We start from the raw sequence: 57,671 nt of genomic DNA on the forward strand, positions 1-57,671 counted from the left end.
GAAGCTGAGCGAGGCCGAACCGGTGTTGCCGAAGCTGTCGGTCTGGCTTGCCACGATGGTGTGCGATCCATCGGCCAGCCCGCTCGGGAGGAACGACCAGGCGCCTTGCGCGTCGGTGGTCGCGGTGGCCACGACCGGAGTGCCGTCAATGGTGAAGTGCACCACGGTGTTGGCAAGGCCGGTGCCGCTCAGCGCCGGGTTGGCGGTGACGTGGTCGGTGGCCGAGCTGCCGGTGTCGACGGTGAGGGTCTCGGTCACCGTCGGACCGGTGGTGCTGAGCGTGTAGACCACCGCGCTGCTGGTGGCGGTGTTGCCGGCGGCATCGCTCACCCGTGCGGTCAGCGAGTTGCTGCCGTTGTTGAGGCTGACCGTGGTGCTCCAGCTGCCGTTGCCCTGCACGATGGCGGTGCCGATCGGCGTGGTGCCGTCGAGGATGGTGACGCTGGCGCCGGCATCGGCGACGTCGACCGTGCCGGTGATGGCCTGGCTGGCCTGGTTAGTCGCCCCACCCGGGCTGGTGATGGCGACCGTCGGCGCCGCCGTGTCGAGGGTGAAGCTCAGCGAGGCCGAACCGATGTTGCCGAAGCTGTCGGTCTGGCTCGCCACGATGGTGTGCAGTCCGTCCGCCAGCCCGCTCGGGAGGAACGACCACGCCCCTTGCGCATCGGTGGTCGCCGTGGCCGCGACCGGAGTGCCGTCGATGGTGAAGTGCACCACGGTGTTGGCAAGGCCGGTGCCGCTCAGCGCCGGGTTGGCGGTGACGTGGTCGGTGGCCGAGCTGCCGGTGTCGACGGTGAGGGTCTCGGTCACTGTCGGACCGGTGGTGCTGAGCGTGTAGACCACCGCGCTGCTGGTGGCGGTGTTGCCGGCGGCATCGTTCACCCGTGCGGTCAGCGAGTTGGCTCCATTGGTGAGGCTGACCGTGGTGCTCCAGCTGCCGTTGCCCTGCACGATGGCGGTGCCGATCGGCGTGGTGCCGTCGAGGATGGTGACGCTGGCGCCGGCATCGGCGACGTCGACCGTGCCGGTGATGGCCTGGCTGGCCTGGTTGGTCGCCCCACCCGGGCTGGTGATGGCGACCGTCGGCGCCGCCGTGTCGAGGGTGAACACAACGGATCCGCTCGTAGTAACGTTGGCGTTAGGGTCCAAAGCCACGATGCTGTGGTCGCCGTCACCTGCCAGCGTGACTGCTATGCTCCAAACGCCGCCAGAGCGGACAGTAACCGTTCCAATTTGCGTGGTGACACCGTTGTAAGTGTCATACAGCGTCACCGTGCTTCCAACGAAAGCGGCATCGACAGTTCCGCTGATCGTCTGACTTCCTTGGTTGATTGGACCGCCTGCGCTGCTGATAATTACAGGTGCGAACGAAGTCGCGACAACAGCTTGCGGCGTATCCAAAACGGGGACGAGCGGTTTCGATGCGGACGCAGAACTTCCCGTGACGGAAGCTAGGGTCACAAAAACCGGAGTGATCGATCCGCCACCCGCTTGGCCCTTCACGTCGTCTGCAATGACGGTGGTCGAGGCTTCGGTAGGTGATGGTGGAGGACTCCCAGCGAACTTCTGCAGCGACTTTGTATCGGCATCTCCTCGCTTGCCGTCGCTAGGTGCCGGAGTGTCTGGGGCGATCTGTTTGCCGATATCGTAGGTCGTCAACACCTGCTGGAAAGCGCTGAATTCCTGCGCGACCTGGCCTGGGCTCTTACTGATGGCTTGGGTGATCACCTCGAAATTGGCAGTTGGCGTGATGGTCAGCGATGGACCGTCGCTGGTAACTATCCCGATTGGATCCCCCGCGGTACAAACGCCTTGAAGCAAGTTAGTTGGGACGCATTTGAAGACCTGCACGGAATGAATGTGACCATCTTGCTGATCGGCAACCGAGATCGAGACCTGCCCATCCACCGCATCGACGTTAAGAAGAACTGCGGTACCGCGAATTCCAATCACGGCACTTGGCGTCGCGATCTGCATGTCACCCGTTTTGGCGACCTGGCCAGCGACGAAGCTGGCCGCGCCTTGGACGAGAGTGAACATCGAATGGTTCGCGCCACTCGTCAGACTGACTAAGGTACCGCTCGCACTACTCTGCCCTTCATACCCCAATTCGTTCAACATGAAGCGAGCGTTTGCACTTAGGTTGAACGTTGATCCGTCGATTAGAACCAGGCCGATGGTAGAGCCACTTCCAGTCTGCACAACGTCGTTCTGATAGACCACGTCCCCGTTGTTCGCTTCGATGGTAACGCCATTGCGAACGATGCTGGCGCTTCCCGTTATGGTGGCGACATGGCCGATGACCTTTACAGGCGCCGCATTTCCTCCGGCTTGAGCAAAGGTTTGATAGCCCGTCAGCGCTTCGACGACTCTCGCATCGAGTTGCGCGCCGTCTGCCGAAATGAGCGGCGAACGCTTCTCACCGAGAAAGTAGTTGTGAATCGAGACCCGATGGTTGGGATCAGAAATGATGAGATCGGGGCCCGAACGTGCATATTCGCCCGAGAATAAGAGATGTGCGTCCGGAATGATGAGTGAATCAGTTGGGCCAGGCTCAAGGAGGCCAAAGGACCCCCACGCGGCCTCAGATGCAGCAACATCAAGCTTTGGGTTTAATGGGGTATTCAAATCCGCGACCCCATGAATAATTTTGCTAATTAATCACATTTAATGTTAATAACACCCGATCGACGAGCAGAAAAGCGTTTTTGCAAGCAAAGCTGTATTGGTTCGAAGTCTGTTGATCGTTCGACCCCCAACAATGCGCCCGGGCGTTATAGGGCGCGGTAATACGTGTGCGGCGGAACGAGTTGATCTGAATAGTCCCGCATCCAGCCGGACACACCGCCAGAGTCCAACTCGCATGGTGCAACCGAGAACTTTTCGTCGCATGGACCTCATCGAGGTGCGCCGTCAACTGTGCACGCGCGCAACCGGCATTCCAATAACAGCCTTATTGTAAGGCATATCAACGGCCTGCTATGCCGCATTTATCACTTGGAGGAAGCGCTCGACCCTAGCCAAGGTGAGCGAATCCGCAAAGCTGTTCAAATTGTGCTACGAGATACATCGAAGAGTTAGTTTGACCTAAGTCCCGGATCAAGCGGGCAGACAGCAACAGCAGGTCCAGAGCATTGGCGCGAGGGCGTCGCCGATACGTTCTCCCACGATTGAGAATGCCGGCCTTAGATCTGGATCCAATTTAGGCCATGCCCGCATTGATCTGCATATCGGACCGTAGGTGCATTCGCCCTCGCGGGGATCTGCATCCCACTTGCGGACCAGTTGCGCATTGGATCTCGGTTGACCGTTGTTAGCTCTTTTCTGCGGCGTTGAAGCCGGGCTGGCGGCTGCATGCTTGTCTGGCACCATTAGCCTCGACGGCTATCTGAAACGACGAGGCAGACAGCAGCTCCATGGCTGATTGTTCTTCGGTCAGGCGCCTCTCAACATACTGCCGTTCAATCTCAGTCAGCCTAGTTTGAAGCAGGCCCAAATACCGCTCAACGTTCTTTCGATAAATGCGCAAACGAACAAGCTTCTCGTCGATCATCTTTTATCCCGATGAATGGGTGCAATACGCCTGAAAATACCTCTTGAAGAGGCTATTTTTAAATAAGTATATTTAAATTTGGTGTATTTAAAATGGCAGACAAATTCGGTAAGGTCAAGAAGGGGTATCTGCGATGAAATCGATCATGCTCGCAGTCCTAACTCTGTTCGCGATTTTAACCGTCGCGCCGCTCTAATCATCGGCAGCGCTGGCCCAGCAAAACCCACCCGCCAAAGCCAAATTCGTTGAGAAGGGATGCAGGCTGGACGCACGGTACGCCTGTTAATGAGTGGCCTCACATCGCGGCGGCTCGCGAGTCCACATGAAAAGTGGGAGCACGGTTGTTGGGTACGTATAGCGGCCGCTGGGGCAAAAGCCGCTGGCGAGGAATCTTTGTTGGACATGACCTAATGATGAAGCGGCAAACCACGCTCTTCGGGACCCGGAAGCACCGATTTGGTGCAGGCACGAGCGATGGAAGCGCCACTTACAATGAAGGCCAATTTGCGATTGGCTCTCGCATCGAGGTAAGGCCCTCAGCGGGGCCACGGTTGTGCGGCAAAACCGGAACGCTGATTGGTGCTGGATACCATCCCAGGAGTCTCCGCGTCATATTGGATGGTTCAAAATCACCAATAACCCTTCACGTTGCATACGTTGCAATTGTAAATGAGAAATTCTGATTGATGCTGCGGCAGCCTGCGTGACGAGTTCATCATCCAGCCGCGGCAGCGACAAATAAGTCTGGTTGATCTGATTCAGCAAAGTCTTTCCCAACGTGCCTAGAGATGCCTGCGGCAATCTCTCTTCTTAGAGCGCAAATCACTCTGATGCGAAGACCGCTGGCGCCGGGTGGAAAATGAAAGGCGAGCATTGCAGGTCCAGTCGGAGTTTGCCGGTGGCCGAGTTCTTCCATAACAACGCATATCCGAACTGAGCATCGATAGGGACGATTGAGAACGCGATACACAATCCCCGAACAGTAGAGACATACTGTTATTCGGTGTCTCTTAGTTCCCATTCCTTTCGCTTTGAATTGTGACTTTTAGTTAAGTAGGCGCCGCGCCGTCGCTCACCCGTTCGAAGTTTACTCTCAGCGATCGCGACCGCAAATTTGGGCAAGATTACCAAAAGATTATTGCAGACGGGATTGGGATAACTCTGCGATTGGAGCCGTTACTGGTTCGACCGGACGCATAGGCGGCGGCGCCGGTATCTCGCCTCGCAGCTGAGAAGCTCGGGGCAGTTCAGCCAAAAACTGCATTCGCAATGCGGCAACAGGACATACCTGCGGCTTCGTCCGGGCAAATGATGCCGATGCGCGAAATCATATCGTTAAGTTCAATCCAAACGACCGACGCCATTTCACTGCCTGCTCGGACGCGCGGACCATCATGGGGACGATCAGGATTCATGGGAGACGATCAGATTGCCTCGTCGGCTCTGGCGGGAGAAGCGCGGCGACATTGAGCCAGAAAACCTTCGGAATCTCATCGTCCCAGCTCGGCACCGTCACCGAGGTCCTGAACCGCGCTCCGTGAACATCAGCGGCGCCTGGTTCAGCGACAGCGGCCGATAGATGTCGCTCATCACCTTGCGGCCGCGCTCGTCGGAGGTGCCGACGACGATGCGGTCGGGGAATTTGAAGTCGCGGATCGCCGCGCCCTCGCGCAGGAATTCGGGGTTCGAGGCGACGACCATTTCGGCCTTGGGATTGGTCTCGCGGATGATGCGCTCGACTTCGTCGCCGGTGCCGACCGGAACGGTCGATTTGGTCACCACGACGGTGAAGCCGGACAGCGACTGCGCGATCTCTTTCGCGGCGGCATAGACATAGGACAAATCGGCATGGCCGTCACCGCGGCGCGACGGCGTGCCGACCGCGATGAACACGGCATCGGCATCCGCAACCGGCTTGGACAGATCGGTGGTGAACTCCAGCCGCTTGGCCTTGACGTTGGTCGCCACGAGTTCATCGAGCCCGGGTTCGTAGATCGGGATCTCGCCGCGATGAAGGGCGGCGATCTTCCTCTCGTTCTTGTCGACGCAGATGACGTCGTGACCGAAATCCGCAAAGCAGGCTCCGGACACCAGTCCCACATAGCCCGTTCCGATCATCGCAATGCGCATGAAAATGCCTTTTTCTGTGAACAACAGATACTTCGGCTTCTAGTACATTTTTTCAGCCGATGGCGTGGTCGACCGATCCAGGGACGCAGAATCCGAATAATTCCTTAACCGTACTGCGTTGAGAGACCACTCGTCATGCGGCAGAACATAGCGGCGCGACGCTCCAGTCTAGCAGCTTCGGATATTTGTCGTCGGCACGCTCTCGGCTTTTCGGGGACGTCAGATCCGCCCAGAGGACCTCACGCCGACAGATTGAGTTGGGTTAACGGCGCAGATTGAGGCATCTACTGCCTCACATTTGATGTGGCGTTTTCATTATTGCGTCGCAATATATAAGGATCGTCCAGCCCATCGTGAGGCCGATGCGATGATCCGACATGCTGCACGCATGCTGGTGCTGGCGTGTTGCGTTTGCAGCCGGCCCGCTTACTCCAGTCTTGAACTGCAGGAGGTCGTACCTCCGCTTTCATTCATGCTGTTCTGTATTAAGTACCCCCAGGATTGTCGGGAACAGCGGGACCGTCGGACCACGGACTTCCCATCTCGAGGGCAGCGCTGGCGCGAGCTCAACCAGATCAACTGGAGCGTTAATTCTGTTATCGCGGCCGAGAGTCCATTGGCAAACCGGAATGACTATGAGTGGCAGATCTTCCCCTCTGACGGAAACTGTGGCGACTACGCCGTAACGAGCCATCTGCTGCTTCGATCGGGCTGGCCGAGTTCGTCTCTCCTTTTGGCGGAGGTTGTTATTCGTACGACGGGAGAGCATCACCTCGTGCGTGCTGCTCGTACGAGAAGGGCGAGCCATTTTCGTTCTGGACAATATGAGTGGAGTGATCATCCAGTCCAATGAAGCCTTAGACAAGTACGGTTTCCTGCGCACTGAATCGAATCTGAACCCTCAGCTCTAGACGCGCGGACTTGCGAGATCTTAGCTTAGCCGCGTCCTTGCGCTTCGAATTCGATCACGTCGCGAACGTATCGTCTTCCGAACCTACAGCTACCAATTCAGGCAGCCAGCGCTCTGCGCTTGCCCGGCGAGATGCCGGCGATGCGCTCGGCTCGTTAATGATAGCCAACAATCCGCTTGAAAATGCTCTGCCGCGGGTAGCGTCGGGACAGGCTTTTGGGTAAGAACACGCACCAGCTTCTATGAGATTTGCATGACCAAAAAGCGCGCATTAATTACCGGTGTTACAGGTCAGGACGGGGCCTACCTAGCTGAGCTGCTACTTGGGAAGGGCTATGAAGTCCATGGCATCAAGCGGCGGACCTCGCTCTTCAACACCGACCGCATCGACCACCTTTACCTTGATCCGCACGAGCCCGATCCGCCGTTCCGCCTGCACTACGGTGATCTGACGGACTCCTCCAGCCTCATCCGGATCGTTGCCCAGGTGCAGCCCGACGAAATTTACAATCTGGCTGCCCAGAGCCATGTGGCGGTGTCGTTCGAGGAGCCCGAATACACTGCGAATTCCGATGGGCTGGGGACGCTGCGGATTCTCGAAGCCATGCGCATCGTGGGGCTCGAGAAGACGGCGCGCTTCTACCAAGCGTCGACTTCCGAATTATATGGCCTGGTTCAGGAAATTCCGCAGAAGGAGACCACTCCTTTTTACCCGCGCTCCCCTTATGCGGTCGCCAAGCTCTACGCCTATTGGATCACGGTGAACTATCGCGAAGCGTACGGTATGTACGCCTGCAACGGAATTCTGTTCAATCACGAGTCTCCCGTTCGCGGTGAGACCTTCGTTACCCGAAAGATCACGCGAGCACTCGCGCGAATCCATTTGGGTCTTCAGGAGCGCCTGTATTTGGGCAATCTGGACGCGCTGCGCGATTGGGGCCACGCCCGCGACTACGTCGAGATGCAGTGGTTGATGCTGCAGCAGGAGAAGCCCGAGGATTTCGTCATCGCTACCGGCGTGCAGCACTCCGTGAGAGATTTCGTTAATATTGCGGCCAGCGAAGTCGGAATACGGATTCGGTGGGAAGGCCGCGACGTCGATGAGAAGGGCTATGACGCCTCTAGCGGCAGATGTATCGTCTCGGTAGACCCCCGCTATTTCCGGCCCACCGAGGTCGCGACTCTCTTGGGAGATCCCGCGAAAGCGAAGCAGAAACTCGGATGGGAGCCAACGACCTCCTTCGAGACTCTGGTTCAGGAAATGATGAAGGAAGATCTCGAATCGGCAAAGCGGGACGAACTGATCAAGCAGCACGGATTCCGATACTTTCCGCGTCACGAGTGATCTCGGGTTACTTCACCCACCACAGCGAGCGCGGAGGACGTAAGCGCTCATCCCGGCGCTCACCTTTGGCTGCTTTTGTTCGTCAGCCGACACCATCGCGCCGCAGTCGAGGTCAGATGTCTCAGGGCAAGCGAACCGCATCCTCCACTGGAAGTCCAATGTTGTTGTTAGCGCTTGTCGGTCCGACCCCTTTCTGTCCCGTTGGCTTGCGCACGCCCGCCATGACTTCCGACCACCGACGAACAATTGTCTGTCGATCCCAGCGATCGAGGGCGCGCTTTCGTCCTTCCTCGCCGTAATGCCGGCGGAGTGCGGGCGCCTCACTGAGCTGGCAGAGCGCAGCTTCCAGAGCGGACGAATCTCCCGGCGGAATCACGAGACCGGCGCCGGTCACTTCCGCCGCAAGCCCCGTACCCTCTTCGGCCATGGCGATCACTGGCCGGGCGGATGCGAAGATCGCGCCAAGCTTGGAAGGCAATACCAGGTCGGCGGCCTCGGCCTTCTGCGGAATCAGATGAAAATCGGCAGTTGCCATCAACTCGTTGAAGCTCTCGTTAGGCTGAAGCCCGAGAAAATGGACGTTGGTGTGCCCGACCGCCATTTGCTCGAGCCTCGTCTTATTTGGGCCCTCGCCGGCGAGGATGAACCGAATATGTGGATGACTTTGCGCCAATCCGATCGCGGCCTCGATCACGAGTTCAAGGCCTTGCTTGTTTGACATCGTCCCGGAGTAGAGCGCCACAATGTCGGTCTCAGCAAGCTTCAGCTGCTCGCGATATCTCGTCATCCGCGAAGCAGGGCGGATCGCGCGGGTATCGATCCAATTTCTGACTTCAACCGCTTTATCGACGCCCACCCCCTTCAGAATCAGGCGATCCACCATCGACTGAGAGATCGTTGAGACATGATCGAACGATTTGAGGATCGCCGCTTCCGTCCTAAGCATCCATTTTCGCAAGGTATCGTTGCGCAGCAGACCAAGATCGAATGCCGCATCGACCTCGAAGTCTTGAATGTGAAGCCATGATTTGGCACCGACGCGACGAGCAACGAGCGAGACGAAGGCAGCCGACATCAGAGACGGGGCAACCGCGATCATGACGTCTGGTCGCCAGGATAACGCGTTAACAAGGACCGGCACTGCGCTCGAGAGTGCAAACGAGGCATGATGGATGAGCCGCTTCGCTCCCGACGGATGTCCAGGGACATAGATCGGCGTCCGCGTGACCCGAACGCCATCGATATGCCTCGTTCTAAAGTAAAAACTACGGAAGCGCGGAGGAATCTTCCAGGTGGGATAATACGGCGGAGCCGTGATCACCCTCACCTCGTGACCTTCAGCGACGAGGCTTTCGCAGAGCTCGCTATTGTATTTCGCTACTCCGATCAGATCGGGGGCATAATTGATGCCGACCAAAAGAACACGCATAAAGGCGCAATCCAAGTAAGATTTCAGGGGTTAAATTATTGTAGGCCGAATAGTTGAGCTTAGCTGGTGGCGCTAACCTCCAGATGACGGCCGTAGCCCTTTAGAAAATCCTGATACGCAGCGGCGAGACCGGCGCGCAGAGGAATATTCGGGTGCCAACCAAGGGCTCGCACCCGCGAGCTATCGAGCAGCTTGCGCGGCGTCCCATCGGGCTTGGACGTGTCGAAAACCAGCTTGCCCCGATAGCCAACCACGTCTGCGACCGTTGCCGCGAAATCTCCGATCGACAATTCATCGCCGCTACCGACATTGATCGGCAGGTCGCTTGAATAGTTCTTCAGAAGGAAGATACACGCATCGGCAAAATCTTCGACGTTGAGAAATTCACGAAGCGGCGTGCCCGTGCCCCAGACACTCACGGTCGGTACTTGCGCGAGCTTTGCTTCATGGAAGCGGCGGATCAACGCGGCCGGTACGTGACTGTGATCGGGGTGGTAGCTATCGCCGCGCCCGTAGAGGTTAGTGGGCATCGCCGAGATGAAGTCATCGCCATATTGCCGACGATAGGCCTGGCACATCTTGAGGCCGGCGATCTTGGCAATCGCGTACGATTCGTTGGTCGGCTCGAGCGGCCCGGTCAGCAATTCGCTTTCGGCGATCGGCTGCTTGGCATGTTTGGGGTAGATGCAGGATGAGCCCAGAAACAGCAGACGTTGAACGCCAACCGCGTGGCTGGCTCGGATGACGTTTAACTCCAAGGCGAGATTGTCGCAGAGAAAGTCGACAGGAAAGTTATTGTTGGCTGCGATTCCGCCCACCTTGGCGGCCGCGTGGATCACCACGTCGGGACGGTTGGCCTCGAGCCACCTCAGCGTAGGCTCTTCCTTAATGAGGTCGAGCTCACGTCGATCGACAGACAGGACGGTGCAATTCTCGGACGCAAGCCGCCGGACGAGCGCTGAGCCAGCCATGCCCCGATGACCCGCAACAAAAACGCGCTTACCCGTCAGATCGTAACTTGAAACTCTTGTCATCGTGCCCTCTGGCGGGCGCCCTTCCACTGCGACATCACGCTCTCCGTGATATCCAGATGCAGTCGACGTCCCGCAATCAAATTACCGCCTCAGCCTGGGCAATCTGGTAACACAATCTTCACCGTGCGGCAGCCGGTCCAGGCTCCACGAAGATATTCATAGTGAACATAGGTGGTGCGCACAAAAGAACAGCACGCTGCGAACAAAAATGAGCAAGGCAGCCGCACGAGTTTCGCGACTGCCTTTGAGAATCGATCAAGTGATGATGCGGCCAGCTGCTGCTTCAGTACGCCCGACGCAAAACCGGACCCAGCGGTACGCAGACGCGATCCATGTACCAGCCATATGGCGTTTCGACGCGCACCAGCGGACAATGACGCCAAGGCGTGTAGCGATACGGGTAGGGTTGCGCCCAGAACGTGATAGGGGTCAGTTGCCCCTCCCCGGTCAGAAGAGCAGCCCGCGCCGGCATCTGCATGGCCGCGTTTGCCCCGCTCGCAGCAAAAAGCGAAACGGTCGCGGCCAAAAGTCCCGCTTTCACAAACGTCTTGAACATCGCCAAAAGCTCCTTGCCCCTGCGGACTTGCTCCACAAACGCAAAATTCTCGTCAGGAATCGCTCCGACGAGACCGCGATCCGGAGAGCACCCCCGCGAACCAGCCCAAATAACTTGCTAATCTTACCAAGGCGACGGGCGGAAAGGCAACCGAGCCGGTGGGTCAGATTCGACTTTGCGGCGAGAAGGCGCGCAACTGTGGCTTCCCGGCCCCTACTTCTCCCCGCCCCAGGCCGCGGGCGTGCCCAGATCAGGTGAACGGCGGTATACATCCCGAAGAAACTGATAGTTGACGGCCTGAGCTAGAGGCACTTCTTCTTCACCCAGCTTGGTGAAGATAAGGATGTCCCGAAGGGTCCGCCAACGGCTCTCGTCATAGTCGGCAATGCGACCGCCGGTCGGCAGGACCAGGGCTCGCTGTTGCTCGAGCTCGAATTTCAATCGTTCGGATTTCAACCTGCTTGGGTCGAGTTCGACGAGACCGGGCACGCTCCGTGCATAGTCGGAATAGGCAAATTGCCAACCTCGAATGAGGCCCTGAAGGACATCGGTGATGATAGACGGCTGGTCGTGGATGAGATCATTGCTGGCAAAATAGACGAGCCCAGGAACATGGATGCCGTAGTCCTGTGGCCTAATGATATTGAGCTTGGCGAAATCCGACCTTGCTGGATCCGGCTGCTCGTCGAACGGGGCAATGATTGCATCCACATCGCCGGCGCGCAGGGCCTCGAAGCTGTTGCGATCCGCAACCTTCGTGATCTGGCTGCGCGGGAGCCCGAGCTGCGCCATCATGGCGTCGAAAATCACCTCTCCCTCGCTCGCTCGGCGGTATCCGAGCCGCTTGCCGACCAGATCGGCGGGCCGCCGCAGGCCGGAGCTCTCAAGCGTGAAAATAGCGATCGAGGTGTCCAAAAAGCTCGCGGCAAAGGCGGTCACCGGGACGCCGCGCCAGTTGGCCAGCAGGAACTTGTGGCCCGTCGTCACGCCGATAGCATGTTGGCGTGCGATGGTTTGAGCGAAATCAGGGGTGTCGGGGGCGGCAGTCAAGTCGATGCGGGAGGAGAAATATCCCTGTTTGAATGCAGAGAGTTCGCCGGCAAACCGCGCACCGTATGGCCCGTCCAACAGAAGTTTGACCTCTGTCGCTTTGGGGGCTGTTGGCGCCCTCAGGGACACGACATCGGGTCCGAGGAGAAAAACCATGGTCCCCGTCAGCGCAATGGCCGCAAGGCCAACGGCCAGATAACGGCTCCGTCTATGGCTGGACCGGCGGGACCGGATTCGCGACAATGAAATCTTCCTAACGGGGTATAAAATTGAGCATATCAGCTGAGGCGAGATGAGCTACAATCAACTACTGCGAGTAAGGTTACTTTTCCCTTCCCCTTGTTTTAATAGCGATTTTGGCCGATAGCCGCGGCAATCGGACAGTTAATTTTGGTCAATGGATTTGGCAGGATGACTATACTTTTCACTCGGCCGGCTCCTATTCCTGATTCTCCCGCGGAAATTCGCATTGTCGAGCAGAGGCCAGCCACAGCCACAGGTTTTTCGACGCTGTTCATGCGTCCTGCGGCTGTCGAACGGCTGGTGGCGGTGATCGACGCCGTGCTCATCGTCATCGGCGGGATCGGCTGCACGGTGGGTTACCACCTGGCGACCGCAGGAGCGCTCGGCAAGATCGACGTCTATGCGGCGGCGAGCGTGCTGGTTGCAATAAATTTCATCCTTCTCATTATAGTGCAGCAAGGCTACCGGCTGAAGACCATCACCAACCTGCCGCGCACCTTCCGGATGACGCTGACGGCGTGGACCGGCCTGTTCGGCGCACTGCTCGCGATCGCCTTCACGATGAAGGCCAGCGACGAATTCTCCCGCGGCACCACCATCTCGTTCTATCTGGTCGGCCTCGCCCTCCTGCTGGCCTGGAAGACCGCGGCCGGGCGCTGGACCGCGCACGCGCTGCGAACCGGCGCGTTCGCCAACGGCCGTGCGGTCATGATCGCCGAGTTCGGCCTTGCCACCTCCTCGGGCGCGGTGGACGACCTCGGCCAGCACGGCTACCGCCTGATGCGGATCATGGAGATCCGGCCTAAGGACCTCGCCTCGCCGCTGCTGCTCTCCTCGCTCGCGCCGCGCTTCGAGGAGCTGATCGCCTTTGCGCGCGAGAACCGGGTCGAGCACGTGTTCCTGCTGATGAACTGGAGCCGGCAGCACGCGATCGACAGCATCCTGGACGCGCTGAAGATCCTGCCCATTCCGGTGCATCTGGTGCCCGATCCGCACGCCGCGCGTTTCCTGCGCCATCCGCTGGTCAACACCGGCAATACTTGGACCGCGGAGCTGCGCCGCGCGCCCTTGTCCTGGAAGGAGCGCGCGCTCAAGCGCACGCTCGACCTCGCCGGCACCAGTCTGGCCTTGCTCGTGTTCGCCCCGGTGATGCTGGTGACCGCAATCCTGATCAAGGCGACCTCGAAGGGGCCGGTGTTCTTCCGCCAGACCCGCAACGGCTTCAACGGGCGCGCCTTCAAGATCTTCAAGTTTCGCACCATGGGCGTGCTCGAGGACGGCCCGAAAATCGTGCAAGCGAGCAGGAACGACCCGCGCGTGACCAGCATCGGCAAATGGCTGCGCAAGACCTCGATCGACGAGCTGCCGCAGCTGTTCAACGTGCTCAAGGGCGACATGTCGCTGGTCGGCCCCCGCCCGCACGCGGCCGCGCACAACACCGAATATGAGCAGATCATCGGCAACTACGCCTTCCGCCACCACGTCAAGCCCGGCATCACCGGCTGGGCCCAGGTTAATGGTTACCGCGGAGAAACCAACACGCTCGACCTGATGCAGAAGCGCGTGGAGTATGATCTGTGGTACATCAACAATTGGGGCTTGTGGTTAGACGTCAAGATCATCGTCGGAACGGCGATCGGCGCTTTTGGTCATAATAGAGCCTATTGACGAGATCGCTGAGCCCTCTCCGCCGCGCAGACCGCCCTGCCCCTACTGACATCGCCAACAATCGATTATGCGGATGAACGGAACGAAACTCAACGCGATCGCGCTTTACGTAAACTTCGGTGTGTTGGCTCTGCTGGGGCTCTTTATCAATCCCCTGCTAGTCCAAAGCTTAGGGGCCGCTGACTTCGGAACTTGGAAATCTCTTCTCCGACTGCTCGATCTTTCTGGCGTCGCAGACGGCCGCGCGACGCAAGCATTGAAATGGATTGTGGCTCACAGATCGAGAGACAACGACGAATTCGAGCTAAGGCGCGCGATCACCGCATCGATCATTATGTGGCTGTTCTGGTTACCAGTGCTGCTGCTCGCGATATCTGCGGTGATCTACTTCTTGCCCTCGCTGATCAATGGGCTCGCAGCCGACCACCTTTCAGTTGCACGCTGGACAGCCTTGATTCTGGGTTCAAATATTATCCTGAGTGCTATGGTCGGTATTCCCGATGCTGTCCTGATTGGTACGAATCAAGGTTACCGCTCGACGGTCATAACAACAGTTTTCGTAGTCTTAAGCAGCGCAGCAATGCTTGTAATGGCTCAGGCAGGTTACAATTTACCTACTCTCGCACTCATTACGCTAATGACCGGGATGCTTAACGGCCTTTGTACATGGCTCGTGGCAAGGCGACGAATCGCTTGGTGGGGGCTCGCTAAGCCTGCGCGCAGTGACATTGTCCGTTTTGCCGGCTTCAGTAATTGGACGTCCGTATGGGGCCTTGTTCAACTGCTCCTGATCTCAAGCGAACTCCTTCTGATCAGCTTTCTTTCTGGCCCTATCGCAGTTACAAAATATACATTCACCTCCTATGCAGTTCAGTTTGCTCTCTCAATCTGCTTGATGACCGGCAGCGCCGTTACTCCAAGACTGGGCGGGCTGATCGGAGCTCGAGACCTGAAACTCGCGGGCAGCCTTGTCAATCAAACGCGCGAGATCCTCCTAGCCATTATGACTGTAAGCGGAGCTGGCATCTTGCTGCTCAACCGCACCTTTGTTTCGACGTGGGTTGGTCCGGAACAATACATGGGCGATCACATCAACGCCCTCATGGTGATCGCATTTCTACAACTCGCTCACATACGATTTGAGGCTCAAGTTCAGGACGTCGGATTAGACATTTCCAGAAAGGTGCTAGTCGGGCTTGCAAGCGCATGTCTCAGCTTACTGCTCGCAGGACTGTGCTATTATGCTTTTGGCTCGCTTGAGAGCCTTTATGCCGGCCTAATCATCGGCAGGCTGCCAGCTTCATTCGTGCTCCCGCAATTGGTCGCGAAACTCGTTCCAATATCGCCGTACAATCGGCGTGGAATTATCGGATTAGGCATCACCGCCATAGGGGCGATATTGATCGCACCTTTTTTCAATCAGCACGGCTGGCTCGCCTTTTCTCTAACCTCCGCGCTTATTCTGATCGTGCTCTCAGGGCTTTCTCTTGCATGCATTGTTTCGCCGGAAACCAGGTCCGTGATTTGCAAGCGCTGGTTGCCGGTGAGAGGAGAAATCGCGCGATGACAATGGGAAGTCGACCGATCCCCCACAAGGCATCCCTTTTCGGCCAAGCCTTACTGCTTAGCAGTCTGACGTTCGGATTATGCGTCGTACCATCTGGAAATGACCCATACATCGCATGGCCGGTCATTGCCTTGTTCTATGTCTATTTCGTCCGGTCGTTCTTTTCGCCAATGCGAATCCGATCTGACATTCCAACTTACACGACTATCGAAACTTTGTTTTTGATGTTCTACTTTCTGCTGTTCATAAACCCATATCAGGCACATTTTCTCGGCATCTCTGACCTACGCAACAATTCGTATCTCAGTTTTGTATACGAGGCTGGATCAAACCAAGCCTTACTCGCGGCCGCCATTGGCTTCGTCGCATTTCACTTGGGAATAAGTCTAACAAGAACACGGGCTAGGCAAAACACCTTCTCGGGCTCGGACCGAGTCGATGAGGGAACATACTACCACGCTTTTGGGTATGTGGTCGTCGCACTGCTCGCCGGATTCATTCTCATTTATGAGATCGCAGGCCTTCAAAGTTCTGACGAAGGACGATACACCAAAGTAGTGAGCGGCGGCGCAATTGCGGATGGCATTTATCTCATCATAATAATGCTATGCATCGTTGGAGGATCTCGCGCAATCGCGCTGATAGCACAAAGACGTGCTTTAGAGTTTCCGATATTGATCTCACTTCCGATCATTGCATACTGGTCAGTTCGCATTTTGATTCACGGGGATCGAAATTCGTTTTTCTTGATTGCCATCGCCGCAGGGGGTGGCTTCTTCACATTCGTCCGTCGCACGTCCTGGATCGCACTGGCCACCTGCGTCCTCGTTTCGCTCTTCGTCTATAGCGCTGTTGAGACGATCCGAATGTCGCAAGACCGATCATTCTCGACCCTCCTAGAAAAGATGTTTGAAGAGAAGCCAAGCGAAGAAGCAAATCGCAGTAGCAGCTTCAGCATCACTACCGCCACCTTGCGAGCTACTTTTGACATAGTCCCGGAACGTCAAGACTACGGATACGGCAAATATAAGCTGATCGGCTTCGCCGGCATCGTTCCGCTTATTAGAGGATCATTGCTCGGCAGCGATGCTCATCTGACGAACACAGCAGAGGTTCTTTCGAATTACATGCTTGGCCCCAACGCGGGTTGGAGCGTCGGCTCCAACTTATTGACCGACATCTACATGGACTTCGGCGTGCTCGGAATTCCAGTGCTCGTTCTCCTAGCCGGACTATTCGCAGGAACGATCCAAAAGAGCGCAATCGCAAGCCCGTATTCTACTCCAGCGATCACGTTTTATCTTCTCGTACTGGGAAATTTTGCTGAACTATCGAGATACACGCTCGACTCCCCAGTTCGAATGCTGACTTGGACTTACCTGCTTTTCTTAGGTTATGACGCGATAATGCGGATGCGGGGCTATAGGCCACCGACTAGCAGAGCTATACGCAGGACCATCAGACGGACAAGCCTGAAGCCTCATGCAGCGATCCCTGGTAGCAGCCACGAATAGTATCCTCCGATGAGCGCGATGAAAACAATCCGTGTGTGCTTCCTCATTCAGGCCATGTCAGACGGAGGGGCGCAAAAGCAATGCGTTTATCTCCTCAATGAACTGCAAAACCGGAAGGATGTCGACCTCCACCTCATTTACTTCTTTCCCGGTGTTCACGACCATTTGCTTCAGAGGGGCAACCTAAGCATTCATAAACTTTCCGTTGGCTCAAACTATAATCCGATGAACATCCTTCGGCTGCGAACTCTCCTTCGAGATCTGCAAGCCGACATCCTTCTCTCGTGGTTGCACGCTTGTGACATTTACAGCTTTTTCGTCAAGCTTAGTATGCCTGAGCTAACATGGCTCATGACTGAAAGAGATTCAAGTTATCCGCCTGATCCGCGATATTGGCTACGGCGTCACATCGGGATCTATGCGGATGCAATCATAGCGAACTCTGAGAAGGGAAAAGCTTACTGGATTGCAGCAGGTGCAATGCAACCATGCATCGTGATTCCCAACACTGTTCAGCCGATTCTCCCAGCCTCTGGTGCATCCCGCATCAACACTGTGCTTTACGCGGGCCGGCTTACACACCAGAAGAATGTCACTGCCGTCATAGAGAGCTTCTGTATCTTAGCGCGACGACGGCCAGAGCTTAGATTCTCGATCCTAGGAGATGGCATCCTCAAAGGCGACCTCGAAGACATAGTTCAGTCCGCAAGGCTAGGCGACCAAATAGAGTTTCTAGGATTCCGACAGGACATAGCTGATCACCTTTCCAAAGCGGGCATGGTCGTGAGTTTGAGCCATCATGAAGGCCTCCCCAACGTTTTGCTTGAGAGCGTCATGGCCGGATCGACGATCGTCGCCTCTGACATTCCCGAGCACCGGGAGTTGCTTGGGCCAGACTATCCGTTCTACGTTAGTGATAGAAATGACCCGGGCGCCTGTGCTGACGTGATGGAAAAAGCCTTGTCGACTACCAGCACAGACGTCATGGCATTCGCCAACTCCAGAATTTCCCAAATGTCCCCGAAGCAAATCGCAGCCTCGTACATCGATGTTTTTCGGCGCATGAAGAGTATGAGAGATGAGTAGAATTCGCCGCGCGATTTGGCGCATCGGACTACACCTGCTAAAGGTTGCACTCATTCCCTTGGAGAACCTAAATCCAAGGGCCTATATGAAATTGTATGTGCCGATACTCAGTGCTTATGGTCTGCACTTGAACGGCTTCCCGCGCTATATTTCTCTGAGAGCCCGCTTTGATGACTTCGAGCACATCACGCTGGGCGAACGAACTGTCATATCGAAGTATGTGATATTGTTAACGCACGACTATTCCCTGACTACTGCGTTGATCGCAATAGGGGAACCGCCTTCCACCGACATCGCGATAAAACGTGAAATCAAAATTGGATCTAACGTATTCATCGGAATGAACGCGGTCATCTTACCAGGCACTCAGATTGGCGATGACGTCATAGTTGGGGCGGGCAGCGTTGTGAGAGGTATCATACCATCAGATTCTATCGTCGTCGGTAATCCTGCAGAGCGCGTTGGTAGCTTGCGCGATCATCCGGAGCGATGGCGAGAGCGACGCGAAGGGTCTGCCGCTTTGGCTGATTGGGAATTTGGTCTGAAACACCGGGTTACTGAGAACTAGTATGAAACTAGTCCAAGTCGCGGGCCTCATTACAATCGTCAGCGCATGCTTCTTCGTAGCTGGACGATCGCAGGTGCCAAACAACGCCTTAATGAACGCTCCGCCAGTCCGGCTCGCCATACATACTACACGCATCATACTTGTAGGCGATTCGACCGTCGCTCCCCAGACTGGATGGGGCGGCCTGTTTTGCGGCTTACATGTCAAGGAAGATGTCGCGTGCCTCAACCTCGCTCGTGGAGGACGCAGTACACGAACGTATCAAACAGATGGGCTCTGGAGTCTTGTGAAGGACGAACTGAAAGTTCCGGGGTACCAAGCCAATTTTGTACTGATTCAGATGGGACACAATGACAAGTCGTTAGATCCCATAATCGGAACGGAGCTGAAGAAGGAATTTCCGGGAAATCTGCGACTATTTGTGGAAGAAGCCCGCACTCTAGGCGCTACGCCGATATTGTTAACTCCGTTAGCAACGCGCCACTTCAAGAGTTATCGAATCAACAACACCCTGCTCCCTTGGGCTGAACAGGTCGAGAAAATCGGCGAAGAACTTAATGTACCGATTTTAAACTTGAACAAACAAAGCGCCGCGCTCTTCCAGCGGCTTGGGGCGACCGGCTCCGCCGCATTCTCCGCCGTTGCCCCTACTGAATCCGAAAGAAAGGCAGCAGAGGACGGAACAACTCTCGCACCCCGTCTTCCAAAATCGACTCCCATTACAGCCGAAACCCCGGTGGACGACCCGCGTCGAAAATTCACGCAAGATTACACGCACCTGAATGCTGCAGGCGCCGAGGCCGTATCCGCTCTAGTCGCCTCAGGGCTAGCAGTAGCTAGTCCTGAACTCCGCTCTCATCTCGTTCCATAAAGATTCCTATGCGAGTAGCCACGTTTTTGATCGCTTTGCTGTGTGGTATCTGCAGCCTTGCTCAGAGCTCGAGGTGTGAAACATCCCCGAACGAGCTGCGGATTTATGTATCGCCACAAGGTCGAGACGACTCAGATGGTTTGGCGCCGGAACCGTCTGCCAGCGGCGAAAGGGGGCCGCTTCGCACGATTGAAAGAGCGACGTTGCTGGTTCGAGAGTTGAGGCGCGACGCCCAAGATGCAACGGTTACGGTCCTTCTTCGTGGCGGCCGCTATGAGCTCGAACATACCCTCACTTTTAGGCCCGAGGACTCGGGTTCACCTGAAGCGCCCGTTGTGTACCGATCATATCCCGGCGAAGTGGCGCACATCGATGGCGGACGGCGTGTCGGAGGCTGGCGTCCAGGGAAGGACGGAATTTGGTCAGCCAGCTATTCGGAATCCTTGTCGCCTACGGGCTGCCCCACTCAGCTTTTCCTCGCGGGGCAAAGGCGAAGCCGACCACGCCTACCGACATCCGGAACATTTCAGATCGAGCGTATTATCGGGAAGAGCCTCACGGCTCCGCAGCCCAACGACCGATTCTTTGCAAGGCCAGGCGATCTTCCGAGCCGAATCGATGTGACGGACGAGACAGAGGTTGTGATCTTCGACGCTTGGACGGCCTCTCGCATGCGGCTCATCTCCTACGATCCGGCCTCACATATGCTTTTGCTCTCGGGAAAGTTTGCAGGCCACGGCACTCACCATGACATGACTGCGGGACTGCCTTATCTCATCGAAAACTTCAAAGACGGATCGATTGGCGAGAAAACCTGGCAATGCGATGCCCATAAGCGTGAGATCAGATATCGGCCAGCGAGCGGTGAATCTCTCGAGTCGGACGAAGTTATCGTCCCTTATCTAGCAAAACTTGTTTCGTTCGAAGGGCGCAATGGGCAGAATGTCCACGATATTCACTTCAAAGATGTCTACTTTGAGATGACGGCTTGGTATCTGCCGGTCGATGGTTGGGCCGCCATGCAGGCAGAAGTTGGCCTGCCTGGCGCAATCGAGCTGCGAAATGCTAACGGGATCACATTTTCGCGTTTCGCCCTAGTTCACACAGGTGCAAGCGGAATTCGCGTTCGTGAGAACTGCTTCGACATCAAGATCACCGGCGGTGAACTGCGGGACCTTGGTGGGACGGGAATAGCGGTGGGATCAGAGCAGCGCAGGCCCGCACCGGGAACTCCCTGGAGTGCGAATGAGATGAGCTCGGCCCGGACAAACTATGTGACGATATCCGACAATCTGATCGCATCGGTTGGGCGTATCCAATGGGCGGCAGTTGGCGTATGGATCGGCCAAGCAGACCACATTCTTGTAGAGCGGAATGAGATACGCGATCTCTATTACAGCGGAATCTCCGTAGGCTGGACTTGGGAATACGGCCCGAGCTTGAGTCACGACAATAGGATCATCGGGAATATCATCTCCAATTTCGGGCAAGGCGTCCTTTCGGATATGGGCGGCATATACACCCTTGGCAGACAACCGAATTCTGTCGTTGAAGGCAACATCATCAATAACGGCAGAGCTCGAATCTACGGTGGCCACGGCCTCTATGCTGATGCGGGTACCGCAGGATTCATTTTTCGGAACAATGTTGTGACCGGGGTTTCGCACGCGGGCATCCACATCCACTACGGCACGGACCTACTGTTCGAGACCAACTTTCTCTTCGACTATCGCGAAGCCGGAATTAGGTGCACAAATCCATCCCAAGGTAGGTCGGTTGTGTTCCGAAGCAATCTGCTGCAATCCGAAAGCGCACCACCATTTCTAGGTATGTGCAAAGACCTGTCGTATATATTTGAGAGCAACCAAATATTTGAAAATAGTACAGGGTTGCGGCAATCCAACCTTCCACAAGACGTTCGCGGGCCTATTGATCAAATCCGGGCTCGAGCAGGTCGCCTCTCAGACATCCGCCTAACAAAAGAAATGCGCCGCGGCCCCGACAACGTTCCTTAGATTTAGATTCCGGCAGGATGATTTAAGATGACCTTCGACCTTTTTGCTCTTCGCGTCCGGAAACTGAGCCACGCATTACGGGTCCCGCGGTTTCGGCACGCGCTGAGGCTGGGCGTGTTGGCTGCCGTCGAGCAAGCCTCTGGGTTACGGCACCTGAAGCCCGATCTTGTGTTGGATGTAGGAGCAAACCGAGGTCAGTTTGCCCTCCTCGCGCGCCACCTTTGGCCTCGCGCGCGTATCGCATCATTTGAGCCATTGCCTGGCGCAGGTGCTATTTGCCGATCGGTCATGGCAGGCGATGAAGCCTTCACTCTTTTTGAGGTTGCGGTGGCGAGCACGACCGGCACATCGGGCATGAACGTAACGAGCGAGGATGATTCCTCATCTCTCCTTCCACTGGGCCAGGAGCACCAGCGGCTATACGGCTCAAAGGTTTCAGCGAGAATCGAGGTGAGAACTGGACGAATAGTCGAATTCATCGCGCCCAGCAGCTGCCCGAAATCATGTTTGATGAAGATTGATACGCAAGGCTTCGAACTTGAGGTACTCAAGGGAAGCGAAGAACTTTTGCCAAGCATATCCCACATTTACGCGGAACTCTCATTTGTAGAGCTATACGCTGGGCAGCCTCTTGCATCTGAGGTCATCAGCTATCTTCATACAAAAGGCTACGGGCTGACCGGAGTATTCAACGTCGCTGTTGAAGGTGTCGGAAGGCCAGTTCAGGCGGACATGCTTTTCGTGCGCCGCGTGGATGCATAGCGAGCACCCCGATGCGCGATGCAAATCTACCAACGGTCGTGGTCGTCGGAGCGCTCCCCCCGCCGATTCACGGCCAAGCTGCGGTCAACGCTGCCGTCGCAGAACGCTTAAAAAGCTTACCGGTGTCTTTAGCGGTCGTGAATACTTCGCCCGGCAGTACCGAGAAGAGTATCAGCTATCATCTAAAGCGCGTGTCTGGAGTTTTGCGCGCTGTAAAGGAACTCGCTACTCGGAGAGTCGCCCGAACTAAGACACTGTACATGCCGTTTCAAGCAGGCAACGGCATCGTATATAACTTCTTCTTAGCGTTGATTTCACACCTGACGGGCTTTCGCATTGTACTTCACCATCATTCGTCAGCGCATACATCGCATCGTCAGATATTCTTTGCGCTTCTTGCGCGTTTGTGCGGCCGCCGGACAATCCACGTCGCGCTTTCTGCCGCGATGGCACACGACCTCGAAGAACATTACGGCCTTTCAGGCCAAACTGTTGTCGGCAGCAACGCGTGTCACATCAAAGTCCCAACTACTGCTTCAACAGCAAAATCTCCGGACGTCCTGACCGTTGGTCTCCTCGCTAATCTGAATGCCGAAAAGGGATTGGCGCTTGCGATAGACGCGGTAATTATCGCCCGTTCGCAAGGTGCAGCCGTGAAGCTGGTCCTAGCTGGTCCCCTGCAAGGTCCCGACGCCGTGCGAATTGCCGTTCACGCTTCCGGCTCTTTGGGTGAGGCACTTGAGTTGTGGGGTCCTGTATCAGGGTCCCGCAAGGAGGACTTTTTCCAGTGCATTGATATCTTTTTATTCCCCACGATGTACCGGTACGAGGCACAACCCTTGGTGATTTACGAAGCCATGAGCTGCGGCATTCCGGTAATCTCTACTAATGTGGGTTATATTCCAGAGATGCTTGCGAATGTCGGGAAAATCGTGAGCTTGGGCCCAAGTCTGGCTGACAGACTAGCTGCAGAGCTGCTAAATTTCCACGCCAGTGCGCCCCTACTGGTGAGCGCGTCAGCCGACTCCAAACGTGAGTTCGATAGAATAGCAAAGATCAGCCATCAAGAATTCGGCTGGCTGTGCGAAATGCTTGTTGGGAGCCAAGAAGATTCCGTCAGCGGATCTGGTACTTGAAAAACCTTACGTTCTTCATTGTCCCAATAATCACTTCTGTGCGCATGTATGGCCGAAGGTCAATAGGAGCACATCTATCGGAATTAAAGTAGCAGGTTTTTAGCTTCAGCGGTCGTGGGCAGTTGTTCTTGATACTTATGATGTGGTCATACACGTCCGGCTCAACGATGTGAGCTCGCGCCACTGCATAAGTATCGAAACACAACCGGCCCAGCGCATCTCGGACATTTGGTGCATTCAAGGACGATTCGGCGGGCCCTTGAAGGGTCAACTTCGGGCCGGTTTGCGAAGTCGAGTTTGGAGTTGTCTGGCAAAAAGCCGGTCCTGCAAAGTTCAAAACCGCAGCAAACACGAAAGTTGTAATCCGAAATTTTCTATCTTGCAGAGTCATCGCCAAGGCCGGTCCTCTGCGTCAATCCCAGGAATTATTGCCTTGTAGCCCTCATTGGACAACTGCTTTGCCAAGCTTTGACGCGAAGCGATGTCCACCGCCGCCAAGCTACCCAGCAATTGATCCCGATTGGTCCAACCAACCCTCGTCAGGTTGAAAGCAGCAGCTTCGATGAAGTCGGATCCAACCATATGGGCGAATTCCGTTACGGTTCGTCGTTTTTGTGGCTCGCCCAACAGCCGAAAAATGGAAAGCGCAAGACGATTTCGCCGCAGGGCGACCCAACCCTCATGCGGACCGGTCGCGTAGGATTGGTCAAGGTAAGCGATCTTTTCGATACCAAAGCCCGCCCGCGCGATTTCGATCGAGTAAAACATAAGCCACAAAAAGGAGTCCCCCGGATTCAGCTCCAGCGACATGCGCAACCTTTCCACGGCCTCGATCACCTGGCGGTCTGCTTCCTCTGGCGATCCCTTTCCAATCGTTTCCTCGGCAACGCCGAGGCCAAGAAGGGCCTGTGCTCGCCTGAATGAGGCTTGCTCGACTGCCCGCTCCGGTTCGTGCTCCCTCCTCGCGAACTCCTCGCCTAGCACGCCCGGCTTAAAACGTTGATCGGCGATAATTCGTTCGGTGACCTCCCGAGCCGACGTCGCAGAGCGGAAAATCGGCAGGACGGTGACGGACCACCACATCCCGGCAAGTCCAAGCAAAAGGAACGCAAGTCGCACGCTATTCCACATAACCATAGCGGGCATAGTATTTCTGATAGTAATAGCGGCCCTGATAGGATTCATAGCGAGCCAGAGCCTTGGTATCGGCCTTGTTCAGGACCACGCCAAGTAGCTTGTCCTGAATCTCTGGCGAGCCGCGCAGATTGTGCCTGACCACGTCGATCTTGGTCATGCCCCACTCCACCACAAACACATAGGAATCGACGAAGGAGGAGGTGACGCGCACGTCGACCACCGGGGCCATCGGCGGCATGTCCAGCACCACGTAATCAAATTTCGAGCGAAGCTGGGTGACCAGCGCGTGCATCGCTTTCGAGGCCAGGATCTCGTTGGTGTGCAGCAGCTTCGAGGTGGTGCCCGCCGGCAGGATCGACAGCTTGGTCTGGGGATCGACGACCAGCGCGTCCTCGAGCTGGGCCTTTTGCGCGACGACATCGACCAGGCCGATCTTCGCATCAGGCACCAGCGCGCGCGACAGCGAAGGGTTGCGCAAATCGGCATCGACCAGAATGACCCGCGCGCCGCCATGCGCCATCAGCTGGGCGAGGTTGGTCGAGAGCGTGCTCTTGCCCTCGTTCGGCAGGGTCGAGGTGGTCGCGAGCACGCGGTTCTCGCGTACGATCGAGTTGAGGTCGACCGCCACCTTCACCGAGCGCACGGCTTCCGCGAAGCGAGACAGCGGGTTGTCGACGACATAGCGCAAAAGATCAGGCTGCGGATTGCCCTTGCCGGCGCGCTTGCCACCTAGCATCTTTTCGCCGAGCCCCGGCCCGGAGGTCGCCGCGCCGAGCGCCGGCAGGATCGCGATGCAGTTGGCGCCCAGGACGTCCTCGACCTGGCCGGTGGTACGGAACACCTTGTCGGTGAGCTCGCGCGCCAGCGCCGCGCCGAAGGCCAGCATCAGCCCGCCGAACAGGCTCGCCGCCAGGATGATCAGCGACTTCGGGTAGCTCTTGACCAGCGGCGTCGTCGCAGCGCTGATCACCCGCGCCTCGGTGATCGGGAAGGATTGCTGCTGAACCGATTCCATATAGCGCTGCAGGAAATTGTCGTACATCGCCTGGTAGGACTGCGCGCTGCTCTCGAGCTCGCGGAGCTGCACCTGCGCCTGGTTGGTAAGCTGGGATTCTGACACAGCGGTCGCAAGGCTCGCCTTGATACTTTCCTCGCGCGTCACCGCGATGTCGTAATCACTCTTGTAGGACTCCTGGATACGCTTCAGCTCCGCGTTGATATTCTTCTTGATCTCCGCCATCTGGCTACGCAGGTTCACAGCGGCAAGGTGATCGTGGCCGTACTTCGCCGCCCAGATCGACTCCTTGGAGGCCATGTCGACATATTGCGCGCGCAGCTTGACGATGGTGTCGTTCTTCAGCGCGTCAGCGACGTTGGCGTCCGGGACGTCCTGCTTCTGGATGTCGTTCATGCGGTCGAGCCGTGCCCTGGCCTCGGCGGTCGACGCATGCGCCAGGATGAGTTGGCTGTTGACCTCGGCGAGCTGCTGCTCGTTCATCAGCCGCCCGCCGGTATCGACGATGTTGTTGGCGGTCTTGAAATCGACAACCGCCCGTTGCGCGGCGGAGGCCTGGGTGCGCAGCTCCTTGATGCGGTCCTGGAGCCAGACGCTGGCGCGGCGCGTCGCCTGGTACTTGGCCTCGAGCTGGTCGACGATATAGGCGTCCGCGATCGCATTGGCGATCTGGGCGGCCTTCCGCGGATCCTTCGAGGTGTAGCCGATCTCCATCACATAGGTGAGGCCGAGCCGCTTGATCGTGCGGTTCTTCTCGAAACGCTCAAGCGCCTTGCGCGTCTGCTCGAATTCGGACGATGCATGCCCGTCGGAGAAAAGCCCGCCGGCGAAATCGAGGACCGCGCCGAGCACGCCGCCGCCGGAGCCGGTGAACTCGGGATCATCGATCAAATGCAGGTCGCGGATCACCGCGAGACTGATATTTTCAGATTTCAGGATCTCTACCTGGGTTTCAATGGTAGCCGAATCGACCGCGATATCGCCGAGCACCGACTGCTGCTGGAACAGCTGCACCTTGCGGGTGTCGATCGCCATCGCGGCGGTGGAGGTGAATTGCGGCGCGGCGGTGAAGAGATAGAGTAGCGCCAGGATCACGCAGGCCGAGACGATCGCGACGATGGTCGGAAACTGCCGGCGGACGATGTCGACATAGGAGGTGAGCGTCTGGGCCGGCGAATTTTCGGCCTCGGAATAGCCGCGGTTGATCTCCGACGAGGGCTTATTCACCTGCAGCATTGTGCAATTCCCAAAAGCAATCCGTTAAATACACAAGGATTGGAAGTCCGGCGTCGCGGGCTCGGCGTTTCGCAAAGCGCTCGCACAAGAATGAGACCGCACGCCAGAATAGCACGGCCTCAGTGCAACCAGAATCGATTTGATGCAGCGCAATGCGCCAAGCCCCTGCCAATTCACATGAAGCTTAACGGCCGAAATGCAAAACGGCGCGATGAAGCGCCGCCTTGACTGGATCGCGAATGAGGCAGCCTGGAGGCTCTGGCCTCCGGGCAAATACGGTCAGCGCGTGCTGATGCGGTTGGCGGCGTTGGTGGTGCCGCTCACGCCGCCCGAGGCGCCGCCACTGACCTGCGTCGCGTAGTGCAGGCCGCCGAACGTGCTGGTGGTGCCGCCCTGTCCGCCGTTCGCAAAACCGCCCGCTCCCGTGGGGCCGCCCGCGCCGGAGCCGCCGCCGCCCGCGCCACCGCCGGCCGCCGCGATCGCGACGTCGCCGGTTGCGGCCTGGTAGGCTGCGATCACGTCGGGGTTGTTGGTGCCGGCGATCGCCGCCTGGATCTCAGTGGCGAAAGCCTGGTCGCTCGCCGCGGCCATGCGGGCAACCTGGGCGAGGCCGGCGGTGATCGCGCGGATCTGGTCCTTGGTGGTCGCGGGGTCCTTGAGGAGCGCGATCAGGGCCGGAAGCGTGGTGGGATCAGACGCGCCGAGGTCGCGCACGCGCGAGATCAGCTGCGCACCGGCCGGATATTGCTGCAACAGGCTGCCCGGCGTCGCCTTGAACTCCGAAATGACCTGCGGCGGCAGCTGCCGCTGCGGCGGATAAACGGCTGCGCTGGCGGCGCTTGAGATGGTCGCGGCGAGAGCCGTGGCCGCGGCCAGACGAAGCGCAAAGTTAACAAACCCCATAAATTCCTCCTGAAATCAGCTACCCGTAGCTTCGGGCAAATGATGCGTGCAGCGCGAAACTAGCGGAACAACCCCCGGCTGTCCACTCGTACTGAAAACTTCGTTAAGGCAGCAACTGCTTCAAAAATAGACAGTTTCGGTGAAGCTCAGACGTGCGTGGGGACGGGTTTTTCGGCCGCAATGGTCCGCTTGGCTTGCTGGCCTTTTACAGCCTCAGGCACAACGTTCGGGCGAGCCTCACGGATGCGGAACGACTGCGCCAGGCCGGCGCCGAAAAGCGCAAAGAACGGAATGGAATAGCCGGGGATCTGCAGCGTGAAGTCCAGGCAGGAATGCAGCAGCGACAGGCTCGCGGTCGCCGCCGCCGCCAGCGGGATGATGGCATCGCGCCGCCGGGCGAACACGCCGCGTCCCAGGATAACGAACATCATCGCCCATGCCGCCGCCACCAAAAGCGCCATTGGGATGCCGACGTCGGAGGCGAGCTCCAGCGGCGTGGAATGCGCGATATCCCAGATTCCTCGAATCGAGATGTTGGGGCTGCGGTAGGGCGGGAAGGCCCATTGGAAGGTGCCCATGCCGGTGCCGAACCAGGGATTGTCGGCGATGATTCGCAGCGTGGACTTCCAGGCCTCGATGCGGCCCTCGTCGACCAGCCCCTGGCTGTCGAACCGGCTGGAGACCCGGCCGCCGAGCAGCTGCATCAGGCCGAGCGCCACCACGACGCCGGAGCCGAGCGAAATCCAGATTCCGGTCCGCGGCGGCAGGTCCTTGCGCAGGAATATGGTGACGGCGACGATCATCGCCAGCAGCGACAGGCTGACGCCGGCGCGCGAGCCGGTCATGAACATCGCCATCAGGCAGATCAAGAGCGCTCCGAGCTGCGGCAGGATCGCGCGCGGCGGGATCTCGGCGACATCGCGCCAAACGCGCTTCCACTCCATGTGCCGCTCAGGCAAGCGCCGGCGGACATCCGCCAGGATCAAGAGCATCCAGATCACCGCGCAGGAGCCGAAATAGGCCGCCGCCGTGTTGCGGTTGATGAAGGTGCCGGTGACGCTGCCCATATAAGCCGTCTTGTCGCGCCACAGGATCATGGTGGGCTCGATCAGGAACGAGGCGACACCATAGAGCGCGTAGAGCGCGCCCGAGACGGCGATGACCCAAAGCAGACGCCGGGCGCGCTCACGCTCCGCGCCGACGGTGATGCCGAGCAGGATCGCCAGAATGTTCGCAAGCGGCGCGCCCAATGCGAAGAACGCCTCGTTCTTGACGATGGACGCCGACGGCGCAATCGGCACGCCCAGGAGGTCGGACGCCTGCTTCCAGATCGGATTGAACGGCGCGATCCAAGGATGATCGGACAGCTGCTCATGCAGCACGAAGGCATATCCCGCCACGATCACCCCGATGCCCGCGATGATCCAGAGCTGGGGACGGCGCAAGTCGCGGGTGGGCGCCACCATCAAGGCGAGGCCCAGACACAGGCACCAGAACGCAATCGACAGGTCGTTGGTCGAGCCGAACGGGAACGGCGCGCCAGCCGCGACGAAGTACAGGATGAAGGCGGCCGGAATACTCCAGGACCAGCGGATGTTGGGAAGCCGAAGTCGCATCGTCGTCAATGGCGGCCCAATCTTAAAAGAAGCAATCGATCGGATAGATCCTCAGATCCACGTTCAGGCGGCTGTTTCGGGTCTGCGCCCGAAAGCCGTAGAACAGACCAAAATTATCACTCCCCTGATCGAGCTTTATTCCAGGTGTCAATTCATCGGGCGGGACCAGGAGTCCGACATGGCGGTTCATGCCGGAGATCTCGATCCGCCCATCCCCCTCGCCGAAATGGCCGCCAAGCTGGGTCACCGTGACCTTGGGCATGCCCCGGCGCTGATGGCAGACCTCCTCCTCCCATAGCTTGGTCTGCTGGACCAGCGGTTTGTCTGATTTATCGGGGACGACGATATCCGCGAAAGACGGGTGCAGCATCCCGAAGAACTTGCTCTCCTTGGAGTTCGCCGAAAGCCGGACCGTGAACGAGAGCTCCCCCTTGGCCCAACGCAGGCGCTGCAAGATCGGCGCATCTGGTTCGGCCGAGACCACCACGTCGATCCGATGGCGGACGCCGAGCTGCTGAGTTTGGCCAGCAGCCTCCCCGAGCGGCGCTGCTCCCGCGAGAACAAGCCCTAGAGAGTACCAGAACGCTTGCCTTCCAAACCGCATGAGCCCTCGCGACACTGCGGGGGTGACCGATGACCGGCGCCCCCTGCTCAGTGGTGCATTGATCCATAGCCGAAAACAGTACCGCCGCGATCGCTAAACGAAAATGGCACCGGGACAAAGCCCGGTGCCATCGGTTTTGGTGGATCAACTTGGCTTGTTACGGCGCCAACTTGATGTTGTTGCGGAAGATCAGGGCGTTGTTGCCGAGATTCACAGCATCGTTGCCGGTCGCCATGATCACACGCAGGTAGGTCAGGAACTTGGCGACTTCGACGTTGCGCGAGTTCGATACGTAAATGATGTCCTGGTTCTTCATCATCACCTTGGTGGCGAGGAAGAAGCCGCCCGGATCGCGGAAGTTCACGTTGAAGATGACCGGGATCGTCTCGCTTGTGTACCTGCTGACATCGATGCCGAGCTGGGCAGCAACCTCACGCGGCTCACGGCGATACAGGTAGACGGAAGCCGGATCGGCCTGACCATCCAGAAGACCGCCGGCCTTGCCGACAGCTTCGCCGAGGTTGATGCGCCAAGCATCGAAGTTAAACTCGCCGCTCTGCCCGCTGGCGCCGAACGCCAGGAACTTCTGCTGTTCGCGATAGACGTAGATGCTGTCGTCCGGACGAACATAAATGTTGTTCTCAGGCGCCATCACGAGATTCTCGAACGGCACGGTGGCGCGCCTGCCGCCACGCTCCAGCATGACCCAGGTCTCGAAGCCCTGGCCCTTGATTCCGCCTGCGCGGGTAATCGCGTCAAGCACCTTGTCCTTCGCACCCGCGGCGCTCGCCGGATAACGCGCCGGCGTGTTGACTTCGCCAAGCACGCTGATGAGCTGGGTCCGCTGCGAGGACATCGCAACCACAACCTGCGGCTCGATGGCGCGGTTGGCGATCTTTTCAACGATTGCGCGCTGGATTTGGACCGACGTAAGGCCCGCGGCCTTGACCTGACCGGCATAGGGCACGGTGATGAAGCCGTCGTTGTCGACCGATTGATCGGGGATGGTCACGAAGTTACCCGGACGGACGCCGGCCTCCGCCGGGATGAACAGACCACCCGCTGCGGCTTCGAAGATGGTGACGGCGACGACGTCGCCGATCCCGAACACGATGCTGGCCGGGGGGCGCTTGTCCGTGAACGCCCCTGCAAGCCCTTTGGGCTCATGGGTGTGCAGAATGTTCACCGTGGCCGGGTTGAGCGGCACGAGCTCGTAGGCCGGCGCGCTTTCCGTCTGAATGTGGTTGTTGACGTCGTCGGTTAACGGCCCTGAGCCGGGATTGGTCGAGCAGGCGCCAAGCGCCAGAGCCACGGCTAAAAACGCCGGCTTCAATATATAGGTCTTAGCAAAGGAATGCATCAACGCGCCCCGATCGTCCCGAATTACCCCAAAGTGGTACGGTCTAGCGTGCGGGGCGACAAGGGTTCCAAGGCAAAACCGATGGTTAACGGCGCAATGAGTCAGCCAGTGTTGCGCCCGCGCCACTACTTCGGAACCCCGCTAACCCTTTGTGACTGTTTGTCGTATTTCGTGTGCCCGATCGGCAGACAAACCCTCAACCGGTGGGCGAGGCGTTCTCACCCCCGCGTGTCTTTGCTAATCCTGCGGCTGTCTCATGAGGAGTTCCGGCCTTGCTCTTGTCGCTTCTTTCCCTTGCTCTGACAGGATGGTTGCTCGCCGGACCGGGATACGAACCCCCGCGCCTGGGCCGCCCCTCCGTTGAGATCGCGGCCTCCTCCTCTTTTTGGAAATTCAGCCGGACCCAGGGCCCCAAGGGGGGCGAGAGCTTCGCTGCCATCACCAAGACCGCCGAGACGATGCAATCCGACCCGGATTTCGCCGGCCTGATCGTCCGCTGCGCGCCCCATGGCAAGATCGATGTGTTGGTGGCCTTGATCCGGCCCTTCCCGCCCAGAAGCCACCCCAAGGTCACGCTTTCCTCCGCGGCGGGAGGCACCTTGACGTTCGAGGCCAGCATGGCCGCTGCGGGGGCCGCCGTGCTGCTGCCTGACGAGGTCTCCGCCTTTGCCGCCGGCAAGTGGCATACGGCGCCCACGCTTTCCGTATTGGTCAAAGAGCGCGACAGCGAAATCAAAGGCGTGGTGGCTTTGAACGGGCTCCGCGAAGCCTACAATTCGCTGCTGGCGAATTGCGGCCAATAGGCCCAATTTAGCCATACATCTTAAGGCTCTTTTTAGGGTGCGGAACCTAAGGTCCGGAGCACGGAGTGTTTCGGATGACCGAGCTTTTGATTTTCAGCTTTCTCGTGGGCGCAGTTCTGGGCCAACGCTTTCGCGTCCTGGTGCTCCTGCCGCTGACCTTTGTCATGCTGCTCGCTGCGATCCCGGTCGGCTGGATGGCCAATCTGAGCTTCCTCGAAGGCCTGAAGGATGTGGTGCTCGCAGCCATTGTGCTGCAGGCGGGATATCTGTTTGGCTCGGCCGCCCGCCTTGTCATCGCAGGCAGTCGTGCCGCCCGCGTGTTCGCACGCCCGGTTAAAAGCGCCCGCTGACCCTAGTCCGCGTCCCGAGCTCCCCTTTGAGGTTCATTGCGAGACGTCTCATTTGCACGCGAGCTTGTGTGCATATGACGGTATCCGCCGGTCTCCCTTCTTGAGAGCAGGCCGCTGTTTGAAATCCGATCGACCGCTTGTATGGTGACCTGAGCTGTTCAGGATTCCTTTCGAGCGGGCCGTTTGTCCTTCGCCTATTTTACCCTCATCGTTGCCGTTGTTTCTGCTTCCGCTCTCGAAATGGCCGGCGCCAAGTTTGGCGCACAGCTCGGGATGATGGCGGCAGGGCTCGGGTTATTGACAGCGTCTCTTAACGCGCGGAAAGCTGACCGCGATCACTATGAGCGTGGCACGGCCTGGGTTCGCTGGATCTTCATCGCGATCCCGCTGTGTATTGCGATCCAGTTGCTTCCGGTCTGGCTTGCGCTCGCCCACCCGATCTGGACCAGCACCCATGACGCTTTGGGCGGCTTGCGGTGCGGCTATATCACGGCCGATCTAGGTCTGACGTTGAAGGCGCTATTCCTTGCGCTTGCCGCCATCTCCTTGATCAGTGTTGCGATCCTGGTCGCCCGGAACCGCAGCCGCGCCGAACTGGTCCTGTTTGTCCTAAGCGGCGTGACCAGCATTGCGGCCTTGCTTCTGGATATTCGCCGCAGCTCGCCCGCGGGGAGCACACCGCCCGACCTCGCAACGACCTTCGCCGGCTTCGGCCTTCTGCTTAATCTAGCGGTGATGCAGCTTGCCGCGGAACGCGCCGAGACACGTCATGCCGTTGCTCGCTCGGTGGCGATCGGCCTCTGTGGCCTGGTCGGAGCTCTGGTCTCGGGCGCCGCGATCTTTGGCCTCTCAGGTACCAACAGCGCGATCGCCGGGGGCTTTGGTGTGGTGGTGGTCTTGCTCGTTCTAACCGTTCGCAGGTTGGACTTGTCTGCCCTTGCTGCCGCCGCGCTGACCATAGTCGCTTTGATAGGAGCGGGCATTATCCTGATCTTCCTCTTCGAAAAGAGCTCCGGACCAATCCTGTTGCGGCTTGTTGGCGATGTCCCGGCTGAAACGAAAGCCGCGCTTGAGCGGATGCTGGCCGACACACGATGGTTCGGTTCGGGTGCAGGGACGTTTGTGGGTTTGGGGCGGATCTATCAAACCGATGCAGGGGCGGCATTGGCCGCGCCCTCCGCGGCCGCTGCGATCTATTCGGATATGGGGTGGATCGGTCTTGCTGGCGCGGTGATCGTTGCCCTGACGCTTGTGGTGCGCCTGGTCCTCGCCGCCGTGCAGCGCGGCCGCGATTCGTTTTTCCCTGCGGCGTCGGCGGCCTGTCTGCTCTTTGCGCTGGTCGAGAGTTTCACCGGTCCGGGACTGCTGCACCCATCAGCAATCCTTTGCCTTGCGGTGATCGTGGGACTGGGATTGTCCCAGAGCGTCAGCCAGTCCTCACGGTAGACGCGCCGGTCATCAGGCGTTGCGATCGCCGCCAAGTGAGGCCCAGTAGTTCGGATTCTTGGGCATCTGGATGCGGACCCAGCGATAGGATTTCTTCGACCAGGGCAGGATATGCCCGGTGAGATTGTCCAGCACGAGATCGCCGGAGAACGTGCGCACCACGACCACGAGATGATGCTCACCCCAGGTCGTTACGACCTCGCTGAGCAACACCGAGCGCGCTGGGAAGCCCTTGGCGATCAGATCGTGACGTTTTGTCACGGCGTAATCGTTGCAGTCGCCGCTCGCAGGATGCAGCAGCCACTTCTCGCCGCGCAGCCCTTCCGAATTGGGCTCGGGTCGGATCGCGCTATTGGCCCGCTGATTGACCTCCTGAAGCAGAGCCAGCCGCTCGGCCGTGAGCTTTAGACGACCGCCCCTGAACACGATTTGCCGCGGTCGCGGCTTACACTCGCCCTCGTACTTCAGGCAAAAGATCGTGAACGCCATCGGCGCCAAGGTCGGCTGGTCGAACTTGATGTACTGGATGGCGCCGCGCAACGCCAACGGCGCACCAACAAAGGCGGCCTCGGCCTTGTGCTGGCCCGCAGTCAATAGAGCGGCGGCAACCGCCAGGAACTTTAAGATTTTGCGCATGTCGCGCTCCCCATTCTTGTTGGGGAAACGCTACGCGAGACGTCTTGAAATCCGGCTCAAATGCCGAGCCATTTTTTAGTCAAAACGGTCGCAACTCCGTCAGAAACAATTAAGAATACCGATACGTAATCTGTTCTGCTATGAGCGATCATGACGTCCATTCATGACGCCCGACGCGATTCGACCAGCTGATGGGCCTTTCCAAGCGCTTTCGTAAGAACGTCAAGCCTCGGCTTCCCGACGGCGTGAGGATCTATGCCATTGGCGATGTGCATGGACGCGCCGATTTGCTTCAATCCCTCTTAACCGTCATTGACGCCGACCTTGCCCGATCCAACCCCGGGCGCGCCATCCAGGTCTTTCTCGGCGACTATGTCGACCGCGGCCCGGACTCGCGCGCCGTGCTTGATATCCTGATCGAACGCTCGAAGTCGCACGAAACGGTTTGCCTCAAAGGCAACCACGAGGTGTTCCTGCTCGAGGTGCTGAGGGATCCAGCACGCCTTCAGGAGTGGCGCCACTATGGCGGCCTGCTCACGCTGGTCTCGTACGGCATCTCGCCAACCATGAATCCATCGGCAGAACAACAGGTCGAGCTGATCGAGGGATTGAAGCGCGCGATGCCGCCCGAGCATCTCGCCTTCTTGGAGAAGCTGCCTTCATCGTTTACCTGCGGCGACTTCTTTTTTGTTCATGCCGGCGTCAAGCCCGGCGTTGCGCTCGACCGTCAAAAAGATGAGGATCTGCTTTGGATCCGCGAGGAATTCCTGGAGTCCGAAAGACGTTTTGGAAAATACATCGTGCACGGTCATACCCCGGTGAGCGCGCCCGATATCCGCCCCAACCGCATCAATATCGACACCGGCGCTTACGCGACCGGCAACTTGACGCTGCTTACGATCCAAGGCGATAGTCTCATGGCAATTTAGGCCTGCCGCCGAAGCCATCTGGCTGGCTGTTGGGCCGCCCCATCGATATCCCAGAATTTTGTCATGAATCGCATTATCTCGCTTCGGATCATCGGCGTCGGAATCGCAATGCTCCTGTTCTTTTATGCAGGGCTTGGGTTCTATGGTGACCTTGTGCGGCCGAATTTTCGCGCCAGCGATTTGTTCTCGGTCGAGCTTCCGCCCCAGCAGGCCAATCTGGCTGCTTCCGGTTTTCTGTCGTCACTGTCATGGGATGGCGACTTGCTTGCGAACTATGCCGCGGCGAGGGCCGCGGACATACTTCACCGCCCCGCGATCGATGCGAGCGCCAGGACGCGCGAGAACAAACAGGCCCAAGCTGCGGTGATCACCGCCTTGCAAGTATCGCCGATCAGGCCCGCGCTATGGCTAGCCCTTGGCACGCTGAAGGTACAGTCGGGCGATTCCGCGATCCCCGCGCTGAAAATGTCATACTTGACCGGAGCGGTACCGATCGACGTTGCGTTCTCGCGCATCCAAACTGTCACCTCGGGTGCGGCTGCCAGCGACGAGGAGATCAAACTGCTGGCGCAATCAGATATCCGCGCGGCGCTTGCCAACCGCTCCCGTTACGAGCCGCTCTTGATCGCAGCCTACGTGCAGGCGACGCCGCAGGGCAAGCAGCTCCTGCTGGAGACGACGCAGGTGACCGATCCCAAGTTCAATGAGATCATGCGCCGCTACTGACGTTCGGGGCTTTTGCCAGCCGTGGATTTTTCAATGCGCCGCTTTCGGCGCGATCGGCACGAAATCCTGCTCGCGGCGCGGTTGATCCGGTCGACCCTGGTAGACCAACATGCCCTTTTTGGTCGAGACGATATCGCCTCGCTGCAGGCTGTCGTCGTTGAGGAGGCGTTCGGTCGCGACAAGGTCCGGATCTTCGGGGACCGGCTTATAGAGCTCTGGATGCTCCCGCCGCTCGCGCGAGACCTCTTTGGCTCGTTGCCGCGCGTCGTCGATACGCTGACGCCATTCGTCGCGGCTGACTTCTGGCTCGCTCGACGGAAGATAGTCGTTGAGCGAGCGCTCCGGTTCGGCCTGAGCAAGACACAAGCACGGACAGGTGAGAGCAAAGCCGATTGCACAGGCAACGGTCACGACCGCTCTAGACAGCGCCCCAAGCCGCCTTGCGTAAGCTGGCGAGTGGTGACATCGAGCGGTTCGCACGCTGACGACTCCAAAGATAGAGCAACAAGAATGACCCGAGCCGCAAGCTCCTCGTCTCTGCTTCTTCAGTTTATACCCTTGCCAATTGCAAGAAGCCAATTCGCGGGCAAGCTTGGTGCTTTAGCTCGCGAGGATTTTGGCCCGTGGTCCGCAACATTGTTTGCTTGGTTCTGGCAATCTGGTTTGGGACGTATTCGGCGACGGCAGGCCCGATCGAATATCCGCAAGTCATCCATCCCAATACGAAGCCGTTGATCAGAAGGCCGGGATCAGAAGGCCGGCGGTCACTTTGTTCTATGGTCGGAGCGGGAAAGAATCTTCTATGGCCTCGACCAAAAGCTGTTTCCAGGAGCCCGGTCTGTCGACATCACCCAGGTCACCCCAAGCGTTGTCCCGATCACGCTGACCTATGTCGAGGTACGGACGGTCGGCAACGCCACCCTCGGACTATTTGTACTTGGCGGGGAATGTCCGCTTCCGCGTCAGCGGAATGAGCCTCAAGTTTAGCAACTTTCCCAGCGGCGGCGGAATGACGCCCAACGGACAATAGCCGGCCAGCTGGAGGCCGCCCTCTCACCTAAGCTCCGCAAGGCCAATATTGCCAGCTGGCTGCATCGCGGCGCAGTGTCGAGTGGCGGCTCAGGCAAGCCCGCTCTGCGCCAAGGAGCGGACGCCGTTTGCTTTGTCAGAGGACGCGGTGAAGCGGATGACGATGATCCCAGCTGCAGCCGAGCGCCTCCAGCGGCTGCGGTCGCCGTGTATGCAGATCCAGAGGCCGTCCAGGGCTACCGCCGGCTGGACGAACCACTGCCTCGGGTTCTGTTGCCGTAATAAGGTCGCGCGTGCCCGCCGCTAATCAGTGGTGCCTGAATCCGGCTCGGGATATTCCTCGTCGCGGTGGTCGGGGAAGGCTGCGAGGGATTGACGATGATCACGTTGCGGTTGGGGGTTGACGGATCATTGACCCCTTGGGCAGCAGCGATACCCGGCACCACAAGAACGAGGGCAGTCAAAACTAATCGTTTCATTGATATCTCCCGAGCAAGAACGCCGGGCAGGCGATCACCGTTCCTTCACGGCTCCGTCAAAGTTCCTTGGGCGTCCTTACCGAGGCACGGTAACCAATTTGCCATCTCTCCAGACGCCCTGAGCTGCCGTTCCGCTCGGTAGCGTGCCTGGCGCCAGGTTCCGAACGGCGGTGGGCCGTGAGGCGCTTTGGGTCGTTGCGGTCTTCTTTGTAGGTGTGGTGACGATGCTGGTGCTCGTCAAATTGGCCTTGTCCCTGACCCCTTGTGCAAAAGAAGGTTGCACCAGAAGAGCCACAAACGTGAGTGCTATGAGACCGTCGCGCATGATCAAAATACCGGAAAGAGGAACTCGTCCAACTGTCACAGCCTTCTGCCTAAAAGCAAGCCCCCGAAGCTGGTCCGACAAGGGCTCTTGCAAGCTGGCGATCAGAGCGGCTTTCGCAGCGATGGGATTTGACGCGGAAAAGCCTAGCAAAACTGCCTATTCCGGGTTACTTGATCGGCCTTGATGACCGACCCCAGCGACACTGCCGCCGGCGCTCCAAATACGCACGCTATCAAGGCCGGGTTTGTGCGTCTACTGTCCGGGCGGATTCGCGACATATCCCGCGACCCGCGGCAGATCCGCGAGATCGTGTACGAGCAGGCCCGCATCAAGCTCCTGGAACAATTCACCCATGGCGACGCACGGGAATCCCGCGAGATCCAGCAAGTGCTGGAACGCGCCATTCGGGAGGTTGAGCTTTCATTTGAACGCGGCGCTCCTGAGCGCGACGCGCTGTCCGCAATGCCGGAGTCGGCGCTAGACGTCGCTTCGCATCAGTCGCCGCTCCGTCCTCCGACTCCCGTTACGAATCTGGCGCCCGTTCAGAAGCTTGCGGAAACATGGCCCGGTTCTGTCGCACCGCCAAGACCGCCCGACCAGTCCTCGCGAAGCGACATCATCAACTCCCTCATCCGATTAGCCGCCATCCTGGTCATCATTGCCGGCGCCAGCGCTGCAGTTACTTATTGGCCGCGGTTGAGGACACAATTCGTCGCATTGTGGCAGTCCGCGACGCTGTCCAAGCGCACCTCGACAAGCTCCGAGCCTCAACCCACCGTCGCTGTGACTCCATCTAGCGGTGAGAACGTCGAACGGACACCGGATCAACCGAAGGAGCCGGCGACGGCTGCGCAACCCTCGATGCCGTTGCCGACAACCTTCGGCGTCTACGCCCTGAGCGACGGCCAGCTCCAGGAGCTCAAGCCGGTCCCGGGAAAGATCCCGGACCGCCGTGTCGCGATCTCAGCCGCAATCAACACGCCGAGCGCGACGACGCTGACAAGCGGAGATGTCAGCTTCATTGTGTTCAGGTCCGACGGTGGTGTCGATGCGACCGGGACCGAGGTTCGGGTGGTCGCAAAAGTCTCCCGAGCGATGGGCGTCGATACAACCGGGAAAGCGGCCATGGTCACCGCCGGCGACACCTGGGTCATTCGCAGCATGTCCTACCCTTACAAAGTAGGTCCGGTCGAGGACCAGCCGAGAATGCTATCGCTGCAGCCGGAGCAGGACGGCTTTACGCTTTCGCCGGGTCGCTACGTCGTGGTGGTCAAAGGTATGGGCTATGACTTCACCGTGGCCGGGACGCCGACTGATCCCAACCAATGCGTCGAACGCATTAATGCAACGAACGGCGCGTTCTACTCACCTTGCCCGCCACGACGTTAAAGCGCGACGGGATTGGATGAATCATCATCGCGTCTCCGTTTATTTATTGGCTTTGTTGTCCTTCGGCGTGTCCGCTGGACCGTCGTCGACCTTGCCATTGTTCGCGACGCATTTGCTGAAATAGTCGCGCCGCTCCTTGGCCGTCCCCTTGCTGCTACCTGCAGCGGGATTGCCGATCTGTTTTGGCGGAAAGGCCTTGATCAATGCAGCATCACATGCGCGCGCCACTTCAACGGTAACGGCCGAAGCCGCTACCGGCGCGGCAAAGGCCAACACAAATGCCAATCCAATCGACTTTTGCAAATTTCCGAGGGGCACCTGGCTCGCTCCTTCAATCCGTCCGAGAACGCTGGTGGGAACCATATCAAAAAGGACAGAGGAGGCCAAACATCAAACAGAGCCGATTGGACCCATGCTTGGATTCACTTCTCGGGCCGCAGAGCAGCCGACCTGAGGAATCTGCCCTGGCTTGGTGCCGCCGAGATCCTGAACCGGGGCACGACGCCGTTGCGGGAACCACCGGTTGCTAGCTGTTGAGCTGCGGCGGCTTGAAATCAGGAAAGCGAGTGAGCATCGCGGCCTTGACGAATTTCAGGTGCGAGATCGTGCTCGCCAGCTCCTTAAGCCGCCGCTGGCCGTTCGAGATATCCGCGGCAAACAGATCCTGATGGTAGTTGTCGAGCGGCTCCCGCTCCAGATATTCATCGGTGCCGTTGCCGAAGGTGACGGACGCACGCGCCAGCGCATCGTCGACGCGCCGGTTGAGGCCGGCCTGCTCCCTTTCCGCCTCCTGCAGGGCGGCATCGAGCGCTGTTATCACCGCATCGATCCGCACGCGATCGGTCGCGGCGTCACGCTCGGTGGAGCGGGCCTTGAAGCCCTTGTCCTCGCGGCGGAGGTTGAGAAGATTGTGTGCGCGTGCCCTCAGGAACAGCTGGAACATTTGGGCCATCCCACTTCTGGCTTTCTAAGCCGCTACCATCGGTCAGACGTAGTTAACAAAGGCTGAATTTTGCTCTGCCCGGCTCTGCGCTATCCACACCCGCCAGGACCCTTCGTGCTTGGAATAAAGCTCAAGCCATCGGATTTCGCCGGTTGCGACGGCCTTTGCGCTCCCATGCTCGATCACCGAATGATCGGCATTCATCGATGGAAGGTCCAGCGCTTCAGATTCCGCGGTCTCGTCGAGCGAAAGGCCGATCAGAACACGATGCCCTTGCCGATCGACAAAATACCTGCGTGGCGCATTGCGCCCTTGATCAATCATTGCGACGGCCCTCACTGAGGATCCAAGGACCTCGAAGATTTTTGAGCCGCCGACTATAGGTACGAACAAAAGCAGTCAAGAGCAGGACGCAAATTGTCATGCCCAGCAACGCAATCAGATACGCCATTTACGCCTACCCCGCAAATCGCGGCAGCTGAACTCTCGCAATCAATTGGTCCATTTCTAAGCGACCGCTCCAAAGCTCACAAGGACTGCGACAAATTAACCTAACTGCCCATGGTTATTTCGTGCGCCGCAGTGATCGAGACCAAGTCAGATCGATCCATCGCCGGGATATCGCGCCGGTCCCTGCCATCACGACGGGCGCTGGCTTCGGCCAACGCCCATCGCGGCCGGAGTATAGGGCGCATACAGGCGATACCGCGCTGATCGCTTGCGGGAGCGCCAGGCCCGCACACCGTAACCGCAGCAAAAACCTGCCGCAAAAATCGAAGCCGAAACCAGGATCGCTGCCATTTGGAATATTCCCACGTTTTTCTGGAACGTTCCTCCCTGAGTATTTCAGCTTGTCGTTGTGACGACATCAAGGTCGGCGCCGCTGAAAGTTTTGCCAGACGAAGATGAAGTTTGTGCAACGTGTTGCTTGAAGATTGATCGTTACGTGAGAGAAACGGGCTCAGGCCGCGAGGATAGCTGATGTTGCCCGAACTTGATGCAACGATGATGTCAACCCCGGTTCACCTCAGGGAGTCCAATCCGGGACTGCTTTCGCGCATCGCGCCGTCGCCCTGTCTATGCCTTCAGTGTAGTGACGGACCATCTGTAGTGGATCGGGTTCATCTGCGATCCGCTGGAAGATGTCGCCCGCCACTTACGATCGCGGCTTTGTTAAGCGAAAGCCCCGTGGTTATACGGTGCGGCGCGCCGATTTTTGTCGCGGTAAGGTTGAGCGGTTAGCTTAACCCGCGGAGTTTGTTGCGAAGTCTCACCAATCGCTTATCCATCGCCTCACCGGGCTCCCCAAGCCCGGCCCCACCCAAGCAAAGCCGCCGAGCGAACATGGGTCCGCTTGGCGGCTTTGTCTTTGTGTCGACGAGAGGATGATTTCGGTTATGGCGCGCAAGCCCTGGTCGTTCAAAGAGGACCGCCGGTTGATGGAGTTGGCTAAGTCTTCGACTTCGCTGGAAGAGGCGGCGAAACAGCTCGGGCGCACGCCTGACGCAGTCAAGCGGATGGCCTTGCGGCTTGGTCTTTCGTTGAAGCCGAGGTCAGGCAAGAAGGACTAGCCCCGGGAGCAGGCGATGTTCTTTCGACGGGACCGAGCTGACCTCCACGCTTGGCTCCTCGACTACGTCTTCGCGCCGGGTAGCTGGGTGTCCTGTTCCCTGCTGGTCGCGATCGCGCATTAGCTAATCGTTTAGATTCACCGCCGAGCCGCAAAGCACCGTTAAACCCTATCTTAGCCCCCGCTAGCTAGGATCGAGCCTCTAGCCCTCCTGGATTCCGCCTGGACCGGATGAGATTGCAGCGACCGAACCTCCCGTTTGCGGCGCTCGTGCTTGCGAGCACGTTGACGTTTGCGCTGGCGGGCCATTTCGCTGCTGAGGTCGTCATTGGCCACCAGCAAGCCCATCAGCTCAACGAGTTGACCGAGGTCGTTCTGCGGCGCTCCGAAGCTGCGGTCGATTTTGCCGCTGCCAGCCTGGACGAGCTCGCGAGGCGGGAGCTTGCCAGCTGCGAATCCGGGGCATTGCAGGCTATCCGGCTCCACGTCTACCAGCGCTCTGCGATCAAGGACGTCCGGCTCGTCAATCCGGATGGCTCGGTGATCTGCTCGGCCTATTCAGAGACGCTAGAGTTCGACAAGGGATGGGTGGATCGCCGCGACATGCTGTCTTCCCGCGATAAGAAGCTCATGCTGTTTCGGGTTGAGCAGTTCGGCGGCGACGCATTGGGCGTGCTCAGGGACATCAATGGCAGCTCAGCCCTGGTCGCCATTGTCGGCATCAATGCCAGCCTGTTCGACATCATGCCCACCGAACTGCGCGCGCACAGTGAAGTCGTGCTCGCCTTGAGCAACGGCGAAAAACTCGGCGAATTCCAGACCGACGCCGGCAGCGCCCTGCCGCAACCGATCAGTTTCGAGAGGAATTCCACCCAATTTCCGTTCCATACCACGATCCGGCTCGATCACGCGGTCCTTTCGAGCTGGAACAACGAGGCTTACTGGCCGACCCTCGCTGTTGCCCTTGGACTTGGCGCCATCTTTGGCGTCTTGCTGGCGCGAAGCCGCCGCATGGAAGGACCTGTCGCCGATCTCGATCGGGCACTGGCAGCTGGCGAGTTCACACCATATTATCAGCCGATCTTCGACCTCAGGACCGGTCGGATCAACGGCTGCGAAATCCTGGCTCGCTGGCTGCGCCGAGATGGTTCGGTGGTCCCGCCGATGAACTTCATTCCACTCGCCGAATCCAGTGGACGCATCCAGGCGATGACCTGGCATATCTTGCGATCGGCGCTCGCCGACCTTCAGCCATTGCTGACGGCGGACAAGAATTTCAAGCTGTCCCTGAACGTCGTGCCCAAGCACCTCCTGGATACAGGCTTTGTTGAAACGCTGCGCCGTACGGTCCTGACGGCAAAGGTCTCCGCGCGCCAGATCATGGTCGAAATCACCGAACGCAGCGAGCTTGACGATCTCGCGCGCGCCGCGGCCGTCGTAGCCGAACTGCGGGAGCACGGCTTTCGCGTCGCCATCGACGACGTCGGCGTTGGCCATAGCGGATTGTCCCGACTGAAGGGCCTTGGCGCCACCACTATCAAGATCGACAAGTTCTTCGTGGACACGATCACCGTGGACGCGTCAACGGCAACGATCGTGGAAATGCTGGTAGCGCTCGCGAGGGACCTCAATATGTCCGTGGTCGCAGAAGGCATCGAGACGGAGGAGCAGCTCCGCGCGCTGGTTTCCGCCGGCGTAGAGGAGGGACAAGGTTATCTCGTTGCGGCGCCCCTGCCCTTTGCGAGATTCAGCAACCTGGTCGAGTCCCGTCGCGCGGCGCAGGCAGGCGCGGCGCTCTCCGACGACGCGGCTATGGTGGCCTGACTGTTGCGGAAGCATTTCTGCTTCCCCGACATAATGTTTGGCTTCCAAGCGTCTCCCCTAAACATTCCTGCGCCAGCCGAGGCTCGATGCGGCAGGGAATTTAACGATATTTTCGGCTTTCGAACCAGACGGGCGACCAACCTTGTATGTTGGCGTGATGCGCAGGAACCACCTCTTTGCAGCCGCAAGCATCTGCCTTGCGCTCATCGTCTACGCCACCCTGGCGAGGCTCGCGGGAAGACCCGCGCTCATGGGGCATCACGAGGCCTATTGGGTCGTCGTGATCGAGCGCTTCAGCGCCTATGGGCTGCTCGGATTTCTGCTTTCCTTCCTGCTACCGGGCCGATTCGCTTTGGCCTGCTCTCTGGTCATCACGGTCGCCATGGGGCTGGAGCTCTTGCAAGCGTTCACACCCGACCGGGATCCCGGCTTCCTTGACGTGCTGCAAAAAGCGGCAGGAGGCACCGTCGGGGTTATGCTCGCCCAGATGATCTTGGCGTTCTTGCCCAGACCGCCGTCCTAGCATCGCTCGACAAAGACGACCGGTGAGACGCGCCAGCTGAACTTACTTCGTCATCTGGCCGCGCAACTCACCGCCCGGGTTCGCCGCCGTGTGGATGTTGGCGTACCACCTTCCGGCCAGCAAATCTGCGGCCTGCGCGTCGGTGAGAGTGGCGCTGCCTTGGATGGGGCTCTGCACCGTCTTGAACGGCAGCACGATTCCGGCGTTCTTGCCCGCCTCCACGGGACCGTGGAAATGAGCTCCCAACGCCGGACCCGTCAGGCCAGCATAGGTGACCGCATAAGTCAGAGTTTTCGCCTCGGTATCGTAGGTCGCTTCTGCCTTGCCCGAGCCGGACGAGGTGTTCGGAGGCACCTCATTGCTGCCTTTGAGATCGGCCTGCAGCTTCACGACCTCTGCATTCGCCGATGCGGCCATCGAGATGACCAGCCCACCCAGCATTGCCGTCCCCAACGGTGTCACGCAGACCCGATAAATGGCTTCCCTCATCGCCCCTCCTGCGGGCTCTTTGGCCCGTCGCAGTTGGAACACCGGCCCCAGCCGGAAATTCCGGATGCAGATTTATGCCTGATTCGAGATAACCATCGCAGGAATCTCGGCTCCCGGTCACATAGCCTATCGTGATAGGGGGCAGTGTCCGGCGGTTTAAGCTGCCCCACGCCTGCCGAGGACCTCGTTCGGCACCAGGAGCTCGGCCATCTGGCGATGCGTGGCCTGGAGCGCCTCAATGGCGCTGTCGAGATCAAAATCGGACTCGCGGACAGACGCGAAGAATTTGGCCGTCAGCGCCAGATCGAGTTTGACGCGTGTCGTGCCATCGCGGCTTTTGCGACGATCGAGCGACAAATGGATGGCCCGCATTCGGGCTTCCGCGGGCGTGCACCCACTAAGTGTCGCGAGTTCGCTATATGTCATCCATATTTGTGGCATGGTTCCGTCCGTCTTTTTGCACAAGCAACAATCTAGTTTTCGTGCCTAAAGGTAATGTTGCCGCGTTGCGGTCGCCGACCGCATTTCGCAATGATAGAGTCAACGCTAGGCTAAGACGAAGAACGGCAAGGGTGCCGAAGCTACCACCGGGTTGCATACAGCGAATATCGCTCTATGCTCATCTGATTGATCCACCATCAAAACGAGGGCCGATGGTATTGGGCCAGATCACTTCGATAGCCCTTCCCTGAGTCACGTCATCTCCGGGGGAACCACTCGGTATCCTCTGGTCTTCTCCACCACTTTTGGCCGACGACGTATGGGCCGATTTCGCCGGGAGGCCCCGAATGGCTCACAATTGCGCTGCTCGTGCGTTGTGCGGATTCGCTGCTGGCGAGGGCCGCCTGGATGTTGGTTGAGTTCGCTTTGAGGTACCAGGCATGACCGACAAACCGACCATCCTCGTTACAGGGGGCGCGGGCTATATCGGCTCGCATGCTTGCCGCGCACTGACTGCGGCCGGCTATCAGCCCGTCGTTTATGACAATCTGTCGACAGGTCATCGCAGCTTCGTTGCCGGCCCGCTGGTCATCGGAGATCTGCTCGACGGAGCGGCGCTGGCGCGCGCGTTTGCCGAGCACAAGATCGCGGCAGTGATGCACTTCGCGGCCGCGAGCCTCGTCGGCGAGTCCATGACGGACCCGCAGAAATATTACATCAACAATGTCCAGGGCACGCTGTCGCTGTTGCAGGCTATGCGCAACGCAGGCTGCCAGCGCATCGTGTTCTCCTCGACCGGCGCCGTCTACGGTAACGCAGATTCCAAGGAGCTGCCGGAGGATTTTCCCTGCGCGCCGATCAATCCCTACGGTGCATCGAAATGGATGATCGAGCGCATGCTCGCCGATTACCGATCGGCTTACGGCTTCGGCGCGTTCTGCCTGCGCTATTTCAACGCCAGCGGCGCCGATCCAGCGGGCGGCATCGGCGAGTTGCGTGACAACGAGACCCATCTTATTCCGCGCGCCATGATGGCGCTCCAGGGCCATGCCGACTTCGCTTTGTTCGGCGACGACTACGACACGCCCGACGGCACCGCGATCCGCGACTACATCCACGTTACCGACCTCGCGGCGGCGCATGTCGCGGCGCTGAAGCTGCTGGAAGAAGGGCACGCCGGCAGCAGCTTCAATCTCGGCACCGGGTCCGGATTCTCGGTGCGAGAGATCCTGACTGCGATCAGGCAAGAGACCGGGCGCGAGGTGCCTCACACCGTCAAGCCGCGCCGCGCTGGCGATCCCACCTATCTCGTCGCGGACCCCTCTGCTGCGCGAAAAGTTCTAAACTTCTTGCCGCGTCACTCCGACCTGTCCACCGTGATCCGCACTGCCTGGGCCTGGCACCAGAAGGCCCATCCGCTTAAACAGTCCTGACATGCTTCGGTCGGCCGCCGTCAAAAGCCAGTCGCAGCAGGTGAAAGGCAATCTACGGACGATTCCGCTCGGATCCGTGCGATCCCGGCGTGAACGGATGGCGCGGCCGTGAACGGCTGTCGAGGCCCTTGGGCAATTTGTCATTGAGCTTCACGACCGCGCATCGGGCATCGCTAACCGGAGCATCCTCCCGGCTGTAGATCAGCGTCGCCTCGAACGTCACATCGGGCGCTTCTCTGGCCGTTCCCGAGCAGGTCGCCATCGCACCGCTGCACACGCCCGAGAGCTTGAGCTCGACCTCGTCAGGCCCGAACACGGTCGGCGGCCCCTCGGCATGTCGCCGCGTGGTCAGAACCGCCGTGAAGCGCTGCTCCTCAATTCGATAAGAGCCGTCGTAGGTGAAGAAGCTGTCGCTGCCGGAGATTCGTCCCTCCGCCAGATGCACGACGCCGGTGCCCTGACCGCGCGGGGTCCTGAACCATGCAGCGTATTTGCCGTCCTTCAGCATGAAAACATCCGTCCTGAAATTCACCCCTATGTGCGACCAACTTCGGGGCGCGACAATGACCGATGCGGCAAGCATTCCGCCACGGTTAATGCCCTGTAAAGCCAACCGGTCAAATTGCTGCCGACGCGCGAAGCGACGCCGGCAGCGAGGTCAAAACAATTCTATGCCGTCATCGGCGGTCTCGACCGCCTCGACCCAGCGCGCAGCGGCGATCGACGCCAACCCGAGCGTTTGAAGGGATTCCCGGTGGACGTCCCGCTCGCGCTCCATCGTGTAGTTCGCGGCGGAGAGCCATCCGGTCGAGGACCGTTCACTTGAGGCGGTCCCGGCCGCCTGACATTATCCATCCGGCCGACAGCTTGCCTGGGCTCTGCTTTCTCCGGTCGCCGGTTTGAACCGGTTCCTGCTAAAGTGGCACCAATATCTAAGAGTGATTCTGGTCACACTTGCCTGGGCGCTGCGCTGCTAAGCATCGGCCCAGGATGGGACCGGTCATCCATCGGTCGAAGCGAATGAGAATTCCCATGAAAAGCCTCATCGGCGCATTTGTCGGCGCGTTCTGTCTTGCCGCCCCCGCCCTGGCGGAGACCCCCGCCGCCATCGTCGAGGACGTGCAAGGCAAGGTCGATGGCATCGCGTTCATGGACTATGTCGCGCCGGGCAAGATCATCAAGCTCGGGCCGAAGGCGAGCATTACGCTCAGCTATCTCAAATCCTGCCAGCGCGAGACCATCAGCGAAGGCGTCGTCCTGGTCGGCGCCGAGCAGAGCACCGTGCAGCTCGGCGAGGTCAAGCGGGAAAAAGTACCCTGCGATACCAATGCGGCCAAACTGTCCGAGCGCGAGGCGAACCAAAGTGCGGCTACGACCTTCCGCACCATGCGCTCGGACGCCAAGGGCGCGCCGGCCAAGCTGCCGACGCTCTACGGCGTCGCGCCGCTGGTGCAGGCCAAGAGCGGCAGCACGCTGGTGATCGAACGCACCGACGGCAAGGAGCCCACGATCAGCATCCCGCTGAGGAATGACAACATGATCGGCGGCAAATTCTACGACTTCGCCAAGGCCGGAAAGTCGCTGACCCCGGGCGGCAGCTATCTGGCCATTCTCGGCGCCAAGCGCTACGCCTTCCAGGTCGATGCCGGCGCCACGTCGTCGTCGACGCCGATCGTCGGCCGCCTGCTGCGGCTCGAATAGGCAGCTAGCGACGGGGCGATGCGGCGGATCGGCAGGCGGGACATCGTTGCAGCGATCCTGATCGCGCTCGTTGCGGGCGCGGTCTTCACGTCCCCGCCGCTTGGTACGCTGCAAGGCCTTTCACTCGACATCCTCACGGCGCTGCGCGGCAAGCTCGTCGGCGACCACCGCGATCCCGCGACATCGCCGGTCGTCGTCGTGGCGATCGACGGTGAGACCTACGACACGCCGCCGTTCAAGGGCTCGCCGACGCAGACCTGGACGCGCGAGATCGGCCGGGTGCTTGGGAGCATCTCCGACGGCGGCGCCAAGGTGATCGGCTTCGACGTGATCTTTCCAAGCTCGATCGAGCAATCGCAAATCCCGTTTGGCGATGCGCCGCTCGGCACGCGCATGAGGGGGTTTGACCGGGACTACCTGATCGCGCTGCGGCAACTCTCCGACAACGGAAAACTGGTGCTCGGCGAGATCCTGAGCAACGACCATCAGGAAAGGCCCGACCGCGCGCAGCAATTGGCGGTGAGAAACAATATCCGCGCCCTCAACGTCCACACCGACACCGACGACGTGATCCGGCGGATGCCGTTGAGCTTTTCCATCGACAGCAAGCCGGTCGCCACGATGGCGATCGAGCTCGCCGCGCGCGCGCTCGGCGGAAAGCCCGGGAATGCACCGTCCGGTACGACCGAATTGTCCGGTTATGCAATTCCGAGCGCGGTTCCGAATACACTGACGCTCAATTTTCGCGGGCTGGGCCGCGACGTTCCGACCTTCTCCTTTGCCGATCTGCGCGCCTGCGTCGAAAAAGGCGACCGCGATTTCTTCCGCCGCGCCTTCGACGGCAAGGTCGTGCTGCTTGGCACCGCCCTGAATTTCGAGGACCGCAAGCTCACCTCGATGCGACTGTCCGGCGGATATGACGGAACGCCCGGGCCACGATGCGCCCTGCCCGCCCCGGCAAGCACCGCACAAAAGGCCCGCAGCGACATCGCCGGTGTCTTCGTGCATGCCACCGCCGCCCGCAATCTGATCGAGCACGATGCCGTGACAGAACTGGGCTTTCCAGCGCGGACCATTCTCACGATCACCTTCGCAGCGATCATCGCCTGCGCGGCCTGCATGCTCGCACCGGGTGGCGCCGTGATCGCCTGGATCATTCTCACCGCCGCTTATGCCGCCGTGACCGTCGGCGCGTTCGTTCACGCGCTGGCGCTGCCCTTGACGGAGCCAGCACTCGCGAGCCTTGCCGCGCTCGCGATGACGGTCGGCTACCGTTTCGTGCTGGCCGATCGTGACGAGCGTTTTCTGCGCAAGAGCTTTGCGTTCTATCTCGCCCCTGAAGTGATCGACACCATGGTGACCTCCGGCAAGATGCCGGCGCTCGGCGGCGAGATGCGCAACGTCACCATGTTCTTCTCCGACCTCAGCGGCTTCTCCTCCATCGCCGAGACGATGACGCCGGGCGAGCTGGTGACGCTGATGAACGAATATCTCTCCGCCATGACCGACATCATCGAAAGCCACCGCGGCTATGTCGACAAATATATCGGCGATTCCATCGTCGCGATGTTCGGTGCGCCAGCCGACGATCCCGCGCACGCGCGCAACGCCGTCCACGCCGCGCTGAAATGCCACGAAAAGCTGGCAGAGCTCAACGCCTGCAGTGCCGCCTTCGCCGGCCGCGGCCTCTCGCATCGCATCGGGCTCAACAGTGGTGAAGCCGTGGTCGGCAATATCGGCTCCCGCCGCCGCTTCAACTACACTGTGATGAGCGACACCGTGAACGTCGCCTCGCGGCTCGAAGGCGCCAACAAATATTACGGCACCGCGATCATGGCCTCGGAAGCGACGGTCACGCAGACCGGCGACAGCTTCGCCTGGCGCGAGCTCGATGCGATCAGGGTGTTAGGGCGCGGCGAGGCTATCAAGGTATTCGAGCCGCTGGCCGATAAAGGCGCGGAGAGCGTCGATCAGACTAAGGCGGCGACGGCGTATGCGGAAGGGCTCGCGTGTTGGCGGGTGCGCGAGTTTGCGAAGGCAGTCGAGGCGTTCGAGGACGCGGCAGCGAGCGATCTGGCATCAGCGCTGTTCGCGAAACGCGCCAGAAGGCTCGCGGCAAATCCACCGCCGAACGAGTGGACGCCGGTCAATAGGTTAGAAGGGAAGTAGCGGCGTCAGCCAAAGGCACCGGCGCTACTGCGCTGGAGCAAGGACTATTTCCCCCGACTTGACCCCGCCCTGCGGCTGCCCCGCGACCGGTGCCGGGCGGTGGCCTGCCCCTCCCCAAATCCACTGGTTGCGTCGCCGCAGCCACGCTAGAATTCCCCCATGACAGTGACCGACATTGCGAGCCGGACCTACAATCACAGCTGGCGGCTGGATCCCATCATCCGCAGCCTGCTCGATACCGATTTCTACAAGCTGTTGATGTTACAAATGATTCGGGAATCTTACCCGACTCAGAAGGTAACATTCTCGGTCATCAACCGTTCGCGCCATGTCCGGCTCGCCGAGATCATCGACGAGGGCGAGCTGCGCGCCCAGCTCGACCACGCCCGCACCATCCGCTTCACCAAGAAAGAGTTGATCTGGCTTGCCGGTAACACCTTCTACGGCAAGACCCACATGTTCTCGGCGGACTTCATCCGCTGGCTGGCCGAATTCCGGCTGCCCGAATACGAGCTGCGCAAGGTCGAAGGCCAGTACGAGCTGCATTTCCACGGGCCGTGGAGCCACACCACGATGTGGGAGATTCCCGCGCTCGCCATCCTCAACGAATTGCGCTCGCGCGCGGCGATCAAGGGCCGCGGCCGCTTCGAGCTCGACGTGCTCTATGCCCGCGCCAAGGCCAAGCTGTGGACCAAGGTGGAGCGGCTGCGCAAGCTGGAGAACCTCCGGCTCTCCGATTTCGGCACCCGCCGTCGCCACGGATTCCTCTGGCAGCGCTGGTGCGTGGAGGCGGTGAAGGAAGGCCTGGGCCCGTCCTTCATCGGCACATCCAACGTCCTGCTCGCGATGGACAATGATCTCGAAGCCATCGGCACCAACGCCCATGAGCTGCCGATGGTCGCTGCCGGGCTCGCCAAGGACGACGAGGAATTGCGCTGGGCCCCCTATCGCATCCTCGACCAGTGGCGCCAGACCTATGGCGGCAACCTCCTGATCGCTCTGCCCGACGCTTTCGGCACCAAGGCCTTCCTGCGCGATGCGCCGGAATGGGTCGCCGACTGGACCGGCTTCCGCCCCGACAGCGCGCCGCCGATCCAGGCCGGCGAGGAGATCATGAAATGGTGGGAGTCAAAGGGCCGCAATCCCAGGGACAAGCTGCTCGTGTTTTCCGACGCCATGGACGTCGGCTCGATCGAGGAGACCTATCACCACTTCGGCGGCCGCGTGCGGCTCTCCTTCGGCTGGGGCACCAACCTCACCAATGATTTCGTCGGCTGCCCGCCGGACGGCTCGTTCAATCTCGATCCGATCTCGATCGTCTGCAAGGTGTCGTCGGTCGACGGCCGCCCGGCGGTCAAGCTCTCCGACAACCCCGAGAAGGCGACCGGCCTGCCCTCGGAGATCGAGCGTTACCTGCGCGTTTTCGGCGACGCCGGTCGGGTGCGCAAGCCGGTGCTGGTTTAGCGCCAGAGCAAACTCTCTCGATCGAGTAAACCGCGCAAGTCGAATGCAAGACATCGGCTCGTCGATGCCGCGTCAGTTCCGGTTCGACGGCATTTGCAACGATCTGCGAACATCCGTTTCACAACGTCTTCACTCTGCGACGCAGTCTCCCGGCATTTTCAAGTCGAGTTTAGAACCCCTCACGCTTAATCCGCGTTATGAGCGGATCACTCCGCTGGGGTCGTCGAGTGACTTGGGGAACGCAAAGTGTTTCGCAGAACAACGACGTCGACGAAGGGACGCAGTTTCCTTCACGTCATCAAGCTCGTCTCGCCTTTCGTCATGGTCGTCGTGCTGCAGGCGGCGATCGCCGGATTCAGCCTGGAGGTCATGTCCTCGGTCCGCGCTTACGTCGCGGGCGAGGCGATGTGGTCGCGCTCGCAGAAAAACGCCGTCTATTTCCTCAATCTCTATCTGCATTCGGGAGATGCCAGCCAGTTCGCGCAATACCAGACCTCGCTGGCTGTTCCCATCGGCGACGAGTTCGCACGCTGGGCGCTCGAGCGCGATCCGGTCGACGTCGAGGTCGCCCGCATCGGCTTTCTGCAAGGCGGCAACCATCCCGATGACGTGCCGGGATTGATCTGGCTGTTCCGCTACTTCAAACAGGTCAGCTTTCTCAAGGAAGCGATCCGCGAGTGGGCCGCCACCGACCCCATGCTGCTGGAGCTGAATGTGTTCGGTGAGGTCATCCGGTCAGAACTGGAGAACGGGCCCGTTCAGGACGGCAACCGCCTGCAATTATTGTCGTCGCGGCTCTCGGAGCTCAACGCTCAGTTCACGGTGCACGCCAACCGGTTCTCCACCGTCCTCGGCGAAGGCTCCCGCGCCATCAAGATGACGCTGACTTGCGTCAATATCGTCACCGCCTTGACGTTGATCCTGCTCCTGATCTGGCACACGCGGCGATTGGTGCTGCAACGACAGGCGTTCGAGGATGCCTTGCATGCCGAGAAGGAGCGCCTGGCCTGGCAGGCATCACACGACTGGCTGACCGGCTTGTCCAACCGCCGCGCCTTCGAGGCGCGCCTGCAAAGCGAGCTCGACAACATCGCGACAGGTTCGCTCGGCCTGATCCTGCTCGACCTCGACCAGTTCAAGAACGTCAACGACAGCTGCGGCCATCTCGCGGGCGACCGCCTGCTCTGCCAGGTCGCACAACTGTTGCGGCAGGAACGGCGGCCGCACGATCTGGTGGCGCGGCTCGGCGGCGATGAATTCGGCCTGATCTTGCCGCAATGCTCGCCTTCAGGCGCCGTCGATATCGCCGAACGGCTGCGACGATCGCTCGAATTGTTCAGCTTCACCTGGGACGATCGTTGCTTCGCGGTAACCGCCAGCATCGGCGTGACCTGTATTGCCGATCGCTGCACCACGCTCGAAGGCGCGATGCGGCATGCGGATGCGGCCTGCTACCGCGCCAAGGAGAAGGGACGCAACCGGGTTCAGGTCGACAATGTGCGGCCGGACGTCGTCCTCGTAGCCTCGCGACAACGCGAAGCTGCGCGCGCGTAACGACGGCGCCCGTCAGCGTACGGGCAGAATCCCGAGACCGGCAAGATGTGCGTCGAGGAACTGTTCGACCTGCTGGCGCAGCATCTGCGGCGGCACGGCCACCATGCGCTCTTCCAGGCCAAGCGAGATGATCCCGTGCACGGCGGAAAACAGGGTGCGTGACAGCAACGCGATCTGCACGTCGTCTGCATTCGGAAGCAGCCGCACCAGGGGTGGATGCATCAGCGCGAACGCGTCCATCACCAGCTGAAGGATGTCATCGGGGTAAGGACGATCGTCCTCCATCCGATGCTCGAACAGCGCGCGCAGCAGGTTGGCGTGCTCCGCGAAGAACTCGAGATAGGTCGCGGCAAGCCCATAGAGCTGGCGAACGGGATCTGCGGCCGGAACTCCGCCAAGGCGTACGGTCAGCGCCTGAACGGTCTCCCGATTCACGGTCAAAATGACCCCGTCGAAGTCGCCGAACTCGTTATAGACGCTTCCGATTGAGCAGCCGGCGGCTTCGGCAACATCCCGAACCTTTAGCGATCTCAAACCCTTAGTCGCAATAATACGACGGGCGATCTCCAGGATCTGAAACCGTCGGCGACTTTTTTTTTGGTCTCGTAGCGATTCTTCTTGAACATTGTTCATTTTTAGGATACTCATTTGAACAATGTTCACACTATCTCGGAGACCTGCAAAATGCAAACCCTCGCCGTTGATATCGCCTCCACCTTCATCGATGACGCCACCGCTCTCGTTGCCGGAATTGGCCGGGCGGTCCTGCGGTTCGCGATGGCGCCGATCGATCGCATCGCAAATGCCTGCGACATCGCCGGCGTCCTGACCGAGCGCCGCGCAACCTTCCGGATGTGGCGCGCCAACCGCGCCCGTGCCCGTGATGAGGGCCGCCGCTTCAGCCGGCTCGGCCGCTTCTCGCCCTTTCGCCGTCTCGCCCACCTCACCTGAGGCGGGCGCAGCCGGCACGCCTCCCTGCCGGAGCTTGATAGGGCCGCGACCAAAACCATTTGCGAACCAAACGTCGCCACGCGGAGACCAACAGGATCGGAAGGCCAAGGCGCAGCGCAGGCCGGGACGATCGTCGTCAACCCGCAATTGCCCGTCGCGTCTCCTCCGGTCCCGATGCCCAACCAACAATGAAACAACCTCAGACAGCGTTTCCAAAACAGGACTAGTCATGATCAGGGATTTGATGTCGTCACGCCGCTTTGCGCCGCTGTTCTGGGCGCAATTCTTCTCGGCGCTGAACGACAACGTGCTCAAGAACGCACTCGTCATCATCCTGCTTTACAGTGTCGCGACCGGCCACGGAGATGCGCTGGTGACGGTCGCAGGCGCCGTCTTCATCTTCCCCTATTTCATCCTGTCCGGGCTCGGCGGGCAGCTCGCCGACAAATACGTCAAATCCGTCGTCGCGCGGCGGCTCAAATTCGCCGAGATCTTCGCCGCGGGCTTTGCCGCCGCCGGCTTCTTGCTGCATTCGGTGCCGCTGCTGTTCGCAGCGCTCGCACTGTTTGGCGTCATCGCCGCCCTGTTCGGCCCCGTGAAATATTCGATGCTGCCGGACCAGCTCGCGCTCGGCGAGCTCGCGACGGGCAACGCGCTGGTCGAAGGCGCGACCTTCATGGCGATCCTGCTCGGCACCGTCGCCGGCGGCCAGTTCGTGGCCGGCTCCGCGCATATGGGCTGGGTCGCTTCGGCCGTGGTCGTGCTGGCCCTGCTGTCCTGGGCCGTCGCCTCCCGCATTCCGGCAACAACGCCCTCTGCACCCGATCTGTCCGTCAACGCCGATCCCTGGACCTCGACGCTCGGCCTGTTGAAGACGCTGCACGCCGACCACCGGCTGTGGGACGGCACCGTGATCGTCTCCTGGTTCTGGCTGGTGGGCGCCATCGTGCTCTCGCTGCTGCCGGCGCTGGTCAAGGACGTCGTCGGTGGCACCGAGGGCGTGGTAACGCTGTGTCTCGCGGTCTTCGCAATCGGCATTGCCATCGGCTCGCTGTTCGCCGCTAGCCTGAGCCACGTTCGCCCGAACCTCGCGCTGGTGCCGATCGGCGCCATCATCATGGGGTTTGCCGGCCTCGATCTCGCCTGGGCGATCGGCGCGACCAGCAAGGGTCAGGACATCGCCGCGGTCGACTTCGCGACGTCGTTCGCCGGCCTGCGCATGCTGATCGACTTCGTCGCCTTCGCATTCGGCGGCGGGCTATTCGTCGTGCCGTCCTTCGCTGCCGTCCAGGCCTGGTCGGCACCGTCCGAGCGTGCCCGCATCATCGCCGCCGGCAATGTGCTGCAGGCCGCTTTCATGGTAGCGGGCTCGCTGTTCGTCGCGCTGCTGCAGGCGGCCGGATTGCATGTCGGCTGGATCTTCTTCGGCCTCGGCATCGCAAGTTTCGGCGCAGTCTGGTTCGTGCTGACGAAGTGGGGCAAGGAAGGCGTGCGCGATTTCGGTGGTCTGCTGTTCCGCGCACTGTTCCGCACGGAAGTCCGTGGGCTTGAAAATCTGCCGCCCGCCGGCACGCGCATGCTGATCGCGCCCAACCATGTCAGCCTGATCGACGGCCCGCTGCTGCACGCCGTGCTGCCGATCGACGCGAGCTTCGCGGTCGATACCGGCATCTCCAAGGCCTGGTGGGCCAAGCCGTTCCTGCGCGTGGTCAAGCACTACACCATGGACCCCAGCAAGCCGCTGGCCGCGCGCGACCTGATCAGGCTTGTCGCCGCCGGCGAGCCGGTCGTGATTTTCCCGGAGGGACGCATCACCGTCTCCGGCTCGCTGATGAAGGTCTATGACGGCACCGCGATGATCGCGGACAAGGCCGATGCGGTCGTCGTCCCGATCCGCATCGAAGGCGCGCAACGCTCGCATCTCAGCTATCTCAACGGCAGCCAGATCAAGCGCTCGTGGTTTCCGCGGGTGACCGTCACCATCCTGCCGCCGGTCAAGCTTCCGGTCGATCCGTCGCTGAAGGGCAAGGCGCGCCGCAACGCTGCGGGCGCAGCGCTTCAGGACGTGATGATTGACGCCATGGTGAAGAACGCCATGCTCGATCACACGCTGTTCGAAGCGCTTGGGCACGCCTATCGCGACCGCGACACCGGCAAGGTCATCGTCGAGGACGCGCTCGGCACCAAGCTGACCTATCGCAAGCTGATCCTGGGCGCGCAGGTCTTGAGCCGGAAGCTGGAGAGCGGCACCGGCGTCGGTGAGAATGTCGGCGTGCTGCTGCCGAATTCCGCAGGCGTCGCCGTCGTCTTCATGGCGCTGCAAAACATCGGCCGGGTGCCGGCGATGCTCAACTTCTCCGCGGGCCCGGTCAACGTGCTCGCCGCCATGAAGGCCGCGCAGGTCAAGACGGTGCTGACATCGAAGGCCTTCATCGAGAAGGGCAAGCTCGACAAGCTGATGGCGGCGATCTCCGCGCAAGTCCGCGTCGTCTATCTCGAGGATGTCCGCGCCTCGATCGGCACGGCCGACAAGATCAAGGGCCTGCTCGCCGGCACCGCGCCGCGCGTCACGCGCCAGGCGAATGATCCGGCCGTCGTGCTGTTCACATCGGGCTCGGAAGGCACCCCCAGGGGCGTGGTGCTGTCCCACCGCAATATCCTCGCCAACGCCGCGCAGGCGCTGGCGCGGGTCGATGCCAACGCCAACGACAAGGTGTTCAACGTGCTGCCGGTGTTCCACTCCTTCGGACTGACCGGCGGATTGATAATGCCGCTGCTCGCGGGCATTCCGATCTACATGTACCCCTCGCCGCTGCACTATCGGATCGTGCCCGAGCTGATCTACCAGAGCGGCGCCACGATCCTGTTCGGCACCGACACGTTCCTCACCGGCTACGCGCGCTCGGCGCATGCCTACGACTTCCGTACGCTGCGCCTGGTGATCGCCGGCGCCGAAGCGGTCAAGGATCGGACACGCCAGGTGTTCATGGAGCGCTACGGCATCCGCATCCTCGAAGGCTATGGAGTCACCGAGACCGCGCCGGTGCTGGCGATGAACACGCCGATGGCCAATCGCCCCGGCACCGTCGGCCGCCTGTCGCCGCTGATGGAAAGCCGCCTCGAGCCAGTCCCCGGCATCGAGGAAGGTGGACGCCTCTCGGTGCGCGGACCGAACGTGATGCTTGGATA

At 59.7% G+C, this 57,671-nt stretch carries 49 protein-coding genes and 1 pseudogene (1 of these 50 running past the window's edge); 27 read left to right on the top strand and 23 right to left on the bottom strand.

The genetic code is table 11. The annotated features are described in order from the left end of the window. The 4 genes and pseudogenes from IVA74_RS19370 to IVA74_RS19385 form a co-directional block, all read right to left on the bottom strand. Window positions 1-2,628, bottom strand: a 2,628-nt coding sequence (locus IVA74_RS19370; protein WP_247347243.1) for an Ig-like domain-containing protein, incomplete at its 3' end; no start/stop codon positions are given. 685 nt (window positions 2,629-3,313) lie between these two features. Continuing rightward, the gene (locus IVA74_RS19375) at window positions 3,314-3,553 is read right to left on the bottom strand and encodes a hypothetical protein (protein WP_247347246.1); all 240 of its coding nucleotides are present in this window, start codon (window positions 3,551-3,553) and stop codon (window positions 3,314-3,316) included. A 609-nt stretch (window positions 3,554-4,162) separates the two neighbouring features. Further along, on the bottom strand, window positions 4,163-4,354 hold the full coding sequence (locus IVA74_RS19380) for a hypothetical protein (RefSeq protein ID WP_247347257.1): 192 nt from the start codon (window positions 4,352-4,354) through the stop codon (window positions 4,163-4,165). A gap of 735 nt (window positions 4,355-5,089) precedes the next feature. Beyond that, window positions 5,090-5,683, bottom strand: a pseudogene (locus tag IVA74_RS19385) (nucleotide sugar dehydrogenase); the annotation flags it as partial. Window positions 5,684-6,155: 472 nt separating this feature from the next. On the opposite strand from IVA74_RS19385, the gene IVA74_RS19390 reads away from it, so the two are divergent. Together IVA74_RS19390 and gmd are read left to right on the top strand one after the other, a co-directional pair. Next, the gene (locus IVA74_RS19390; RefSeq protein ID WP_247347464.1) at window positions 6,156-6,536 is read left to right on the top strand and encodes a transglutaminase-like cysteine peptidase; all 381 of its coding nucleotides are present in this window, start codon (window positions 6,156-6,158) and stop codon (window positions 6,534-6,536) included. Between the two features lie 310 nt (window positions 6,537-6,846). Further along, a complete protein-coding gene (gmd, locus tag IVA74_RS19395; protein ID WP_247347259.1) occupies window positions 6,847-7,938 on the top strand; it encodes a GDP-mannose 4,6-dehydratase in 1,092 nt (363 codons plus the stop codon). Between the two features lie 121 nt (window positions 7,939-8,059). On the opposite strand, the gene IVA74_RS19400 is transcribed toward gmd, so the two are convergent. The 4 genes from IVA74_RS19400 to IVA74_RS19415 all read right to left on the bottom strand — a co-directional run bounded on the left by IVA74_RS19400 (window position 8,060) and on the right by IVA74_RS19415 (window position 12,163). After that, a complete protein-coding gene (locus IVA74_RS19400) occupies window positions 8,060-9,367 on the bottom strand; it encodes a WcaI family glycosyltransferase (RefSeq protein ID WP_247347261.1) in 1,308 nt (435 codons plus the stop codon). 59 nt (window positions 9,368-9,426) lie between these two features. Then, entirely contained in the window at window positions 9,427-10,401 is a 975-nt protein-coding gene (locus IVA74_RS19405) for a GDP-L-fucose synthase (protein WP_276577018.1), read from the bottom strand. A gap of 283 nt (window positions 10,402-10,684) precedes the next feature. Then, complete coding sequence (locus IVA74_RS19410; RefSeq protein WP_247347263.1) at window positions 10,685-10,957, bottom strand: hypothetical protein; 273 nt, start codon at window positions 10,955-10,957, stop codon at window positions 10,685-10,687. A 213-nt stretch (window positions 10,958-11,170) separates the two neighbouring features. Beyond that, window positions 11,171-12,163 carry an ABC transporter substrate-binding protein gene (locus tag IVA74_RS19415; protein ID WP_247347265.1) on the bottom strand — a complete coding sequence of 331 codons (993 nt, stop codon included), beginning with the start codon at window positions 12,161-12,163 and terminating at the stop codon, window positions 11,171-11,173. Window positions 12,164-12,523: 360 nt separating this feature from the next. On the opposite strand from IVA74_RS19415, the gene IVA74_RS19420 reads away from it, so the two are divergent. From IVA74_RS19420 to IVA74_RS19460, 9 genes are all read left to right on the top strand, one after another. Continuing rightward, on the top strand, window positions 12,524-13,918 hold the full coding sequence (locus IVA74_RS19420) for an undecaprenyl-phosphate glucose phosphotransferase (protein ID WP_247347267.1): 1,395 nt from the start codon (window positions 12,524-12,526) through the stop codon (window positions 13,916-13,918). Between the two features lie 73 nt (window positions 13,919-13,991). Then, window positions 13,992-15,485, top strand: a complete 1,494-nt coding sequence (locus tag IVA74_RS19425) for a hypothetical protein (RefSeq protein ID WP_247347268.1) — start codon at window positions 13,992-13,994, stop codon at window positions 15,483-15,485. Then, on the top strand, window positions 15,482-16,999 hold the full coding sequence (gene wzy / locus IVA74_RS19430) for an O-antigen polysaccharide polymerase Wzy (RefSeq protein WP_247347269.1): 1,518 nt from the start codon (window positions 15,482-15,484) through the stop codon (window positions 16,997-16,999). Before IVA74_RS19425 ends, wzy begins: the two co-directional genes overlap by 4 nt. Window positions 17,000-17,008: 9 nt before the next feature. Further along, window positions 17,009-18,085: a glycosyltransferase gene (locus IVA74_RS19435; RefSeq protein WP_247347270.1), complete on the top strand. Its 1,077-nt coding sequence runs from the start codon at window positions 17,009-17,011 to the stop codon at window positions 18,083-18,085. Next, entirely contained in the window at window positions 18,078-18,653 is a 576-nt protein-coding gene (locus tag IVA74_RS19440; protein WP_247347271.1) for an acyltransferase, read from the top strand. The genes IVA74_RS19435 and IVA74_RS19440 overlap by 8 nt, the downstream gene beginning before the upstream one ends. 91 nt (window positions 18,654-18,744) lie before the next feature. Beyond that, window positions 18,745-19,524 carry a rhamnogalacturonan acetylesterase gene (locus IVA74_RS19445; RefSeq protein ID WP_247347468.1) on the top strand — a complete coding sequence of 260 codons (780 nt, stop codon included), beginning with the start codon at window positions 18,745-18,747 and terminating at the stop codon, window positions 19,522-19,524. A gap of 671 nt (window positions 19,525-20,195) precedes the next feature. Beyond that, on the top strand, window positions 20,196-21,539 hold the full coding sequence (locus IVA74_RS19450) for a right-handed parallel beta-helix repeat-containing protein (RefSeq protein WP_247347272.1): 1,344 nt from the start codon (window positions 20,196-20,198) through the stop codon (window positions 21,537-21,539). Between the two features lie 27 nt (window positions 21,540-21,566). Then, complete coding sequence (locus IVA74_RS19455) at window positions 21,567-22,301, top strand: FkbM family methyltransferase (RefSeq protein ID WP_247347273.1); 735 nt, start codon at window positions 21,567-21,569, stop codon at window positions 22,299-22,301. 11 nt (window positions 22,302-22,312) lie between these two features. Next, entirely contained in the window at window positions 22,313-23,437 is a 1,125-nt protein-coding gene (locus tag IVA74_RS19460; protein WP_247347274.1) for a glycosyltransferase family 4 protein, read from the top strand. A 387-nt stretch (window positions 23,438-23,824) separates the two neighbouring features. On the opposite strand, the gene IVA74_RS19465 is transcribed toward IVA74_RS19460, so the two are convergent. The 6 genes from IVA74_RS19465 to IVA74_RS19490 all read right to left on the bottom strand — a co-directional run bounded on the left by IVA74_RS19465 (window position 23,825) and on the right by IVA74_RS19490 (window position 31,308). Further along, window positions 23,825-24,520, bottom strand: a complete 696-nt coding sequence (locus IVA74_RS19465; RefSeq protein ID WP_247347275.1) for a hypothetical protein — start codon at window positions 24,518-24,520, stop codon at window positions 23,825-23,827. 37 nt (window positions 24,521-24,557) lie between these two features. After that, a complete protein-coding gene (locus tag IVA74_RS19470) occupies window positions 24,558-26,825 on the bottom strand; it encodes a polysaccharide biosynthesis tyrosine autokinase (protein WP_247347276.1) in 2,268 nt (755 codons plus the stop codon). 279 nt (window positions 26,826-27,104) lie between these two features. Further along, entirely contained in the window at window positions 27,105-27,728 is a 624-nt protein-coding gene (locus tag IVA74_RS19475; RefSeq protein WP_247347277.1) for a hypothetical protein, read from the bottom strand. Between the two features lie 146 nt (window positions 27,729-27,874). Then, window positions 27,875-29,344, bottom strand: a complete 1,470-nt coding sequence (locus IVA74_RS19480) for an O-antigen ligase family protein (RefSeq protein WP_247347278.1) — start codon at window positions 29,342-29,344, stop codon at window positions 27,875-27,877. Window positions 29,345-29,366: 22 nt separating this feature from the next. Continuing rightward, window positions 29,367-29,948, bottom strand: a complete 582-nt coding sequence (locus IVA74_RS19485) for a hypothetical protein (RefSeq protein ID WP_247347279.1) — start codon at window positions 29,946-29,948, stop codon at window positions 29,367-29,369. A gap of 157 nt (window positions 29,949-30,105) precedes the next feature. Continuing rightward, entirely contained in the window at window positions 30,106-31,308 is a 1,203-nt protein-coding gene (locus IVA74_RS19490; RefSeq protein WP_247347280.1) for a polysaccharide biosynthesis/export family protein, read from the bottom strand. A gap of 272 nt (window positions 31,309-31,580) precedes the next feature. Between IVA74_RS19490 and IVA74_RS19495 the strand changes: the two genes are divergently transcribed. The 3 genes from IVA74_RS19495 (at window position 31,581) to IVA74_RS19505 (ending at window position 33,907) form a co-directional block, all read left to right on the top strand. Beyond that, window positions 31,581-32,111 carry a hypothetical protein gene (locus IVA74_RS19495; RefSeq protein ID WP_247347281.1) on the top strand — a complete coding sequence of 177 codons (531 nt, stop codon included), beginning with the start codon at window positions 31,581-31,583 and terminating at the stop codon, window positions 32,109-32,111. Window positions 32,112-32,185: 74 nt separating this feature from the next. Beyond that, window positions 32,186-32,461 (top strand): hypothetical protein, encoded by a 276-nt coding sequence (locus IVA74_RS19500; RefSeq protein ID WP_247347282.1) that lies wholly within the window; start codon window positions 32,186-32,188, stop codon window positions 32,459-32,461. Window positions 32,462-32,644: 183 nt separating this feature from the next. Then, the gene (locus IVA74_RS19505; protein ID WP_247347283.1) at window positions 32,645-33,907 is read left to right on the top strand and encodes a hypothetical protein; all 1,263 of its coding nucleotides are present in this window, start codon (window positions 32,645-32,647) and stop codon (window positions 33,905-33,907) included. Window positions 33,908-33,919: 12 nt separating this feature from the next. On the opposite strand, the gene IVA74_RS19510 is transcribed toward IVA74_RS19505, so the two are convergent. Next, the gene (locus IVA74_RS19510) at window positions 33,920-34,543 is read right to left on the bottom strand and encodes a transglutaminase-like cysteine peptidase (RefSeq protein WP_247347284.1); all 624 of its coding nucleotides are present in this window, start codon (window positions 34,541-34,543) and stop codon (window positions 33,920-33,922) included. 191 nt (window positions 34,544-34,734) lie between these two features. Between IVA74_RS19510 and IVA74_RS19515 the strand changes: the two genes are divergently transcribed. Together IVA74_RS19515 and IVA74_RS19520 are read left to right on the top strand one after the other, a co-directional pair. After that, window positions 34,735-35,472 carry a metallophosphoesterase family protein gene (locus tag IVA74_RS19515; protein WP_247347285.1) on the top strand — a complete coding sequence of 246 codons (738 nt, stop codon included), beginning with the start codon at window positions 34,735-34,737 and terminating at the stop codon, window positions 35,470-35,472. A 63-nt stretch (window positions 35,473-35,535) separates the two neighbouring features. Continuing rightward, window positions 35,536-36,198 carry a hypothetical protein gene (locus IVA74_RS19520; protein WP_247347286.1) on the top strand — a complete coding sequence of 221 codons (663 nt, stop codon included), beginning with the start codon at window positions 35,536-35,538 and terminating at the stop codon, window positions 36,196-36,198. 30 nt (window positions 36,199-36,228) lie between these two features. On the opposite strand, the gene IVA74_RS19525 is transcribed toward IVA74_RS19520, so the two are convergent. Next, window positions 36,229-36,609: a hypothetical protein gene (locus tag IVA74_RS19525; protein ID WP_247347287.1), complete on the bottom strand. Its 381-nt coding sequence runs from the start codon at window positions 36,607-36,609 to the stop codon at window positions 36,229-36,231. Window positions 36,610-38,214: 1,605 nt separating this feature from the next. On the opposite strand from IVA74_RS19525, the gene IVA74_RS19530 reads away from it, so the two are divergent. Then, window positions 38,215-39,420, top strand: coding sequence for a hypothetical protein (locus IVA74_RS19530; protein WP_247347470.1), 1,206 nt, complete (start codon window positions 38,215-38,217; stop codon window positions 39,418-39,420). A 39-nt stretch (window positions 39,421-39,459) separates the two neighbouring features. Here the strand turns inward: IVA74_RS19530 and IVA74_RS19535 are convergent, their stop codons facing one another. From IVA74_RS19535 to IVA74_RS19545, 3 genes are all read right to left on the bottom strand, one after another. Further along, window positions 39,460-39,738 carry a hypothetical protein gene (locus IVA74_RS19535; protein WP_247347288.1) on the bottom strand — a complete coding sequence of 93 codons (279 nt, stop codon included), beginning with the start codon at window positions 39,736-39,738 and terminating at the stop codon, window positions 39,460-39,462. A 208-nt stretch (window positions 39,739-39,946) separates the two neighbouring features. Next, window positions 39,947-40,363 carry a hypothetical protein gene (locus IVA74_RS19540; protein ID WP_247347289.1) on the bottom strand — a complete coding sequence of 139 codons (417 nt, stop codon included), beginning with the start codon at window positions 40,361-40,363 and terminating at the stop codon, window positions 39,947-39,949. Window positions 40,364-40,405: 42 nt separating this feature from the next. After that, window positions 40,406-40,687 carry a hypothetical protein gene (locus IVA74_RS19545; protein WP_247347290.1) on the bottom strand — a complete coding sequence of 94 codons (282 nt, stop codon included), beginning with the start codon at window positions 40,685-40,687 and terminating at the stop codon, window positions 40,406-40,408. A gap of 1,073 nt (window positions 40,688-41,760) precedes the next feature. Between IVA74_RS19545 and IVA74_RS19550 the strand changes: the two genes are divergently transcribed. The 3 genes from IVA74_RS19550 (at window position 41,761) to IVA74_RS19560 (ending at window position 44,280) form a co-directional block, all read left to right on the top strand. Continuing rightward, the gene (locus IVA74_RS19550; RefSeq protein WP_247347291.1) at window positions 41,761-41,934 is read left to right on the top strand and encodes a hypothetical protein; all 174 of its coding nucleotides are present in this window, start codon (window positions 41,761-41,763) and stop codon (window positions 41,932-41,934) included. Window positions 41,935-42,164: 230 nt separating this feature from the next. Then, the gene (locus IVA74_RS19555) at window positions 42,165-43,757 is read left to right on the top strand and encodes an EAL domain-containing protein (RefSeq protein ID WP_247347292.1); all 1,593 of its coding nucleotides are present in this window, start codon (window positions 42,165-42,167) and stop codon (window positions 43,755-43,757) included. A gap of 157 nt (window positions 43,758-43,914) precedes the next feature. Then, on the top strand, window positions 43,915-44,280 hold the full coding sequence (locus tag IVA74_RS19560) for a VanZ family protein (RefSeq protein WP_345946813.1): 366 nt from the start codon (window positions 43,915-43,917) through the stop codon (window positions 44,278-44,280). Window positions 44,281-44,322: 42 nt separating this feature from the next. On the opposite strand, the gene IVA74_RS19565 is transcribed toward IVA74_RS19560, so the two are convergent. Further along, a complete protein-coding gene (locus tag IVA74_RS19565; protein WP_247347298.1) occupies window positions 44,323-44,769 on the bottom strand; it encodes a CHRD domain-containing protein in 447 nt (148 codons plus the stop codon). A 156-nt stretch (window positions 44,770-44,925) separates the two neighbouring features. Further along, on the bottom strand, window positions 44,926-45,141 hold the full coding sequence (locus IVA74_RS19570; RefSeq protein WP_247347300.1) for a hypothetical protein: 216 nt from the start codon (window positions 45,139-45,141) through the stop codon (window positions 44,926-44,928). Between the two features lie 509 nt (window positions 45,142-45,650). On the opposite strand from IVA74_RS19570, the gene galE reads away from it, so the two are divergent. Beyond that, entirely contained in the window at window positions 45,651-46,643 is a 993-nt protein-coding gene (gene galE / locus IVA74_RS19575; RefSeq protein ID WP_247347302.1) for a UDP-glucose 4-epimerase GalE, read from the top strand. A 52-nt stretch (window positions 46,644-46,695) separates the two neighbouring features. Here the strand turns inward: galE and IVA74_RS19580 are convergent, their stop codons facing one another. Further along, the gene (locus IVA74_RS19580) at window positions 46,696-47,151 is read right to left on the bottom strand and encodes a hypothetical protein (RefSeq protein ID WP_247347305.1); all 456 of its coding nucleotides are present in this window, start codon (window positions 47,149-47,151) and stop codon (window positions 46,696-46,698) included. 524 nt (window positions 47,152-47,675) lie between these two features. On the opposite strand from IVA74_RS19580, the gene IVA74_RS19585 reads away from it, so the two are divergent. The 4 genes from IVA74_RS19585 to IVA74_RS19600 all read left to right on the top strand — a co-directional run bounded on the left by IVA74_RS19585 (window position 47,676) and on the right by IVA74_RS19600 (window position 53,531). Next, the gene (locus IVA74_RS19585; protein ID WP_247347308.1) at window positions 47,676-48,344 is read left to right on the top strand and encodes a hypothetical protein; all 669 of its coding nucleotides are present in this window, start codon (window positions 47,676-47,678) and stop codon (window positions 48,342-48,344) included. An 18-nt stretch (window positions 48,345-48,362) separates the two neighbouring features. After that, window positions 48,363-50,513, top strand: coding sequence for an adenylate/guanylate cyclase domain-containing protein (locus tag IVA74_RS19590; protein WP_247347318.1), 2,151 nt, complete (start codon window positions 48,363-48,365; stop codon window positions 50,511-50,513). Window positions 50,514-50,672: 159 nt separating this feature from the next. Continuing rightward, window positions 50,673-51,977, top strand: coding sequence for a nicotinate phosphoribosyltransferase (gene pncB, locus IVA74_RS19595; protein WP_247347319.1), 1,305 nt, complete (start codon window positions 50,673-50,675; stop codon window positions 51,975-51,977). Between the two features lie 246 nt (window positions 51,978-52,223). Next, a complete protein-coding gene (locus IVA74_RS19600) occupies window positions 52,224-53,531 on the top strand; it encodes a GGDEF domain-containing protein (protein WP_247347320.1) in 1,308 nt (435 codons plus the stop codon). 12 nt (window positions 53,532-53,543) lie between these two features. On the opposite strand, the gene IVA74_RS19605 is transcribed toward IVA74_RS19600, so the two are convergent. Further along, on the bottom strand, window positions 53,544-54,164 hold the full coding sequence (locus tag IVA74_RS19605; protein WP_247347472.1) for a TetR/AcrR family transcriptional regulator: 621 nt from the start codon (window positions 54,162-54,164) through the stop codon (window positions 53,544-53,546). A gap of 51 nt (window positions 54,165-54,215) precedes the next feature. Here IVA74_RS19605 and IVA74_RS41185 point away from each other — a divergent pair, with 51 nt between their 5' ends. Both IVA74_RS41185 and IVA74_RS19610 read left to right on the top strand, forming a co-directional pair. Next, entirely contained in the window at window positions 54,216-54,482 is a 267-nt protein-coding gene (locus IVA74_RS41185; RefSeq protein WP_346730958.1) for a hypothetical protein, read from the top strand. 229 nt (window positions 54,483-54,711) lie between these two features. After that, window positions 54,712-57,671: the 5' portion of an acyl-[ACP]--phospholipid O-acyltransferase gene (locus tag IVA74_RS19610; protein WP_247347321.1), read on the top strand. It continues 445 nt past the right edge of the window; only the first 2,960 of its 3,405 coding nucleotides appear in the window; it begins with the start codon at window positions 54,712-54,714; its stop codon lies beyond the right edge, outside the window.

This window comes from Bradyrhizobium sp. 132, assembly GCF_023074185.1.
Taxonomy (GTDB): Bacteria; Pseudomonadota; Alphaproteobacteria; order Rhizobiales; family Xanthobacteraceae; genus Bradyrhizobium.

Coding starts and splice junctions, on each gene's coding strand:
- IVA74_RS19375 (WP_247347246.1), bottom strand. CDS start 3,553: ATGATCGACGAGAAGCTTGTTCGTTTGCGCATTTATCGAAAGAACGTT.
- IVA74_RS19390 (WP_247347464.1), top strand. CDS start 6,156: ATGCTGTTCTGTATTAAGTACCCCCAGGATTGTCGGGAACAGCGGGAC.
- gmd (WP_247347259.1), top strand. CDS start 6,847: ATGACCAAAAAGCGCGCATTAATTACCGGTGTTACAGGTCAGGACGGG.
- IVA74_RS19400 (WP_247347261.1), bottom strand. CDS start 9,367: ATGCGTGTTCTTTTGGTCGGCATCAATTATGCCCCCGATCTGATCGGA.
- IVA74_RS19405 (WP_276577018.1), bottom strand. CDS start 10,401: ATGACAAGAGTTTCAAGTTACGATCTGACGGGTAAGCGCGTTTTTGTT.
- IVA74_RS19410 (WP_247347263.1), bottom strand. CDS start 10,957: ATGTTCAAGACGTTTGTGAAAGCGGGACTTTTGGCCGCGACCGTTTCG.
- IVA74_RS19415 (WP_247347265.1), bottom strand. CDS start 12,163: ATGGTTTTTCTCCTCGGACCCGATGTCGTGTCCCTGAGGGCGCCAACA.
- IVA74_RS19420 (WP_247347267.1), top strand. CDS start 12,524: ATGCGTCCTGCGGCTGTCGAACGGCTGGTGGCGGTGATCGACGCCGTG.
- IVA74_RS19425 (WP_247347268.1), top strand. CDS start 13,992: ATGAACGGAACGAAACTCAACGCGATCGCGCTTTACGTAAACTTCGGT.
- wzy (WP_247347269.1), top strand. CDS start 15,482: ATGACAATGGGAAGTCGACCGATCCCCCACAAGGCATCCCTTTTCGGC.
- IVA74_RS19435 (WP_247347270.1), top strand. CDS start 17,009: ATGAGCGCGATGAAAACAATCCGTGTGTGCTTCCTCATTCAGGCCATG.
- IVA74_RS19440 (WP_247347271.1), top strand. CDS start 18,078: ATGAGTAGAATTCGCCGCGCGATTTGGCGCATCGGACTACACCTGCTA.
- IVA74_RS19445 (WP_247347468.1), top strand. CDS start 18,745: ATGAACGCTCCGCCAGTCCGGCTCGCCATACATACTACACGCATCATA.
- IVA74_RS19450 (WP_247347272.1), top strand. CDS start 20,196: ATGCGGCTCATCTCCTACGATCCGGCCTCACATATGCTTTTGCTCTCG.
- IVA74_RS19455 (WP_247347273.1), top strand. CDS start 21,567: ATGACCTTCGACCTTTTTGCTCTTCGCGTCCGGAAACTGAGCCACGCA.
- IVA74_RS19460 (WP_247347274.1), top strand. CDS start 22,313: ATGCGCGATGCAAATCTACCAACGGTCGTGGTCGTCGGAGCGCTCCCC.
- IVA74_RS19465 (WP_247347275.1), bottom strand. CDS start 24,520: ATGTGGTGGTCCGTCACCGTCCTGCCGATTTTCCGCTCTGCGACGTCG.
- IVA74_RS19470 (WP_247347276.1), bottom strand. CDS start 26,825: ATGCTGCAGGTGAATAAGCCCTCGTCGGAGATCAACCGCGGCTATTCC.
- IVA74_RS19475 (WP_247347277.1), bottom strand. CDS start 27,728: ATGGGGTTTGTTAACTTTGCGCTTCGTCTGGCCGCGGCCACGGCTCTC.
- IVA74_RS19480 (WP_247347278.1), bottom strand. CDS start 29,344: ATGCGACTTCGGCTTCCCAACATCCGCTGGTCCTGGAGTATTCCGGCC.
- IVA74_RS19485 (WP_247347279.1), bottom strand. CDS start 29,948: ATGCGGTTTGGAAGGCAAGCGTTCTGGTACTCTCTAGGGCTTGTTCTC.
- IVA74_RS19490 (WP_247347280.1), bottom strand. CDS start 31,308: ATGCATTCCTTTGCTAAGACCTATATATTGAAGCCGGCGTTTTTAGCC.
- IVA74_RS19500 (WP_247347282.1), top strand. CDS start 32,186: ATGACCGAGCTTTTGATTTTCAGCTTTCTCGTGGGCGCAGTTCTGGGC.
- IVA74_RS19510 (WP_247347284.1), bottom strand. CDS start 34,543: ATGCGCAAAATCTTAAAGTTCCTGGCGGTTGCCGCCGCTCTATTGACT.
- IVA74_RS19515 (WP_247347285.1), top strand. CDS start 34,735: ATGGGCCTTTCCAAGCGCTTTCGTAAGAACGTCAAGCCTCGGCTTCCC.
- IVA74_RS19520 (WP_247347286.1), top strand. CDS start 35,536: ATGAATCGCATTATCTCGCTTCGGATCATCGGCGTCGGAATCGCAATG.
- IVA74_RS19530 (WP_247347470.1), top strand. CDS start 38,215: ATGACCGACCCCAGCGACACTGCCGCCGGCGCTCCAAATACGCACGCT.
- IVA74_RS19540 (WP_247347289.1), bottom strand. CDS start 40,363: ATGTTCCAGCTGTTCCTGAGGGCACGCGCACACAATCTTCTCAACCTC.
- IVA74_RS19545 (WP_247347290.1), bottom strand. CDS start 40,687: ATGATTGATCAAGGGCGCAATGCGCCACGCAGGTATTTTGTCGATCGG.
- IVA74_RS19550 (WP_247347291.1), top strand. CDS start 41,761: ATGGCGCGCAAGCCCTGGTCGTTCAAAGAGGACCGCCGGTTGATGGAG.
- IVA74_RS19555 (WP_247347292.1), top strand. CDS start 42,165: ATGAGATTGCAGCGACCGAACCTCCCGTTTGCGGCGCTCGTGCTTGCG.
- IVA74_RS19560 (WP_345946813.1), top strand. CDS start 43,915: ATGCGCAGGAACCACCTCTTTGCAGCCGCAAGCATCTGCCTTGCGCTC.
- IVA74_RS19565 (WP_247347298.1), bottom strand. CDS start 44,769: ATGAGGGAAGCCATTTATCGGGTCTGCGTGACACCGTTGGGGACGGCA.
- IVA74_RS19570 (WP_247347300.1), bottom strand. CDS start 45,141: ATGCGGGCCATCCATTTGTCGCTCGATCGTCGCAAAAGCCGCGATGGC.
- galE (WP_247347302.1), top strand. CDS start 45,651: ATGACCGACAAACCGACCATCCTCGTTACAGGGGGCGCGGGCTATATC.
- IVA74_RS19580 (WP_247347305.1), bottom strand. CDS start 47,151: ATGCTGAAGGACGGCAAATACGCTGCATGGTTCAGGACCCCGCGCGGT.
- IVA74_RS19585 (WP_247347308.1), top strand. CDS start 47,676: ATGAAAAGCCTCATCGGCGCATTTGTCGGCGCGTTCTGTCTTGCCGCC.
- IVA74_RS19590 (WP_247347318.1), top strand. CDS start 48,363: ATGCGGCGGATCGGCAGGCGGGACATCGTTGCAGCGATCCTGATCGCG.
- pncB (WP_247347319.1), top strand. CDS start 50,673: ATGACAGTGACCGACATTGCGAGCCGGACCTACAATCACAGCTGGCGG.
- IVA74_RS19605 (WP_247347472.1), bottom strand. CDS start 54,164: ATGAACAATGTTCAAGAAGAATCGCTACGAGACCAAAAAAAAAGTCGC.
- IVA74_RS41185 (WP_346730958.1), top strand. CDS start 54,216: ATGCAAACCCTCGCCGTTGATATCGCCTCCACCTTCATCGATGACGCC.